This window comes from Cellulomonas composti, from assembly GCF_007990245.1.
In the GTDB taxonomy this organism is placed as follows: Bacteria; Actinomycetota; Actinomycetes; order Actinomycetales; family Cellulomonadaceae; genus Cellulomonas; species Cellulomonas composti.
In genome coordinates this window covers 55547-112287 of sequence record NZ_BJWG01000004.1, presented here as the reverse complement: position 1 = coordinate 112287, position 56741 = coordinate 55547, and the positions used below count along the sequence as shown (strand labels likewise).

50 protein-coding genes and 1 riboswitch (2 of these 51 running past the window's edge) are annotated in these 56741 nt (G+C 73.4%); of the genes, 20 read left to right on the top strand and 30 right to left on the bottom strand.

The window, feature by feature from the left end; all coding sequences use genetic code 11:
* The 6 genes from pulA to CCO02nite_RS06035 all read right to left on the bottom strand — a co-directional run.
* Positions 1-2210, bottom strand: the start of a protein-coding gene (gene pulA / locus CCO02nite_RS06060) for a pullulanase-type alpha-1,6-glucosidase (protein WP_146842242.1). 3565 nt of this gene lie to the left of the window's left edge; only the first 2210 of its 5775 coding nucleotides appear in the window; the start codon lies at positions 2208-2210; its stop codon lies off the left edge, out of view.
* A 164-nt stretch (positions 2211-2374) separates the two neighbouring features.
* Positions 2375-2632 (bottom strand): DUF167 domain-containing protein, encoded by a 258-nt coding sequence (locus CCO02nite_RS06055; RefSeq protein WP_146842241.1) that lies wholly within the window; start codon positions 2630-2632, stop codon positions 2375-2377.
* A gap of 1 nt (position 2633) precedes the next feature.
* The gene (locus CCO02nite_RS06050) at positions 2634-3626 is read right to left on the bottom strand and encodes a malate dehydrogenase (protein ID WP_222593150.1); all 993 of its coding nucleotides are present in this window, start codon (positions 3624-3626) and stop codon (positions 2634-2636) included.
* 39 nt (positions 3627-3665) lie between these two features.
* Positions 3666-4349, bottom strand: coding sequence for a GNAT family N-acetyltransferase (locus CCO02nite_RS06045; protein ID WP_146842240.1), 684 nt, complete (start codon positions 4347-4349; stop codon positions 3666-3668).
* Positions 4350-4513: 164 nt separating this feature from the next.
* On the bottom strand, positions 4514-5203 hold the full coding sequence (locus tag CCO02nite_RS06040) for a GNAT family N-acetyltransferase (protein WP_146842239.1): 690 nt from the start codon (positions 5201-5203) through the stop codon (positions 4514-4516).
* A gap of 158 nt (positions 5204-5361) precedes the next feature.
* Entirely contained in the window at positions 5362-6579 is a 1218-nt protein-coding gene (locus CCO02nite_RS06035) for an NADP-dependent isocitrate dehydrogenase (protein WP_146842238.1), read from the bottom strand.
* Positions 6580-6729: 150 nt separating this feature from the next.
* Here CCO02nite_RS06035 and CCO02nite_RS06030 point away from each other — a divergent pair, with 150 nt between their 5' ends.
* Positions 6730-7743, top strand: coding sequence for an aquaporin (locus CCO02nite_RS06030; protein ID WP_146842237.1), 1014 nt, complete (start codon positions 6730-6732; stop codon positions 7741-7743).
* A gap of 84 nt (positions 7744-7827) precedes the next feature.
* On the opposite strand, the gene CCO02nite_RS06025 is transcribed toward CCO02nite_RS06030, so the two are convergent.
* A complete protein-coding gene (locus CCO02nite_RS06025) occupies positions 7828-8223 on the bottom strand; it encodes a DUF3017 domain-containing protein (RefSeq protein ID WP_146842236.1) in 396 nt (131 codons plus the stop codon).
* Positions 8224-8263: 40 nt separating this feature from the next.
* Here CCO02nite_RS06025 and CCO02nite_RS06020 point away from each other — a divergent pair, with 40 nt between their 5' ends.
* Positions 8264-9457 carry an NAD(P)/FAD-dependent oxidoreductase gene (locus CCO02nite_RS06020; RefSeq protein WP_146842342.1) on the top strand — a complete coding sequence of 398 codons (1194 nt, stop codon included), beginning with the start codon at positions 8264-8266 and terminating at the stop codon, positions 9455-9457.
* Between the two features lie 176 nt (positions 9458-9633).
* On the opposite strand, the gene purH is transcribed toward CCO02nite_RS06020, so the two are convergent.
* The gene (purH, locus tag CCO02nite_RS06015) at positions 9634-11280 is read right to left on the bottom strand and encodes a bifunctional phosphoribosylaminoimidazolecarboxamide formyltransferase/IMP cyclohydrolase (protein WP_146842235.1); all 1647 of its coding nucleotides are present in this window, start codon (positions 11278-11280) and stop codon (positions 9634-9636) included.
* Between the two features lie 29 nt (positions 11281-11309).
* A riboswitch (ZMP/ZTP riboswitch) is annotated at positions 11310-11397 on the bottom strand.
* 4 nt (positions 11398-11401) lie between these two features.
* Positions 11402-12166, bottom strand: a complete 765-nt coding sequence (locus tag CCO02nite_RS06010) for a TetR/AcrR family transcriptional regulator (protein WP_146842234.1) — start codon at positions 12164-12166, stop codon at positions 11402-11404.
* A gap of 121 nt (positions 12167-12287) precedes the next feature.
* Between CCO02nite_RS06010 and CCO02nite_RS06005 the strand changes: the two genes are divergently transcribed.
* Entirely contained in the window at positions 12288-13244 is a 957-nt protein-coding gene (locus CCO02nite_RS06005) for an NAD-dependent epimerase/dehydratase family protein (RefSeq protein WP_146842233.1), read from the top strand.
* A 24-nt stretch (positions 13245-13268) separates the two neighbouring features.
* Here CCO02nite_RS06005 and purN read toward each other — a convergent pair whose 3' ends face one another.
* Positions 13269-13853: a phosphoribosylglycinamide formyltransferase gene (purN, locus tag CCO02nite_RS06000; protein ID WP_222593158.1), complete on the bottom strand. Its 585-nt coding sequence runs from the start codon at positions 13851-13853 to the stop codon at positions 13269-13271.
* A 245-nt stretch (positions 13854-14098) separates the two neighbouring features.
* On the opposite strand from purN, the gene CCO02nite_RS05995 reads away from it, so the two are divergent.
* The gene (locus CCO02nite_RS05995) at positions 14099-14779 is read left to right on the top strand and encodes a hypothetical protein (protein WP_146842231.1); all 681 of its coding nucleotides are present in this window, start codon (positions 14099-14101) and stop codon (positions 14777-14779) included.
* Positions 14780-14841: 62 nt separating this feature from the next.
* Here CCO02nite_RS05995 and CCO02nite_RS05990 read toward each other — a convergent pair whose 3' ends face one another.
* Genes CCO02nite_RS05990 through sucC form a run of 3 tightly spaced genes read right to left on the bottom strand, consistent with a single transcriptional unit; the run spans position 14842 to position 18278 of the window.
* Entirely contained in the window at positions 14842-16107 is a 1266-nt protein-coding gene (locus CCO02nite_RS05990; RefSeq protein WP_146842230.1) for a cell division protein PerM, read from the bottom strand.
* 59 nt (positions 16108-16166) lie between these two features.
* A complete protein-coding gene (sucD, locus tag CCO02nite_RS05985; protein WP_146842229.1) occupies positions 16167-17051 on the bottom strand; it encodes a succinate--CoA ligase subunit alpha in 885 nt (294 codons plus the stop codon).
* Positions 17052-17090: 39 nt separating this feature from the next.
* On the bottom strand, positions 17091-18278 hold the full coding sequence (gene sucC / locus CCO02nite_RS05980; protein ID WP_146842228.1) for an ADP-forming succinate--CoA ligase subunit beta: 1188 nt from the start codon (positions 18276-18278) through the stop codon (positions 17091-17093).
* 168 nt (positions 18279-18446) lie between these two features.
* On the opposite strand from sucC, the gene CCO02nite_RS05975 reads away from it, so the two are divergent.
* Positions 18447-18656: a helix-turn-helix domain-containing protein gene (locus tag CCO02nite_RS05975; RefSeq protein ID WP_146842227.1), complete on the top strand. Its 210-nt coding sequence runs from the start codon at positions 18447-18449 to the stop codon at positions 18654-18656.
* Positions 18656-19192: a Clp protease N-terminal domain-containing protein gene (locus CCO02nite_RS05970; RefSeq protein WP_146842226.1), complete on the top strand. Its 537-nt coding sequence runs from the start codon at positions 18656-18658 to the stop codon at positions 19190-19192. Before CCO02nite_RS05975 ends, CCO02nite_RS05970 begins: the two co-directional genes overlap by 1 nt.
* A 29-nt stretch (positions 19193-19221) precedes the next feature.
* Here the strand turns inward: CCO02nite_RS05970 and CCO02nite_RS05965 are convergent, their stop codons facing one another.
* The 6 genes from CCO02nite_RS05965 to CCO02nite_RS05940 form a co-directional block, all read right to left on the bottom strand.
* Positions 19222-21138 (bottom strand): acyltransferase family protein, encoded by a 1917-nt coding sequence (locus tag CCO02nite_RS05965; protein WP_146842225.1) that lies wholly within the window; start codon positions 21136-21138, stop codon positions 19222-19224.
* A gap of 112 nt (positions 21139-21250) precedes the next feature.
* Positions 21251-23788, bottom strand: a complete 2538-nt coding sequence (pcrA, locus tag CCO02nite_RS05960; RefSeq protein WP_146842224.1) for a DNA helicase PcrA — start codon at positions 23786-23788, stop codon at positions 21251-21253.
* Positions 23789-23856: 68 nt separating this feature from the next.
* Positions 23857-24339 (bottom strand): DUF456 domain-containing protein, encoded by a 483-nt coding sequence (locus CCO02nite_RS05955; protein ID WP_146842223.1) that lies wholly within the window; start codon positions 24337-24339, stop codon positions 23857-23859.
* Positions 24340-24351: 12 nt separating this feature from the next.
* Entirely contained in the window at positions 24352-24699 is a 348-nt protein-coding gene (locus CCO02nite_RS05950) for a hypothetical protein (protein ID WP_146842222.1), read from the bottom strand.
* A gap of 53 nt (positions 24700-24752) precedes the next feature.
* Positions 24753-25442 carry a LuxR C-terminal-related transcriptional regulator gene (locus CCO02nite_RS05945; RefSeq protein WP_246117379.1) on the bottom strand — a complete coding sequence of 230 codons (690 nt, stop codon included), beginning with the start codon at positions 25440-25442 and terminating at the stop codon, positions 24753-24755.
* Complete coding sequence (locus CCO02nite_RS05940; protein ID WP_146842221.1) at positions 25439-26794, bottom strand: ATP-binding protein; 1356 nt, start codon at positions 26792-26794, stop codon at positions 25439-25441. Before CCO02nite_RS05940 ends, CCO02nite_RS05945 begins: the two co-directional genes overlap by 4 nt.
* Before the next feature lie 158 nt (positions 26795-26952).
* On the opposite strand from CCO02nite_RS05940, the gene CCO02nite_RS05935 reads away from it, so the two are divergent.
* Both CCO02nite_RS05935 and CCO02nite_RS05930 read left to right on the top strand, forming a co-directional pair.
* Positions 26953-28506: a PspC domain-containing protein gene (locus CCO02nite_RS05935; RefSeq protein ID WP_186812592.1), complete on the top strand. Its 1554-nt coding sequence runs from the start codon at positions 26953-26955 to the stop codon at positions 28504-28506.
* Positions 28503-29285: a ribonuclease E domain-containing protein gene (locus CCO02nite_RS05930; protein ID WP_146842219.1), complete on the top strand. Its 783-nt coding sequence runs from the start codon at positions 28503-28505 to the stop codon at positions 29283-29285. Before CCO02nite_RS05935 ends, CCO02nite_RS05930 begins: the two co-directional genes overlap by 4 nt.
* A gap of 67 nt (positions 29286-29352) precedes the next feature.
* On the opposite strand, the gene CCO02nite_RS05925 is transcribed toward CCO02nite_RS05930, so the two are convergent.
* The 3 genes from CCO02nite_RS05925 to guaA form a co-directional block, all read right to left on the bottom strand.
* Entirely contained in the window at positions 29353-29940 is a 588-nt protein-coding gene (locus CCO02nite_RS05925; protein ID WP_246117378.1) for an aromatic ring-opening dioxygenase LigA, read from the bottom strand.
* Positions 29941-30096: 156 nt separating this feature from the next.
* Complete coding sequence (locus CCO02nite_RS05920) at positions 30097-30495, bottom strand: DUF3817 domain-containing protein (RefSeq protein WP_146842218.1); 399 nt, start codon at positions 30493-30495, stop codon at positions 30097-30099.
* 4 nt (positions 30496-30499) lie between these two features.
* A complete protein-coding gene (guaA, locus tag CCO02nite_RS05915; protein WP_146842217.1) occupies positions 30500-32101 on the bottom strand; it encodes a glutamine-hydrolyzing GMP synthase in 1602 nt (533 codons plus the stop codon).
* Positions 32102-32284: 183 nt separating this feature from the next.
* On the opposite strand from guaA, the gene CCO02nite_RS05910 reads away from it, so the two are divergent.
* From CCO02nite_RS05910 to arfB, 3 genes are read left to right on the top strand one after another with little or no spacing between them, the layout of a single operon-like run.
* A complete protein-coding gene (locus CCO02nite_RS05910) occupies positions 32285-34141 on the top strand; it encodes an ABC transporter transmembrane domain-containing protein (protein WP_146842216.1) in 1857 nt (618 codons plus the stop codon).
* Positions 34138-35877, top strand: a complete 1740-nt coding sequence (locus CCO02nite_RS05905) for an ABC transporter ATP-binding protein (protein WP_146842215.1) — start codon at positions 34138-34140, stop codon at positions 35875-35877. Before CCO02nite_RS05910 ends, CCO02nite_RS05905 begins: the two co-directional genes overlap by 4 nt.
* Positions 35874-36302, top strand: coding sequence for an alternative ribosome rescue aminoacyl-tRNA hydrolase ArfB (gene arfB / locus CCO02nite_RS05900; RefSeq protein ID WP_146842214.1), 429 nt, complete (start codon positions 35874-35876; stop codon positions 36300-36302). Before CCO02nite_RS05905 ends, arfB begins: the two co-directional genes overlap by 4 nt.
* A 41-nt stretch (positions 36303-36343) precedes the next feature.
* Here the strand turns inward: arfB and CCO02nite_RS05895 are convergent, their stop codons facing one another.
* Both CCO02nite_RS05895 and CCO02nite_RS05890 read right to left on the bottom strand, forming a co-directional pair.
* Positions 36344-36775, bottom strand: coding sequence for a hypothetical protein (locus CCO02nite_RS05895; protein ID WP_146842213.1), 432 nt, complete (start codon positions 36773-36775; stop codon positions 36344-36346).
* Positions 36776-36804: 29 nt separating this feature from the next.
* Positions 36805-37626, bottom strand: coding sequence for an SURF1 family protein (locus CCO02nite_RS05890; RefSeq protein WP_246117377.1), 822 nt, complete (start codon positions 37624-37626; stop codon positions 36805-36807).
* Positions 37627-37882: 256 nt separating this feature from the next.
* On the opposite strand from CCO02nite_RS05890, the gene CCO02nite_RS05885 reads away from it, so the two are divergent.
* From CCO02nite_RS05885 to CCO02nite_RS05870, 4 genes are all read left to right on the top strand, one after another.
* The gene (locus CCO02nite_RS05885) at positions 37883-40360 is read left to right on the top strand and encodes a phosphoketolase family protein (protein WP_146842212.1); all 2478 of its coding nucleotides are present in this window, start codon (positions 37883-37885) and stop codon (positions 40358-40360) included.
* A gap of 148 nt (positions 40361-40508) precedes the next feature.
* On the top strand, positions 40509-42602 hold the full coding sequence (gene pta, locus CCO02nite_RS05880; protein ID WP_146842211.1) for a phosphate acetyltransferase: 2094 nt from the start codon (positions 40509-40511) through the stop codon (positions 42600-42602).
* The gene (locus CCO02nite_RS05875) at positions 42599-43807 is read left to right on the top strand and encodes an acetate/propionate family kinase (protein ID WP_146842210.1); all 1209 of its coding nucleotides are present in this window, start codon (positions 42599-42601) and stop codon (positions 43805-43807) included. Before pta ends, CCO02nite_RS05875 begins: the two co-directional genes overlap by 4 nt.
* Positions 43808-43927: 120 nt before the next feature.
* Positions 43928-45598, top strand: a complete 1671-nt coding sequence (locus CCO02nite_RS05870; protein WP_186812591.1) for a cation:proton antiporter domain-containing protein — start codon at positions 43928-43930, stop codon at positions 45596-45598.
* Positions 45599-45610: 12 nt separating this feature from the next.
* Here CCO02nite_RS05870 and CCO02nite_RS05865 read toward each other — a convergent pair whose 3' ends face one another.
* Complete coding sequence (locus CCO02nite_RS05865) at positions 45611-47260, bottom strand: succinic semialdehyde dehydrogenase (RefSeq protein WP_146842208.1); 1650 nt, start codon at positions 47258-47260, stop codon at positions 45611-45613.
* Positions 47261-47415: 155 nt separating this feature from the next.
* On the opposite strand from CCO02nite_RS05865, the gene CCO02nite_RS05860 reads away from it, so the two are divergent.
* The 4 genes from CCO02nite_RS05860 (at position 47416) to CCO02nite_RS05845 (ending at position 51510) form a co-directional block, all read left to right on the top strand.
* Positions 47416-48495 carry an iron-siderophore ABC transporter substrate-binding protein gene (locus CCO02nite_RS05860; RefSeq protein ID WP_146842207.1) on the top strand — a complete coding sequence of 360 codons (1080 nt, stop codon included), beginning with the start codon at positions 47416-47418 and terminating at the stop codon, positions 48493-48495.
* Positions 48492-49547: a FecCD family ABC transporter permease gene (locus tag CCO02nite_RS05855; RefSeq protein ID WP_146842206.1), complete on the top strand. Its 1056-nt coding sequence runs from the start codon at positions 48492-48494 to the stop codon at positions 49545-49547. Before CCO02nite_RS05860 ends, CCO02nite_RS05855 begins: the two co-directional genes overlap by 4 nt.
* Complete coding sequence (locus CCO02nite_RS05850) at positions 49544-50617, top strand: FecCD family ABC transporter permease (protein ID WP_222593149.1); 1074 nt, start codon at positions 49544-49546, stop codon at positions 50615-50617. Before CCO02nite_RS05855 ends, CCO02nite_RS05850 begins: the two co-directional genes overlap by 4 nt.
* Positions 50618-50697: 80 nt before the next feature.
* Entirely contained in the window at positions 50698-51510 is an 813-nt protein-coding gene (locus tag CCO02nite_RS05845; protein ID WP_146842338.1) for an ABC transporter ATP-binding protein, read from the top strand.
* Here the strand turns inward: CCO02nite_RS05845 and CCO02nite_RS05840 are convergent.
* Together CCO02nite_RS05840 and CCO02nite_RS05835 are read right to left on the bottom strand one after the other, a co-directional pair.
* A complete protein-coding gene (locus CCO02nite_RS05840; protein WP_146842205.1) occupies positions 51497-52876 on the bottom strand; it encodes a HipA domain-containing protein in 1380 nt (459 codons plus the stop codon). The two genes, CCO02nite_RS05845 and CCO02nite_RS05840, sit on opposite strands and share 14 nt — an antisense overlap.
* A 1-nt stretch (position 52877) precedes the next feature.
* The gene (locus CCO02nite_RS05835; protein WP_246117376.1) at positions 52878-53078 is read right to left on the bottom strand and encodes a helix-turn-helix domain-containing protein; all 201 of its coding nucleotides are present in this window, start codon (positions 53076-53078) and stop codon (positions 52878-52880) included.
* Positions 53079-53337: 259 nt separating this feature from the next.
* Between CCO02nite_RS05835 and CCO02nite_RS05830 the strand changes: the two genes are divergently transcribed.
* On the top strand, positions 53338-53874 hold the full coding sequence (locus CCO02nite_RS05830; RefSeq protein ID WP_146842203.1) for a PH domain-containing protein: 537 nt from the start codon (positions 53338-53340) through the stop codon (positions 53872-53874).
* 10 nt (positions 53875-53884) lie between these two features.
* Here CCO02nite_RS05830 and CCO02nite_RS05825 read toward each other — a convergent pair whose 3' ends face one another.
* The 3 genes from CCO02nite_RS05825 to guaB all read right to left on the bottom strand — a co-directional run.
* Positions 53885-55009, bottom strand: coding sequence for a GuaB3 family IMP dehydrogenase-related protein (locus CCO02nite_RS05825; RefSeq protein ID WP_146842202.1), 1125 nt, complete (start codon positions 55007-55009; stop codon positions 53885-53887).
* Between the two features lie 40 nt (positions 55010-55049).
* The gene (locus CCO02nite_RS05820; RefSeq protein WP_146842201.1) at positions 55050-55781 is read right to left on the bottom strand and encodes an exonuclease domain-containing protein; all 732 of its coding nucleotides are present in this window, start codon (positions 55779-55781) and stop codon (positions 55050-55052) included.
* Between the two features lie 144 nt (positions 55782-55925).
* Positions 55926-56741, bottom strand: partial view of an IMP dehydrogenase gene (guaB, locus tag CCO02nite_RS05815; protein ID WP_146842200.1) — the 3' portion only. 699 nt of this gene lie beyond the right edge of the window; the window shows 816 of its 1515 coding nt (coding positions 700-1515); the start codon falls outside the window, past its right edge; it ends in the stop codon at positions 55926-55928.

Genomic DNA, 56741 nt, shown 5'->3' with positions numbered 1-56741 from the left:
ACCACGGCGACCTGACCGGACAGGCCCGTGCCCGCGGCCGGGGCGGAGACCGTCAGACCGCCCGCGGCGGCGGGGGCGACGACCTCGGCATCCGCGACGAGCACGACCGCGCCGAGCGCGGGGACGGTGACCTCGACGTTGCCGTCGGCGTCCGCCGTGACCTCGTCGTGCGTGCCGTAGACGCCCGTGAAGGTCGCGCCCGGCGTCAGCGAGTCGATCGTGACGGTCGACGCGCTCGTCGCGCTGTTCGCGGCGACGAGGTGCTCGATCCGCTCGGTCGGGTCGACGCGCGAGAACGCGTAGACCGAACCGGTCGAGTAGCGCTCGATCTGGGCGCCCTCGGTCAGGGCCGGGTGGCTCGAACGCAGCTCGGCCAGGTCCGCGATGTGCGTGTAGAGCGCCGAGTCGGTGTCGTACCGATCCTGCGAGCCGAGGGTCGTGCCGTCGAGCAGCGGCTGGTTCTGGTAGGAGGCGACCTGCGACGCGAACAGCGTCTGGCGCGCGTCCTTGTCACCACCCGTGCCGGCGAAGCCCTGCTCGTCGCCGTAGTAGACGACGGGCTGACCGCGCGTGAGGTACATCAGGTCGTGCGCGAGGGCCGAGCGCTGCTCCGCCTGCGTCGTGCCGGCCAGGAAGTACCCGACGCGGCCCATGTCGTGGTTGCCGAGGAACGTGGGCAGCGCCTGCGCGTTCGTCGTCGGGGTCGTGTAGTGGTCGTCGCCCGCGAACAGCGCCTTGAGGCCGGCTGCCGACCCGCCCTTCGCGAAGTTCACCGCGGCGGACTGGAACGTGAAGTCGAGCACGGCGTTCATGTCCGACTCGCGCAGGTACGGCGCGAGCTTGACCGGGTCGGCGTCGTAGACCTCGCCGAACATGAAGAAGTCGGGGTTGCCCGCGTCGGCCGCGTGCTGCGAGACGCGCGTCGTGAACTCCTGCCAGAACTCGAAGTTCACGTGCTTGGCGGTGTCGATCCGGAAGCCGTCGACGCCGAGGTCGACCCACTGGTCGTACACGTCGACGAAGCCGTCGACGACCTCGGGGTTCTCGGTCATCAGGTCGTCGAGACCCGAGAAGTCGCCGTACGTCGTCGACTCACCCGAGTACGTCGAGTTCCCGCGGTTGTGGTAGAGCGTGACGTCGTTGAGCCACGCCGGGACCTTGACGTCCGCGTCCTCGTCGGCGACGACGGGCGTGTAGGGGAACGAGGTCGCCGGGTCGAGCGTCGGGAAGCTGTCCGTGCCCGCGTAGTCGGCCGGGTCGAACGGCGTGCCGTCCGCGTCGCGGTACGGCGAGGTCGCCTGGTCGATGTAGTCGTACTCGCCCTGCTCGTAGTCGATGACGTCGGCCGTGTGGTTGGTGATGATGTCGAAGTACACGTCGATGCCGCGCGCGTGCGCGTCCTCGATGAGCTGCTCGAGCTCCTCGTTGGTGCCCAGGTGCGGGTCGATCTGCGTGAAGTCGGTGATCCAGTAGCCGTGGTACCCGGCGGACACGTCCGCGCCGGTGCCCTGCACGGGCCGGTTCTTGAACGACGGCGTGAGCCAGATCGCGGTCGTGCCCAGACCCTCGATGTAGTCGAGCTGCTCGCGCAGACCCGCGAGGTCGCCGCCCTCGTAGAAGCCCTTGTCCGTGGGGTCGAAGCCCGTGGTGAGCCGGTCACCCGTCAGGCCGCCCTCGTCGTTGTCCGTGTCGCCGTTCGCGAACCGGTCGGTCATGACGAAGTAGAAGCTCTTGCCCGCGCCCGGGTCGCGCACCGGGTCGGCGACGATCTGGTCGTCGGACTCGTCGGTGTCGCCCGCCAGCGTCAGGGGCGTGAGGCTGGTGCGGTGCGTCGTGTCGTCGTACGTGAACCGGATCGTCGTGGGGCCGGCGACGACGAGCGGCGTGTTGTCGCCGGTCCCGTCGATGCCGTACGACTCGGTCCACGCGCCGTCCAGCGCGACCTTGTACTGGTAGCTGCCGGCCGGCACCTCGAACTCGGCGGAGAACGTGCCGTCGCCGACGGGGGCAAGCCCGGTCTGCGGGCACGTCGGGTCCCAGTCGCCGGCACAGCCCAGTGCCTGCTGCAGGTCGCCGACGAGGGTTGCGCTGGTGGCCGCCGCGGCGGCCGGTGCGTTGGGGAGGATCACGCCGACGGCGCCTGCGGCGACGACGGCGGTGGCGGTCAGGACTGCGGAGAAGCGGCGGACGCGTGCGTCGGCTACCGGCATCGGGGACTCCTTCGTCACCCCCGCGACCCCTGTGTCGCGGGCGGATGCCGCCGACCGTATCGGCTTGCAGCAAGTTGCAGCAATAGTCGACGCGGAATCGTGACCCGTTGCCGAATCGTTCTGCCGCGTTCTCAGCGCGGGTGTGATCGGGCGCGGCCGTCGACTCAGTCGTCGAGGCACGCGGCGACCTGCGCCGCCGCGTCGTCGGGGACCTCGACGAGCTTGTCGCGGCTCGTCGCGCCGCGCACGAGCGCGACCTCGCGACGGCGCACGCCGAGCGCGTCCGCGAGCGCCGCGAGGGCGGCCTCGGTGGCCGCACCGTCGACCGCGCGCGCCGTCACGGCCACGACGAGCCGCTCGCCGTGGCGCCCGCCGACGCGCGTGCGCGACGCCCCAGGCCGGACCCGGATCTCGACGCGCACGTCAGACGAGGCCGAGCGACCTGACCGACTCGCGCTCCTCGACGAGCTCCGCGACGGACGCGTCGATGCGCGCACGGGAGAAGTCGTCGACGTCGAGGTCGGGCACCACGTGCCACGCGCCGCCCGACGAGGTGACCGGGAACGACGCGACCAGACCCTCGGGCACGCCGTACTCACCGTGCGAGACGACGCCCGCGGAGGTCCAGTCCCCCTCGGGCGTGCCGTGCACCCAGGTGTGGACGTGGTCGATCGCGGCGTTGGCCGCGGACGCCGCGGACGAGGCCCCGCGCGCCTCGATGATCGCGGCGCCGCGCTTGGCGACCGTCGGGATGAAGGTCTGCTCGACCCACTCGTGGTCCACCAGCCCGGTCGCGGCCTGGCCGCGCACGGTCGCGTGCGTGAGGTCCGGGTACTGCGTGGCCGAGTGGTTGCCCCAGATCGCCAGCCGCCGGATCTCGTCGACACCGCTGCCCGTGCGCGCGGCGAGCTGTGCGACCGCGCGGTTGTGGTCGAGCCGCGTCATCGCGGTGAACCGGTCCGCCGGGACGTCGGGCGCGTGGGAGGCCGCGATGAACGCGTTGGTGTTGGCCGGGTTGCCCACGACGAGCACGCGCACGTCGTCGGCCGCGCCGGCGTTGATGGCCTCGCCCTGCGGCCGGAAGATGCCGCCGTTGGCCGAGAGCAGGTCGCCGCGCTCCATGCCCGCGGTGCGCGGACGGGCTCCGACGAGCAGCGCGACGTTCACGCCGTCGAACGCGGCCCGCGCGTCGTCGAGCACGTCGATGCCCGCGAGCAGCGGGAACGCGCAGTCGTCGAGCTCCATCGCGGTGCCCTCCGCGGCGCGCACGGCCGGCGGGATCTCGAGCAGCCGCAGCCGCACCGGCGTGTCCGGACCGAGCAGCTGCCCCGAGGCGATCCGGAACAGCAGCGCGTAGCCGATCTGTCCGGCGGCCCCGGTGACGGTCACGACGGCGGGGGTGGCAGCAGCAGACACGGGCGGGCTCCTTCGATCGACGGTCGCGCTCACCGCAACCTACCGCGCGGCGACGCCCTCGGCGCGCGCCCCCCTGGGCCGTGCGAGCCGGTGGATCCACGGTCCGTCCGGCCCGAGCGGGACCGGCTCACCGGCGGGTTCGTAGCCCAGCGCGCGGTAGTACGTGAGGTTCGCCGGCCGCGTCGTCTCCAGGTAGCCCCGCTCACCGTCGGCATCGACGACCGCGAGCACCCGCGACATCAGCAGGCGGCCCAGCCCGGCGTGCTGCCGGTCCGGCCGCACCCCGAGCGCCTCGACGTACCAGGCGTCGGTCGGCACCCCCGCCGAGGTCAGGTCGCCGAAGCGGGCCAGACCTCGCCCGTGCGTCCTGGTGCGCACGGCAACGGCCGCCAGCCGCGGAAGCAACCGCCCCCAGCGCGCGAGCGTCAGCGGGTAGCGCCCCGGCGGGTACACCGCGACGACGCCCGTGACCTCCGCGCCGGCGTCCGTCTCGCACGTCGTCGCGTACACGCGGCCGTGCCGCAGCGCGTCCGTGAGCGTCATCCGGTACAGCGTGCGCAGCTCGCCCTCTCGGCGGGCCTCGTCCGGGAACAGGTGGCAGTAGCCGGGATCGTCGACGAGCGCGGCGGCCAGCACGGCGGCGGCCTCGTCGAGCCGGTCGGCGCGCAGGCGCGCGACCTCGTCGAGCGCGGGCGACCGTTCGGTCGTCGACGACGTCGGCATGGTGCCGAGCCTGAACCGGACGAGCGTCCAGGTTCAACCGTCGGACCGCCCACTGACCCGTGCGCGCCGATCCGGTCGGCCCTGCTGCCACAGGTGGGCACGCCGCACACGGGACGGAGGTCCCGTCGGGCTGGTTCGTCGGGCTGGTTCGTCGGGCTGGCTCGTCAGGCGTGCTTGCCGACGAGGTCGTGGTTGCGGTCCGTCACGACCGCGCGCGCCATCGGGTGGATGAACGGGCCGCCGGGCGCGAGCGGGATCGGCGCGCGCACGGGTTCGTAACCCAGCGCGCGGTAGTACTCGACGTTCGCGGGCTTCGTCGTCTCGAGGTAGCCCGTGCCGCCGCTGGAGTCGACGAGCTCGAACACCTGCGCCATGAGCGCCTTGCCGCGCCCCTGCAGCTGCATGTCCGGCCGCACCCCGAGCGCCTCGACGTACCAGGAGTCGGTCGGGACACCCTCGGACGTGAGGTCGCCGAACTTGATCAGCCCGAACGCGTGCGTGCGGGTCCGCAGCGCGAGCGCCGCGATCCGGCCGGCCAGCCGCCACCAGCGTGCGGTCGTCATCGGATAGGTGCCCGGCGCGTACAGCGCGACCGCACCCGTGATCTCGTCGTCGAGCACGGTCACGAACGCGCGCCCGTGCCGCAGGGTGTCGCTCAGCGTCATCCGGTACAGGCCGCGCAGCTCGTGCTCCCGACGACGGTCGTCGGGGAACAGGTGCCGGAACCCGGGGTCCTCCGCGAGCGCCGCGGCGAGCACGTCGGCCGCGTCACCGAGCCGTTCCGGGCGCAGCGGTTCGACGCGGTCGGGCAACGGCCCACCGCGCCGCGAACCGCTCACCCGTTCGGACGACATGCACAGATCGTCTGCCGGACAGGTGTCCAACCGCAAATGTTGGCGACCCCTGCGCCGTGGCGGACGCCGGCAGGATCACCCGGACGGAGCAGCACGACGCCGCCGCCCGGCGTGGGGCGACGGCGTCGGTGCGAACGTTCGTGCTGGTCAGGACCGTGTCACGCGAGGCGCGCGGCGAGGTTCTCGTCGAGCGCCGCCAGGAACTCCTCGGTGGTCAGCCACGGCTGCTCCGGGCCGATCAGGAGCGCGAGGTCCTTGGTCATCTTGCCGCTCTCGACCGTCGTGATGACGACGTCCTCGAGCGTCTCGGCGAACTGCGTGACCTCGGGCGTGCCGTCGAGCTTGCCGCGGTGCTTGAGGCCACCGGTCCACGCGAAGATCGACGCGATCGGGTTGGTCGACGTCGGCCTGCCCGCCTGGTGCTGGCGGTAGTGGCGCGTGACCGTGCCGTGCGCCGCCTCCGCCTCGACGGTCTTGCCGTCCGGCGTCATGAGCACCGACGTCATGAGGCCCAGCGAGCCGAAGCCCTGCGCGACGGTGTCGGACTGCACGTCGCCGTCGTAGTTCTTGCACGCCCAGACGTAGCCGCCCTCCCACTTCATCGCGGCCGCGACCATGTCGTCGATCAGGCGGTGCTCGTACGTGAGGCCCGCGGCCTCGAAGTCCGCCTTGAACTCGGTGTCGAAGACCTCCTGGAAGATGTCCTTGAAGGCACCGTCGTAGGCCTTGAGGATCGTGTTCTTCGTCGAGAGGTAGACCGGGTAGCCGCGCTGCAGGCCGTACGCGAACGACGCGCGCGCGAAGTCGCGGATCGAGTCGTTGAAGTTGTACATGCCCATCGCCACGCCGCCGCCGTCGGGGTACGTGACGACCTGCTGCTGGATCGGCTCCGAGCCGTCGGCCGGCGTGAACGTCAGCGTGAGCGTGCCGGCGCCGGGCACCTTGAAGTTCGTCGCCTTGTACTGGTCGCCGTGGGCGTGACGGCCGATGATGATCGGCTTGTTCCAGCCGGGCACCAGGCGCGGGATGTTGGAGATGATGATCGGCTCGCGGAAGACGACGCCACCGAGGATGTTGCGGATCGTCCCGTTGGGCGACAGCCACATCTTCTTGAGGCCGAACTCCTCGACGCGGGCCTCGTCGGGCGTGATCGTGGCGCACTTCACGCCGACGCCGTGCTCCTTGATGGCGTGCGCCGCGTCGATCGTCACCTGGTCGTCCGTCGCGTCGCGGTTCTCGATCGACAGGTCGTAGTAGCGCAGGTCGACGTCGAGGTACGGGTGGATCAGACGGTCCTTGATGAACTGCCAGATGATGCGCGTCATCTCGTCGCCGTCGAGCTCGACGACCGGACCGACGACCTTGATCTTCGCCATACGAGATCTCCTGGTGTGTAGGTGGTTGCGCCAAGATTACTCGACGTCGAGAGATCTCTGGTGAGACGAACGTCCGACCACCAAGACGGCTCGCCCGTACGGCTGGCATGCTGTGGCGCACGCACGACGTCATCGACCGACAGGATCGTCATGTCCCAGGACACCACCCCGGCGGGTTCGCCCGAGCCCGACCCGACACCCGCGCCCCTCGAGCCCGCACCCGGCTACGACTCGCCCGTCAACAGCGAGCCCGTCGCGGCTCCCGTCGAGGCCGCACCCGTGTTCGAGCCGCAGGTCGAGCCGCCCGTCGCCGTCGCGGCCGGGTCCAGCCTGCTCGCCCGGCTCGGCGCCGAGCTGTTCGGCACCTTCTTCCTCGTGCTCGCGGGCCTGGGCGTCGCGCTCTACGCCAGCGCGCAGTTCGCCGGCGTCGGCGGCGGCGCCGGAGCGCTCGCGGTCGCGCTCGCGTTCGGCATCGCGGTGGCCGGCGGCGCAGCCGCCGTGGGCCACGTCTCGGGCGGGCACTTCAACCCCGCCGTGACGCTGGGTGCGTGCATCGCGGGTCGCACGCCGTGGCGCGACCTGCTGCCCTACTGGCTCGTGCAGCTCGTCGGCGGCGCGATCGCCGCGTCCGCGGTGTTCGTCACGATCCCGTCCGGTCTCGCCGCCCAGCTCAGCAGCGGCGGCACCGGCCCCACCACCACGCGGGCGTTCTTCTCCGGGCTCGCCAACGGCTTCGGTGACCACTCGCCGCTCGGGACCGCGTCGAGCGGCGAGCTGACCTTCTCGCTGTTCGCCGCGCTCGTCGTCGAGGTCATCGTCACCGCCGTGTTCGTCGGGGTCATCCTGGGCGTCACGGACCGTCGCGCCGACTCGAAGATCGCGCCGCTGATCATCGGCCTCACCCTCGCGGTGCTGATCCTGGTGGCGATGCCCGCGACGAACGCGTCGGTCAACCCGGCCCGCTCGTTCGCCGCCGCGCTCTACTCCGACACGTGGGCGTGGCAGCAGCTCTGGGCGTTCGTCGTGGCGCCGCTCGCGGGCGGTGCGCTCGCGGCGATCGTCTACCGCGCGTTCGCCAACCCGCCGCTCGACGACGAGGAGTTCGGCGACGACGAGTCGGCCTACGAGGTCGAGGAGATCGTGGTCGTCGAGCGCTCCGCCTGACGCCTCTGCACGACCCTCGTCGGACGGCCTCGCACCCACGCGGTGCGGGGCCGTCCGCGCGTCCGCTCCGGACCGCGCGCTCGGTCAGATCGGGCCGGTGGGCAGGATCGCGGCGAGCACCGAGATCCCCACCGCGAGCACGACCAGCACCGTCGCGTCGAAGGTCTTCGAGCGGACCGCGACGGCCACCGGGCCCGGCTTGGGCAGCAGCACGCGCGCGACGGCGCCCGCGAGCAGCACCCCGGCCAGCACCCACGACCCGGCCGCGGTCCCGGCGAGCAGAGCCACGACGACCGCGAGCAGCACTCCGCCGCACACCCACCACAACGACGCGTTGCGCGCCGCGTCCTGGGACGCGCGCGCGATCGCGCGGGGGTCGAGCCGCTGCTCCCGCGCCGGGATCCGCGCAGGGGCCTGCGCGGGGACCTGCGTGCCGTCCTGCGTCATCCCACCGCCCGGGTCGAGTTCGCCGTCGGGCATGTGCCCTGGCCGGTGAGACTACCGTTGCCGGGTGAGCGCGATGCCGGACCCCCGCAGCGTGCTCGTCGTCGGCGCCGGCCTGGCGGCGACCCAGACCGCCGCGGCGCTGCGTGAGCAGGGGTTCGACGGCCGGCTCACGGTCCTGGGTGCCGAGGGCGTGGCGCCCTACGACCGGCCCCCGTTGTCCAAGCACCTGCTGGACCGTCCGGCGCCCGAGTGGTTGTCCGACGAGATCGGCGTGGACCTCTCGTCGCTCGCCGACGAGACGGCCTACGACGAGCCCGCGCGCACCCTCGTCGTGCACGACGAGGGTGCGACCGTGACCACCGACCGGCGCGAGCTCACCGTCGACGTCGTCGTCGTCGCCACCGGGGCTCGCGCGGTGCGGCCCGCCGGGTGGGACCACGCCCTCACGCTGCACACCGCGGCCGACGCCGCCGCGCTGCGGTCCCGGCTGGTGCCGGGAGCGCGCCTCGTCGTGATCGGTGCGGGCTGGATCGGTGGCGAGGTCGCGGGGGTCGCGGCCGCCGCCGGTCTCGACGTCACCGTGGTCGAGGCCGCCCCCGCACCGCTCGCAGGTCCGCTCGGCGCGCGCATCGGGGCACTCGCCGCACGCTGGTACGACGAGGCAGGCGTGCGACTCGTGCTCGGCGCGCAGGTCGCGGGGGTGTCCGCCGATGCCGTCACGCTCGCCGACGGGCGACGCGTCCCCGCGGACGTCGTGCTCGCCGCGGTCGGCGCCCGGCCCGCCACCGCGTGGGTCGCCGACGCACTGCCCCGGGAGCGGGACGGGTCGTTGCGCACCGACGAGTCGTTCGCGGTGCTCGGACCCGACGGCCCGCTGCCCCACGTCCGGGCGGTCGGCGACGTCGCCCTACGACGCTCGGCCCGGCACGGCTGGGTCCCGGGCGGGCACTGGGACGGCGCGCTGCACGGACCCGCCGAGTTCGCGGCCGACCTGCTGCGACCGGGTGACCGGTCCCCCGGCGACCGCGCGCCCTACGTGTTCTCGACGATGCTCGGCCACAGCCTCACGCTCTTCGGACTGCCCGCGCCGGACGACGAGCCCCTGGTGCTCGGCGACCCCGCCGGCCCCGAGGGCTGGTCGGCCCGCTGGTACCGCCCCGGCACGGACACGGTGACCGCCGCGCTGACGGTCGACCGCCCCCGCGAGGTCTCGTCCCTGCGCCGCCTCTTCGCCGCCCCCACCCTCCCCGCCCTCCCGCGCCCCTGACGCCCCGCACATCGACGGACCCGCCGCGCCTGCGGACGGCCCGGGCACCTGCGGACGTCGCGCGCATCGACGGACCCCGCGCTGGCGCGGTCCACGGACGCTGCGGCCGTCCGCAGACGGTGCCCGGGTCCGTAGGCGAGGGTGGGGGCAGGGGTGCGGGGTGGGTGGGGTGTGGGTCAGTGGGCGAAGTGGCGGGTGCCCGTGAGGTAGAGGGCGACGCCCGCGGCCTGCGCGGCCGCGATCACCTCGTCGTCGCGGACGGAGCCGCCCGGCTGGACCACCGCGCGCACGCCCGCGTCGAGGAGCACCTGCAGGCCGTCGGCGAACGGGAAGAACGCGTCCGAGGCCGCGACGGCCCCGCGGGCACGCTCGACCTCACCCGTGTTGGCCCGCTCGACCGCCAGTCGGCACGAGTCGACGCGGTTGACCTGGCCCATGCCCACGCCGACGGACGCGCCGCCCGTGGCCAGCAGGATCGCGTTGGACTTCACCGCGCGCACCGCGCGCCACGCGAACGCGAGGTCGGCGAGGGTCGCGTCGTCGGCCGGGGCGCCGGCGGCCAGGGTCCAGGTCGTCGGGTCGTCGCCGGGCGCGTCGATCGCGTCGACGGCCTGCAGGAGCAGCCCGCCGGAGATGCGGCGCGACTCCACGCCCCGCGCCGGCGCGGCGGGAACCACGAGGAGCCGCAGGTTCTTCTTCTGCGTCAGGAGCGCGAGCGCGTCGTCGTCGAACCCGGGCGCGACGACCACCTCGGTGAACACGGGGGCGATCTGCTCGGCCGCCGCCAGCGTGACCACCCGGTTCGTCGCGATGACGCCGCCGTAGGCGGACACCGGGTCGCACGCGTGGGCGCGGGCGTGCGCGTCGGCGACGTCCGCGCCGACCGCGATGCCGCACGGGTTGGCGTGCTTGATGATCGCGACCGTCGGCAGGTCGCCGTGGTCGTGCGCGGCGCGCCACGCGGCATCCGCGTCGACGTAGTTGTTGTAGCTCATGGCCTTGCCGTGCAGCTGGCGGGCCTGCGCGAGGCCGGCCGGGCCGTAGCCGTCGGTGTACAGCGCGGCGCGCTGGTGCGGGTTCTCGCCGTAACGCAGCACGTCGGCGCGCTCCCAGGTCGCCCCGATCCAGGCCGGGAAGCCGGTGGAGACGCCGTCGACCTCGTCGGTCGTGGTCGCGACGCTGCCCATCCAGGACGCGACCGCGACGTCGTAGGTCGCCGTGTGCACGAACGCCTCGGCGGCGAGTCGCGTGCGCTGCGCGAGCGTGAACCCGCCGGCCGCGACGGCCGCCGCGACGTCGTCGTACCGCGCGGGGTCGACGACGACCGCGACGCTCGGGTGGTTCTTGGCGGCCGCGCGCACCATCGACGGCCCGCCGATGTCGATCTGCTCGACGCACTCGTCGGGCCCGGCGCCGGACGCGACGGTCGCGGTGAAGGGGTAGAGGTTCACGACGACGAGCTCGAACGGCGCGACGCCCAGCTCGACGAGCTGCGCGAGGTGCTCGGGGCGCCGCGTGTCCGCGAGGATCCCGGCGTGCACACGCGGGTGCAGCGTCTTGACGCGGCCGTCGAGGCACTCGGGGAAGCCCGTGAGGTCCTCGACCCGGGTGACGGGCACGCCCGCGGCGGCGATCGTCGCGGCGGTCGAGCCGGTGGAGACCAGCTCGACGCCGGCCGTGTGGAGCGCGCTCGCGAGCTCGACGAGCCCGGTCTTGTCGTAGACCGAGACGAGCGCGCGGCGCAGCGGACGGCGCGTCGCGTCGGAGCTCGGGTCGACGACCGGCTCGGTCGCGGTGGTGGGGACGGGCGGGACGGCGCTCATGCTCGCTCCTGGGTCGGCGATCTACGGGACCCAGGCACCCAGGCGGGCGGTGCGCTGCAGGGGACTTCGGCCGCTCCCCGGTGGTCGATCCCACCCGCGCCAGTCACGGCCGAGGGCGATTCTAGCCGCCGCCGAGCGGCACGCGCAGACCCACGCTCGCGCCGGCCGCCGCGAGGACGGCGTCGAGCAGCGCGTCGTGGTCGTCCGTCATGCCGTGCAGGTGGCCGAACAGCTCGGCGGTCGTCGCACCCAGCAGCGTCGTGAACAGCGGGACCGTGCGCACGACGAGGTTCTCGACGAGCTCGCGCGGCACGGCGGGACCCGCGACCGGTCCCCCGACGAGCCGCACGGCGGCGTCGATCATCTCGGTCGACATCAGGCCGTGCGCGACGCCGTCGAGCGCGGCGGGACCGAGCTCGCCGCGCTGCGCGGCAGCGGCGACCGTGGCCCCCAGCACGGCCCAGACCCGGGTGGCGTGCACGACGGTGTCGGGCGGTGCGGCGTACCCCGGGACGGGCGTGCCGTAGACGAGCTCGAACGAGTGGCGGTGCTCGCGGGCCCACCCGATGAACGCCCGACCGACCGCGAGCCACGTCGTCCCCGGGTCCGCGGGCGGATCGGCGGCGGTGGCCGACGCGGCTGCGGTCTCGACCACGGTGCCCACCTCGTCGTACGCCTCGATGATCAGCAACGTGAGCAGCGCGTCGCGCGAGTCGACGTAGCGGTACACGGCCGACGACGAGACGCCGAGGTCGCGCGCGACCGCGCGCAGCGAGAGCTCGGCGGCACCTTCCGCCGCGATGCGGGTGCGGGCCGCAGCGAGCAGGTCGGCGGTGAAGGAGGCGCGTGCGCGCTCGCGCGCGCTGACGGGTGGGGTGGCCGGCATGCCCGCATCCTAACGCGAGCACCGATCACATCTGTGAGCACTGCTCTTGACGCGCCGTCGGCGCATGCGCGAGCATTGCTCTCGCTAAAGAGCAGTGCTCACGCAATCAAGGGGAGTCACCATGGCCACGCACCTCGTCCTCGGCAAGGGTCCGGTCGGGACGTCGCTCGCGACGCTGCTCGGCGAGCAGGGGCACGACGTCGTCGTCGTCTCGCGCACCGGCGGGGCGGCCGGGACGCGCGTCGCCCGGTCGGGTCCGTTCCGGCACGTCGCGGCGGACGTCACGGACACCGCGGCGCTCACGAAGCTCGCACGCGGCGCGGAGGCGGTCCACTGCTGCGTCAACCCGCCATACCACCGGTGGCCGGAGCTGTGGCCGGCGCTCCAGACCGCTTCGCTCGACGCCGCCGAGGCGGTCGGCGCGGTGCACGTGATGGCCGGCAACCTCTACCCCTACGGCGCCGGGAGCGGTGTGATGCGCGAGGACGCGCCCGACGCCACGACCGAGACGAAGGGCCGCGTCCGTGCCGCGCTGTGGGCGCAGGCGCTCGAGCGGCACGAGGCCGGTCGCGTGCGGGCGGTGGAGGTCCGCGCGTCCGACTACTTCGGTCCCGGTGCGACCGGGGACGCGCACGCCGGCCGGCGCCTGCTCGGGCCGGTGCTGTCCGGCGGCGTGCTGCGGCCCGTCGGTGACCCCGACCAGCCGCACTCGTGGACCTACCTGCCCGACTTCGTCGCCGCGATGGCGCTCGCCGTGACGACGCCGGAGGCCTGGGGTCGCGTCGTGCTCGCGCCGACCGCCGGGCCGCAGACCTACCGCGAGCTCGCGACCGGGCTGGCCGAGGCGGCCGGGCGGCCGGTCCCCCGCATCTCGCCGCTCCCGGCGGCCATGCTCTCGGCGGTCAGCGTCGCGGTGCCGGCGATGCGCGAGGTCAAGCGGGTGTCCTACCAGTTCACCGAGCCGTTCGTCGTCGACAGCTCCGCCTCGCAGCGGATGCTGGGACTGGACCCGACGCCGTGGCCGGACGCCCTCGCCCGCACGGTCCAGTGGTGGCAGGCCCAGGCCGAGGCCGCCTGACCCGCCGGCGCGACGGTCGGCGGGTCAGCCCAACCGGACCTGCCGACCGTCGACCGTCATGCCCTCTCGCGCGATCCGTCCGACGACGTCGACGAGCAGGGCACGCTCGACGAGCTTGATCCGCTCGTGCAGGCTCTCCTCGTCGTCGTCGGCCTCGACGGGCACGGCCACCTGCGCGACGATCGGGCCGGAGTCGACACCCTCGTCGACCACGATCACCGTGCAGCCGCTGACCTTCACCCCGTACGCGAGCGCGTCCCGGACGCCGTGCGCGCCGGGGAAGGACGGCAGCAGCGCGGGGTGCGTGTTGACGATGCGGCCGCCCCACCGCGCCAGGAAGTCCGGCCCGAAGAGCTTCATGAAGCCGGCCAGCACCACCAGGTCGGGCGCGAAGACGCCCACGGCCTCGGCCGTCGCCCGGTCCCACGCCGCACGGTCCTCGAAGTCCCGCAGCGCGACGACGGCCGTCGGGATGCCCGCCTCGCGTGCGATCTCCAGCGCGCGGATGCCGGGCCGGTCGCTCACGACGCCGACGACGCGTGCGCCGTACGCGGGGTCGTCGTGCGCCTCGAGCAGCGCGCGCAGGTTCGAGCCCGTCCCCGAGACCATCACGACGAGCCTGGTCGCCGTGGTCGTCGACGCGGCGGGGGCGGGGGGCTGCGGGCCGGGTGCGCTCACGGCAGCGACCTTAGCGAACGCCGACGACGACGCGGGCCGTGTGCGCGGCGGGTGCGCGCGGGGCACCGCCGGGCGGGTGCGGGCGGGGTAGCGCCGCGCGGGTGCGGGGCAGCGACCGGCGCCCGCGACGGTGGTCGTCGCCCGTTTGCACGCTCCGGGTGGGTGAGAATGCGGGGGTGAGCAACCCGTACGCGCCGCCGCAGCCGCCGCGCCCGCCGGCCGAGGGTGAGCAGCGCCCGGACACGCCGCCGCAGCCCGACCAGCCGCAGCCCGACCAGCCGCAGCACGGGCCCGCGCAGCAGGGCCATGCGTCGTCGGGGCAGCAGCCCGGCTCCGCACCGCCGAGCGGCGGATGGACGGTCCCGCCGTACCTGCAGACGCCTCCGCAGGGACCGGTCTCGCAGGAACCGGCCTCGCACGGGCAGACCCCGCCGCACGAGCCCGGACAGGCGCGGCCGGTCGACGCGGCCGGGGTCGCCCGCGCCCGCGGCATCGCCCGCACGTTCGCCTTCCTCGTGCTCGCCGGTGTGCTCACGGGGCTGTTCCCGGTGCCGTGGTCGGGGGTGTCGCTCGTCTTCGCGGCCGCCGCGATCGTCGTCGGGATCCGCGCGCTCGTCGTCGCGCTCCGGGCGGGCGCGCGCGGCTCCCTGCCCGTGATGCTGGGGGTCGCGACCGCGAGCGCGGCGGGCTGGCTCGTCATCTCGCTCGCGCTGACGTTGCTGTGGCCGCTGCAGATCGAGCGCCAGGACTGCCTCGCCGGCGCCCTGACGCTCACCGCGCAGCAGCGTTGCGAGATCGCGTTCGAGCAGGGCGTCAAGGACTGGCGCACCGAGTTCGAGGAGCGCACCCGGCCCTGACCAGCCGGAGCCGGAGCCCGGGCCCCGGCACGGGCACGGGCACGGGCACGAATGGTCGACCCTCAGTCGTCGAGGCGCGCAGGGGTGGGCGCCGGACGCGACCGGTAGGACCGCCACCGTCGTCGTGCGCCTGCGTGCAGCACCGGGTCCGTCACGGTCGCGACCACGACCGCGCCGAGGGCGACCTCGAACGCGACCGCGAGCCCGACCGTGAACGCGGGTGCGCCGACCTGCACGAGCCGCCCCGGGCCGCCCGCACCGTTGGCGAGCAGCTGCAGCACCGTCATCGCTCCGCCCGCGCCGGCGCCGGCGACGAGCGCGGCCAGCGGAGCGTCGAACCAGCGTCGCCCCGCGCCGACCCGGCGCAGCGCCCGGTGCACGAACAACCCGGTCAGCGCGCCCGCGGCGACGACGACGAGCGGCATCCACACCGCGAGCCCGGGCACGCCCTCGGGCAGCGCGCCGAGCAGCGGTACGGCGGGCAGCGTGCCGCCCACGGTCCCGTCGGGCGCGAAGTGGGTGCCGGCCCCGACGACGAACCCGGGGCCGGCGAGCCACGCGGTCGCCCACAGCACCAGGTTGGGCAGGTAGAGGAGGTTCGCCAGGGCCAGCACGATCGCGCCGAGGCCGCCCGCGCCGAGCGACTCGGCGATGTCCATGACGGTCGAGCGACCGACGGCGATCCACGCGAGCACGAGGACGGCGCCCGCCACGACGATCGTCGCGAGCGCGACCACGGCGGCGCCCGCACCGACCCGGACGGCGATCGGGGCGCGTCCCGCGGCGCCAGGCAGCAGCGCGCGCCAGCCGGGCGCCTCCGGCCGGGCGGACGCCCCCAGGCCGAGGCCGGTGACGGCGACGGCCGCGCCGCCCAGCACACCTCGCAGCGCCCCGCCCGCACCCGCGCCCGTGACCAGGGCGAGCAGCACGACGAGCCCGCAGTACGCGCCGGTGCCCGCGAGCACCGCGGCCCTCGTCGCGGCCCCCGACCGGCGCATCGACGCCCAGCACGCGAAGACCGCGAGCAGCGTGACCCCGAGCGGGACCAGCGTCAGGCGGGTGCCCCCGATCACGGGCGGAACGCCATGCCCGGCGAGCCAGACCGCCGTACCGACCCGCACCGACCGGAACCACTCGACCCCGTCGTTCGCGGGGTCGGCGGAGGTCGCGACGTACGCACCGAGCGCCGGGACGACGATGACGAGCAGCGACAGCACCGCGCCCTGCACCGCCGCGATGACACCCGCGACCCACCGGGGGGAGCCGTCGAGCGCACTCGTCAGCAGCGGCCGGCGCGTACCGGGCTCGGGGTCGACGAGGAGGGTCACCGTGCCATGGTCGCCGCCGTCGGGTGCCGGTCTCCGGATCCCGCTCGGCGCGTCGGCCATCAGGCGCCGGTGAGCAGCTCCCGCGCGAGCGCGGCGGTCTCGGACGGCGTCCTGCCGACCTTGACGCCCGCGGCCTCGAGGGCTTCCTTCTTGGCCTGCGCGGTGCCCGACGAGCCGGACACGATCGCGCCCGCGTGGCCCATCGTCTTGCCCTCGGGAGCGGTGAAGCCCGCGACGTACCCGACGACCGGCTTGGTCACGTTCTCGGTGATGAACGCGGCCGCACGCTCCTCGGCGTCGCCGCCGATCTCGCCGATCATGACGATGACGTCCGTCTCGGGGTCCGCCTCGAACGCCGCGAGCGCGTCGATGTGCGTGGTGCCGATGATCGGGTCACCGCCGATACCGACGGCCGACGAGAACCCGAAGTCCCGCAGCTCGTACATCATCTGGTAGGTCAGCGTGCCGGACTTCGAGACGAGGCCGATACGACCCGGGCCGCTGATGTCGGCCGGGATGATGCCGACGTTCGACTTTCCGGGGCTGATCAGGCCGGGGCAGTTCGGGCCGATCAGCCGCACGCCCTTGTCCTGCGCGTAGGCGAAGAACTCGGCGGTGTCCGCGACCGGGACGCCCTCGGTGATGATGACCACGAGCGGGACCCCGGCGTCGACCGCCTCGATCACGGCCGCCTTGGTGAACGCCGGCGGCACGAACACGACGGACACGTCCGCGCCGGTCGCCGCGACGGCGTCCGCGACCGTGCCGAACACGGGCACCTGCACGCCGCCGGGGAACTCGACGCTCGTGCCGGCCTTGCGCGGGTTCACGCCGCCGACCACCTGCGTGCCGGACGCGAGCATGCGCGTCGTGTGCTTGGTGCCCTCGGAGCCCGTCATGCCCTGGACGATGACCTTGCTGGCCTCGGTGAGGAAGATCGCCATGTCAGTTCTGCTTCTCTCTCGGTTCTCGCTGGTCCGGGCTCAGACGTTCGCCAGCTCGGCGGCCTTGTCGGCCCCGCCGTCCATGGTGTCCGCGAGCGTGACGAGCGGGTGTCCCGCCGCCGCGAGGATCCGACGACCCTCGATCACGTTGTTGCCGTCGAGGCGCACGACGAGCGGCTTGGACGCCTCGTCACCGAGGATCTCGAGCGCCGCCACGATGCCGTTGGCCACGGCGTCGCACGCCGTGATCCCGCCGAAGACGTTGACGAACACGGACTTGACCTGCGGGTCCGTGAGGATGATGTCGAGCCCCGCGGCCATCACCTCGGCCGAGGCGCCGCCACCGATGTCGAGGAAGTTCGCCGGCTTGACGCCACCGTGGGCCTCGCCCGCGTACGCGACGACGTCGAGCGTGCTCATCACGAGCCCCGCGCCGTTGCCGATGATGCCGACCTCGCCGTCGAGCTTGACGTAGTTGAGGTCCTTCTCCTTGGCGCGCGCCTCGAGCGGGTCGGCCGCGGCCTTGTCCTCGAGCTCGGCGTGCTCGGGGTGCCGGAAGTCGGCGTTCGCGTCGAGCGTGACCTTGCCGTCGAGCGCGACGACGTCGCCGGCCTTGGTCAGCACGAGGGGGTTGACCTCGACGAGCGTCGCGTCCTCCTCGCGGTACACGGTCCACAGCGTCTGCAGAACGGCCGCGACCTTCGCCGCGATCTGCGGCGACGTCTTCGTCGGGAAGCCCGCGGCCTCGACGATCTCGGCGGCCTTCGCGGCGTCGATGCCCACGCGCGGGTCGACCGCGACCCGGGCGAGGGCCTCGGGACGCTCGACCGCGAGCTGCTCGATCTCCATGCCGCCCTCGACCGAGCACATCGCGAGGTAGCGGCGCTCGGCGCGGTCCAGCAGCAGCGAGAAGTAGTACTCCTGCTCGATCTGCGCACCCGCGGCGATCATCACGCGGTGCACGGTGTGGCCCTTGATGTCCATGCCGAGGATCTCGGCGGCCTTCTCGGCCGCGTCGTCGGCCGAGCGCGCGAGCTTCACGCCGCCGGCCTTGCCGCGTCCACCGGTCTTGACCTGGGCCTTCACGACGACGACGCCGGGCTCGTCGCCCAGCAGCGTGGCAGCCGCCGCGCGGGCCTCGTCGGGCGTGGTCGCCACGATGCCGCCGAGCACGGGAACGCCGTGCTTCTCGAAGGTGTCCCGTGCCTGGTACTCGAACAGGTCCACTGTGGTCCAGTTCCTCTCGTCGAGGGCCGTCGCGGCGGCCTCGGTGCGGCCGTGTGCGCCGGGTCGATGCTAACCGTCGCGCGGAGATCTCTTCACATCGAGAGATGTGGCGTGCGCGACTGTCAAGAACGGTTGACAGTCGAGGCGTTGTCAATCTAGGTTGACATCATGTCCGACGACCTGCTCGCCACCGCCGCCGCCGCGGAACCCGCCGAGGGCCTGCGCGCCGTACGGGCGCTGCACACGCTGGCCGACCGCCTCGAGGCGCTGCACGTCGAGCGCGCCCGCCAGGCGGGCTGGTCGTGGCAGCAGATCGCCGAGTGCCTCGGCGTCTCGCGCCAGGCCGTCCACCAGCGATACGGGAAGAGGTTCGGCTGATGTTCGAGAGGTTCACGCACGACGCCCGCACCGCGGTCGAGCAGGCACGCGTCGAGGCGGGCGCCCTGGGCGCCCAGCGCATCGACGCCGGGCACGTGGTGCTCGGGGCGGTGAGCGAGCCGGACGCGGTCGCGACGCTCGCGCTCGCGCGGCTCGGCGCGTCCGCCGACGACGTGCGCGACATCCTGCGCGCCCGGCCCGACGGCCCGCTCGACGCCGACGCGCTCGCCGCGATCGGCATCGACCTCGACGCCGTCCGCACGCAGGTCGAGGCGACGTTCGGCCCCGGCTCGCTCGACGGCGCGCCCGGGTCCCGGCCACGCGGGTTCGACCCGAGCGCCAAGAAGCTCCTCGAGGTCGCCCTGCGCGAGGCCGTGCGGCTGCGTGACCGGCGCATCGACACCGGTCACCTGCTGCTCGCCGCCGCGCGGGTCGGCGAGGGGCCGGCGCAGGACGTGCTCACGGGCCTGGGCCTGTCGCCGCAGGACGTCCGCGACGCGGTCGCCGAGGTCCACGCGACGCGTCCGGCGGCCTGACCCACGGCGCGCCGGACGGCGGACCCGCGTCAGCCGGACAGGTCGTCGAGCGCCGCGCGCAGCACCTGCTCGTACGCGACGACGCCCGCCATGTTGGGGTGCGTCCGGTCGGCGTGCAGCAGTCCCGGGTGCTTCGCGAGGTACCCGTTCCAGTCGACGACGTGCACGTTCGGCCGGTCGGCGACGAGCTCGCGCAGCCGCGCGTTCGCGGCGGGCACCCAGTAGCTGACGCCGACGACAGTGACGACCAGCACCTGCCGGTCAGGTCCGAGCAGGTCGAGCGTCCGCGTGAGCGCCGCCTCCGAGCCGTCGAACTGGAACCCGCCGTTGGTCCCGAAGTTCAGCACGACGACGGGGCGCAGCGTCCCGGCGTCGACGGCCGCCTGGACCAGGTCGGGCGCGTCGAGCCACTTGCGGATCGGCTTGGCGTCCACCGCGATCTTCGGCATCTCCTGGAACAGCGTCGGCGCGGCGGCGGAGAGCACCGAGTCGCCGAACGCGACGACCGTCGAACCGTCCGCGGGCACGGGCGCCCCCGGTGCCCGCGTCGGCGCGCCGCTCGGTGCCGGCGTCGCGGTCGCGCGCTCGTCGACCTGTCGCTGCGCGTCCTCGACCGCACGCTGCGTCGAGGACTGCGCAGGTGCGGTCAGCACGACCACCGTCGCGACGAGCACCACCGCGACGCCCGCGGCGGCGGCCACCTGGGGCCGGCGGCCACCCGTCACGACCGATCCGACGAGCGTGCGCGTGGTCGCCCGGAAGCCCCGCCGCCGCACGGGCGTCTCGACGAACCGGTGGCTGAGCGCGGCGAGCACGAACGTGAGGGCCAGCGCGAGCGCGGGCGTGCGCCACCACAGCTGCGACCCGGGTGCGTCACCGAACGCCGCGCCGACGACGAGGATCACCGGCCAGTGCCACAGGTACAGGCCGTACGAGCGCTCCCCCACCCACACCGCCGGTCGCGCCTGCAGCGCACGGACGTACCGCGACCCGCCGGGCGCGGTGCAACCCGCGACCAGCGCGAGCGCCGCGAGCGAGCCGAGCACGATCCCCCCGCGGTACGTGAACGAGCCGTCCGCGTGCAGCGTCGCCACCAGCAGCGCGAGCACCCCCCCGCCCGCGAGCGGCACCCACGTCGCGTGCCGGGCGGGCAGCAAGGAACGGCCGCCCGCCCATGCGAACGCGGCCGCCGCCCCGGCGAGCAGCCCGAAGGCGTGCGTCGCGGTGCCGTAGTAGACCCGCGTCGGGTCGGTACCCGGCGTGAACAGCAGCGCCATCGCCAGAGCGCTCGCCACGGCCGCCCCGCCGACGATCGCGGCCCGCGATCGCCAGGTCGGCCGCGTCGCGAGCAGGACGACGAGCAGCACGGGCCACAGCAGGTAGAACTGCTCCTCGATCGCGAGCGACCAGAACGGCTGGAACAGCTCGGGCGCCGTCGCGTCGAAGTAGCTGGAGCCCGCGGCGATCTCGAGCCAGTTCGTCGTGAACGTCAGCGCGCCGACGACCTGACGTCGCACGCCGACGAGCAGGTCCGGTTCGACGATGCGCGCGGCGATGACGCCGACGACCATGACCGTGACGAGCGCGGGCAGCAGCCGCCGTGCGCGCCGGCGCCAGAAGTCCGCGAGGTGCACCCGCCCGCCGACCTCGACCTGGCGCAGCAGCAGCGTCGTGATGAGGAAGCCGCTGACGACGAAGAACACGTCGACCCCGAGGAACCCGCCCGGCAGCGTGGTGGGCCACAGGTGGTACGCGATGACCGCGATCACGGCGACCGCACGCAGCCCGTCGAGCCCCGGGATCCGCTCGGAGCGCCCCCCGGCGCGCGGTTCGGCGCGGGTCTCGGCGCGGGTCTCGGGGCGGGTCCCTGGGCGGGTCTCCGGGCGCGGTCGGTCACGCTGTGGGGTGCGACCGTCGGCGGTGCGGTCGCTGGCGGTCGTGGTCATGCTCACCTCGCTCACGCCGGCTCACGCCCACGGTAGGCACGGGTCACGCGAGACCCGGCGACCTGGCCCGGCGAGTCGGGCTGCCCGTCGAGTACGGCGGCCCGGGGGACGGCTACAGCTTGGTGACCGGCGAGAAGCGCAGCAGCAGCCGCTTGGTGCCCTCGGAGCCGAAGTCCACCTTGACGACCGCGTTCTGGCCGGCGCCCTCGAGCGCGACCACGGTGCCGAGCCCGTACGCGTCGTGCGTCACCCGGTCGCCGATCGCGAGGTTCGGGATCGCACCCTCCGGGCGTGGCGTGGCCGAGCCGAAGGTCGCACCCGTCGGCGGCAGCGCCGGACGCTGCTCACGCTGACCGGACGACTCGCGACGAGCGCCCGAACGCACCTGGCCCGACCCGATGCCACCCCCGCCGTAGCCGCCTCCGCCGGTGCCGAAGCCTGAGCCCCAGCCGCCGCGAAGCCGCCCGGTCGACGACTCGCGCCGGCGCCAGTCGAGAAGCTCGTCGGGCAGGTCCTGCCAGAACCGGCTGGGCGGGAACTCGTTGGGCACGCCCCACGCCGTACGAACCGCCGCACGAGAGATGTACAACCGCTCACGGGCACGGGTGAGACCCACGTAGGCGAGCCGTCGCTCCTCCTCGAGCTGGTCGGGGTCGGCGAGCGAGCGCATGTGCGGGAACGTGCCGTCCTCGAGCCCGGTGAGGAACACGACCGGGAACTCGAGCCCCTTGGCGGTGTGCAGCGTCATCAACGTGACGACCCCCGCGTCCTGCCCCGGCCCGCCCGGTTCGTCGCCGCCGTCGGGGCTCGGGATCTGGTCGGAGTCCGCGACGAGCGACACGCGTTCGAGGAAGTCGGCCAGGTCGCCCTCGGGGTCGTTGGCCTCGAACTCGGAGGCGACCGCGTGCAGCTCGGCGAGGTTCTCGACGCGGGACGCGTCCTGCGGGTCCTCGCTCGCGCGCAGCTCGGCCAGGTAGCCGGAACGGTCGAGCACCGCGCCGAGCACCTGCGCCGGACCGGCGCCCGCCGCGAGCTCGCGCAGGTCGTGCAGCATCGTCGCGAACGACCCGAGCCCGACGACCGCGCGCGTGCCGAGCCCCGGCACCTCGTCGAGCCGGTCCAGCGCGGCGCCGAACGAGATGCGCTCCTGCTCGGCGAACGACGCGACCATCGCCTCGGAGCGGTCGCCGAGCCCGCGCTTGGGCACGTTGAGGATGCGCCGCAGGTTGACGTCGTCGTCGGGGTTCGCGATCGCGCGCAGGTAGGCGATCGCGTCCTTGACCTCCCGACGCTCGTAGAACCGCGTGCCGCCGACGAGCTTGTACGGCAGCCCCACACGCACCAGCGCGTCCTCGATCACGCGTGACTGCGCATTGGCCCGGTAGAAGATCGCGACGTCCTGGGGTCGCACGCCCGACTGATCGCCGAGCCGGTCGATCTCCTCGACGACGAACCGGGCCTCCTCGCGCTCGTCGTCCGCGACGTACGCGACGATCTGCGCACCGGCACCCGACGCGGTCCACAGCCGCTTGGGCGTGCGGCCCGGGTTGCGGCTGATGACGGCGTTGGCGGCCGAGAGGATCGTCTGCGTCGAGCGGTAGTTCTGCTCGAGCAGGATCGTCGTGGCGTCCGGGTAGTCAGCCTCGAACTCGAGGATGTTGCGGATGTTCGCGCCGCGGAACGCGTAGATCGACTGGTCCGCGTCGCCCACCACCGTGAGCTCGCCCGGCGGGACCGGCGACTCGTCGCTGCCCACGCCGACCAGCTCGCGCACCAGGACGTACTGCGCGTGGTTGGTGTCCTGGTACTCGTCGACCAGCACGTGCCGGAACCGGCGGCGGTAGTGCTCGGCGACCGCGGGGAACGCCTGCAGCAGGTGCACCGTGCGCATGATGAGGTCGTCGAAGTCGAGCGCGTGCGCCTGGCGCAGCCGCTGCTGGTAGCGCGTGTAGACCTGCGCCAGCACGGCGTCGAAGTCGTTGGACCCGTCGCCCGAGGTGGCCGCGAACCGCTCGGCGTCCACCAGCTCGTCCTTGAGCGCGGAGATCTTGTTCGCGAGCGCCTTCACCGGGAAGCGCTTCGGGTCGAGCTCCAGCTCGCGCGAGACGAGCGTGAGCAGGCGCTGCGAGTCCGCCGAGTCGTAGATCGAGAAGCTCGAGCGCAGGCCCAGGGTCGCGGCCTCGCGGCGCAGGATGCGCACGCACGACGAGTGGAACGTCGAGACCCACATCCGCCCGGCGGCGGGTCCGACGAGGTGCTCGACACGCTCGCGCATCTCGGCGGCGGCCTTGTTGGTGAACGTGATCGCCAGGATCTCGCCGGGCCGAGCCCGGCGCGTGGCCAGCAGGTACCCGATGCGGTGCGTGAGCACACGCGTCTTGCCCGAGCCGGCGCCGGCCACGATGAGCAGCGCGCCGCCCTCGTGCTCGACGGCCTCGCGCTGCTGCGGGTTGAGCCCCTCGACCAGCTCCTGCACGCGCCGGGTGCGCGTGGCCTCGTCCTCCTGGCGGCGCGCCTCGCGCGCGCTCTCGTCGTCGGGCCCGCGCGGCGGCACGACCAGCGGGAGGCCGGACGGATCGCCCGCGTGGGAGCGAGGCCCGCCGGGCGCGCCGAGGGAAGGGTCGGAGAGGTGATCGAACAGCGACGTCATGGCGGGCCAAGCCTAAGCGGCCCCACCGACAGGCTGCCGCCCCGCCCAGGGCCGTGCGGCGCAGCCCGTCAGGCCGCGACCAGACCCGCGACCCACGCCGCGGTGCACACGAGCGCACCCGCCAGCTCGACGAGGATCGTCAGGCCCGTGGCCTGCAGCGCGACCAGGGTCGAGCGCCAGGCCAGGCGCGGGTCGCGCGCCCGCGCCCACTCCGCGAGGTAGATGCCGCCGACGAACCCGAGCGGCAGCCCGACGACGGGGACGACGAAGAACCCGACGACCCCGAGCACGCCGCCCGCGACGACCGACCGCCCGGGCACCCCGCCGCGCCGCAGGTGCCGACCGGCGAGCAGGTACTTCACGACCTGTCCGACGCCCGTCGCGACGACGGCGACCGCGACGACCGTCCACCCCACCGGCCCGCCCGTGACCACGCCCCACACGACGACCGCGCCGAGCACCAGCATCGCGCCGGGCAGCACCTGCACGACGACGCCGAACAGCCCGACGAGGATCGCGACGGCGACGAGTGCGTCACCCCAGCCCGGCACGCCCGGACCCGGTCAGCGCCACAGGACCGCGATGGCGACGTTCAGCGCGGTCAGACCCGCGATCGCACCGAGGAACCCGGTGGTCACCCGCTCCGGCTTGCGCGTCCCGACGATCGTCAGCCCCGTCACGACGAGCGCGATGACGAGCTTGACCCCGATCTTGACCATGTTCGGGTCCCGGAGGTCGTCGCTCATCTCCGAGACGCCGACGATGAGGATGCCCGTGACCAGCGCCGTCAGCGCGCCGTGCAGCACGCCCGGCGCGATCTTCGGCGCGCGGAGGTTGACCAGCGTGCCACCCAGGACGATGGCCCATCCGAGCAGGTGCAGCACGACGAGGATGTTCTTCAGCAGCTCCATGGCCTCACCCTACGCGGACCGACGGGTCGATCTGACACTGTGTCATAAAGGACCTACAGCAGCCGCCGGGCCGCGGCCCAGCGGGTCAGCTCGTGCCGGTTCGAGAGCTGGAGCTTGCGCAGCACCGCAGAGACGTGGGTCTCGACCGTCTTGACCGAGATGAACAGCTCACCGGCCACCTCGCGGTACGTGTAGCCGCGCGCGATCAGGCGCATCACCTCGCGCTCGCGCGCCGAGAGCCGGTCGAGCTCGTCGTCGCCGGTCGCGATGTCCCCCGCGGAGGTGCCGAACGCGTCCAGCACGAACCCCGCCAGCCGCGGCGAGAACACCGCGTCGCCACCGGCCACCTGGCGCACCGCATCGACGAGCGCGGGACCGTCGATCGCCTTCGTCACGTACCCCCGCGCACCGGCGCGGATCACCGCGACGACGTCCTCGGCCGCGTCGGAGACCGACAGGGCGAGGAACTTCGTCGTGCCCGCGAGGTCCGCGCACGAGCGGATCACCTCCGCGCCACCGCCCCCGTCGCCGCCCGGCAGGTGCACGTCGAGCAGCACCACCGGCGGACGCAGCGCATGCACCACGCGCACGGCCTCGTCGACCGTCGCGGCCTCCCCGACGACGCGCACGCGGTCGTCGAGCGAGGCCCGCACGCCCGTGCGGAACAGGTGGTGATCGTCCACGAGGACCACCTCGACGGGCCCGTCGCCCACACCCTCGTCGTTCCGTGCGTCCTGGCTCACGCCTCACCCTCCGACCGCTGCGCCTGCTCGGACTGTTCCACCGGATCGCTCTGCGCCGGTTGCTCGACACGCACCGTCAGGTGCACCTCGGTCCCGCGGCCCGGGCGGCTCACGACCTCGGCCGTCCCGCCCCTGCGTCGTATCCGCCCGATGATCGACTCGCGCACGCCGAACCGGTCCTGGCTGATCGCGTCGGGATCGAAACCGTCGCCGCGGTCACGCACGAACACCTCGACGAGCTCGTCGCCGCACTCCAGGTACAGCGAGACGGGCGGGCGGCCGTGCACCACGGCGTTGACGAGCGCCTCTCGCGTCGCCTGCAGGAGCGCGGCCGTGTCCGGGTCGGGCACGCGGTCCCCGACGACGACCGAGTCGATCGCGACCGCCTCACCGCCGGGACCGGAGCGCGAGTCCTCGACCTCGGCGACCACCGCGCGCAGCGCCGCCGCGAGCGACGTACCGGGTGCGGGCCGGTCCGAGTACAGCCACTCCCGCAGCTCCCGCTCCTGTGCGCGCGCCATGCGCGCGACCTCGCCCGGGTCGTCGGCCCGGGCGCGGATCAGCGCGAGCGTCTGCAGCACCGAGTCGTGCAGGTGCGCGGCGATGTCGGCGCGTTCGGACTCGCGCGCACGCGCCGCCCGCTCGTCGCCCAGCTCGCGCACCAGCCGCAGCCACCACGGCGCGAGCACGAGCGCGACGCCCGCCAGCACGGCGAGCGACGCGAGCGCCGCCTGCAGCAGCGTCATGGCATCGATACCGCGTCCCGTGCCCTGCCCGACGAGCAGCAGCACACCGACGCCGGCGAGCACGACGCCGCCCAGCAGGCGCAGCACCGAGACCGGCGTCCGCCCACCGGCGCGCGACCGCAGCCGGCCGCGCTGCATCGAGTCGAGCTGACCCCAGGCCAGCGTCAGCCCCGCCAGCAGCACGAGCGCAGGCAGCAGCCAGGCTGCCTGCAGGCGACCGGAGCGCACCGCGACCAGTGCCGCCGCGACGACGAGCAGGAGCCCGCCGAGCGCGATGTCCGTCACCGGCCAGCGCCGGTGACGGCCGGTCTCGGCGCCGTCGTCGTCGGGCCGTCGCGCGAGCCGCGTCAGCGCGCTCGGCCGCTCGCGCGCGGCCGCGTCGCGCGGGTCGCCCGGCGGGACCGTCAGCCACCAGAACGCGTACAGCACGAGCCCGGTACCCGCGAGCGGCGCGAGCACGACGAACGCGACGCGCACCATCGCGACCGGCAGCTCCAGGTGTGCCGCGAGACCGGCCGCGACACCACCGAGCCAGCGCTCGCCCTCCGGCCGCCGCAGCGGCAGGCGCGCACGGGCGCGCGTCGGAGCAGGTGCGGTGACGTCCACGCACGCATCGTCACACGGCACGGCACCCGCCGGAGGGCTCCGGACCGGATCTCAGGGCCTCGTGCGGTCAGGTTCAGGGAGGCGGGCCGCAGGGTTCAGGGTCCGATCAGGGTGGTCGCCGGATGCCGGGGCACCGGGCGCCGCGCCAGGCTGAGGCCATGGACGAGAACCCGACCCCCATGGGAGCACCCGAGACCGGCCCCGCCGCCGACACCGGCGCACCGCCGGCAGGGACGTTCGACGCACCGACCGGGCCACCGCCTGTCGGACCCGCGCCCGGCGCGGGCTTCTTCGACGGCGTGCGCCGCCTCGGCGTCAGCCGCGCCGACGACCGCTGGATCGGCGGCGTGTGCGCGGGCGCCGCGGACCGCTTCGGCATCGACCCGCTCGTCGTGCGGGCCGTGCTCGGCGTGACGATCCTGCTCGGCGGCTTCGGCCTCGTCGCGTACGGCGTGGCCTGGGGCCTGCTGCCCGAGCGCCGTGACGGTCGCATCCACGTCCAGGAGCTGTTCGCGGGCAGGTTCGATCCCGCGGTCGTCGGCGCGGCCGCCTTCGTGCTGTTCGGCTTCGGGCGGGGTTCCGGTTCGCCGTTCGGGTGGGGCTGGGGCCCGAGCGGGCTCGGCGTCCCGCACGTGCTGTCCGCGGTGGCCGGGATGATGTGGTTCCTGCTGATCGCCGGGATGATCGTCGGCGTCGTCGTGCTGCTGACGAGGCGGCCACCCGCCGGCACACCGCCGCAGGCCGACCACCCCGTCGCAGGCCCGGGGACCTACCCCGCCGCCGCACCGATGCGCCCGGCCGCGACCGCCCCCGTCACGGCGTACCCGCCGACCGCCGCCGCGCGCCCGCCGTACGGCACGCCGCAGCACCCCGGCGCGGGGACGTACGCCGGCCCGTTGCCCTACGCGGCTGCCGCCCGTCCGCCGTACGGCACCGCGCCGTATCCGACGAGCCCGTACGCTCCCGGCCCGGCACCGACCGCCACCCGGACCGCCCCCGCGCCGACTACCGCCACGCCACCACCCATGACGCCGCCGACGCCACGGCGTCGTGCCGGCGGTCCCGGCGTCGCCGCGGTCGGCATCGTCGTGGCGCTCGGGCTCATCGCGCTCGCCGCCCTGCTCGCGGCGGACCGGACCGGCGCCTTCGACGGGCCCGTCCTGCTCACGACCATCGGCATCTTCGTCGTGCTCGCGGGCCTCGGAATCGTGGTCGCCGGCCTGCGCGGACGCAGCAGCGGTGTGCTCGGGTTCCTCGCGATCGTCGCGCTGCTGGTCTCCGTGCCCGTCGGCGTCGCCGCGCGGCCCGGCTGGCTGTGGGAGGCGGGTCACGACGGCCACCTCGTCTCGTCGAGCACGGTCGCCCCGACGACCCGCGCCGACGCGGAGCAGGGCCTGCAGGTCGGCATGGGCGACGCGGCGCTCGACCTGTCGGCGGTGCCCATGACCGACGACCCGCTGTACGTCCCCGTCTCTGTCGGCGCCGGCAACGTGCACGTCGTCGTGCCGGCGGACGCCGCGGTCGAGGCCAGCATCCGCGTCGGTGCCGGAACGGTGACCTGGGACGTGGACGGGAGCCCCGAACAGATCAGCGGCCTCGGCCTCGGGCGTCGCACGTTCCAGGACGACGCCACCCGCGCCGACGGCGCACAGCTCGTGCTCGACGTCCAGGTCGGAGCCGGCGAGGTCACCATCACCCGGGAGGACTCATGAGCACCCAGAAGAAGACCACCACCCCCGCGGGCCCGCCCCCGTCGTCCGCGACCGCCGAAGCCGCCAAGTCGGTCGAGTCGGTCGAGTCGGTCGAGTCGGTCGAGTCGGTCGAGTCGGTCGAGTCGGTCGAGTCCGCCGAGACCGTCGAGTCGGTCGAGTCCGCCGAGACCGTCGAAGCCGTCGAAGCGGTCGAGCCCGCAGCGGTCGTCGAGTCCACAGAGACGGCTGAGGTCGTCGGCGACGACGCGCTCGGCGAGCCGGACGAGACCGTCGAGTCCGCAGAGGCGACTGAGGTCGTCGGCGACGACACGCTCGGCGAGCCCGACGAGACCGTCGAGTCCGCAGACGCGCCTGAGAGCGTCGGCGACGACGCGCTCGGCGAGCCCGACGAGACCGTCGAGGCCGACACCGTCGTGCTGCACCCGGCCGTGCCGGCTGCTGCAGCTCTCGAGGCACCCGTGCCCGTGCCGACACCCGTTCCGGTCCCGATGCCGACACCCGTGACGGTCCCGGCACCGACGACCGCGCCGGTGCAGTCGGTGCAGCCGATGCAACCAGTGCAGCCGGTGCAGCCGGAGCGGCGGCGCGGGCCGCGCGTCGGCACGGTGGTGTGGGGGCTGGTGCTGGCCGTGCTCGGCGTCGGCGTGCTCGCGTGGGCGGGCGGTCTGCGCATCGACCTGCAGCTCGCCGCGATCCTGCTGGTCGCGGGCGCGGGCGTAGCCCTGCTCGTCGGCTCGCTGATCGCCGGCGCGCGCCGCGACCGCCGCGCGGCCCCCTGAACCGCGATCGTGGTGACGACGAAGGACGGCCCCCGCCCGGCAAGGTGGGGGCCGCCCTTCGTCGTGATCAGACCACCGGGTCCGGCGGGGTGCTCGCCGCCGGCGGTGCCGCCGGGGCGGCGGGTGCCGGGGCTGCGGGCGCCGCGGGAGCCACCGGCGCGGGCCGGACGGGCTCGGCCGCGGCCGGAGCCGCGACGACCGGGTCGGCCGACTTCGCGACGGCCGACTTCGCCGCCCCTGCCGCGCGCAGGCCGAAGCCGATGAGGATCAGCACGACACCCGTGCCCACCACGAGGAGCGCCACGCCGAACGCGACGACCGACGTGAACAGCGAGGAGCGCAGGAACGACGCCGTCATCATCGTCTCGCGCGTCGGGTCTTCCCGGTCGAGCTCGGCGTAGGTCTTGCCGCCCGAGGCATCGAGCGCGTGGTGGTTGATGATGTCGGCCTGGACCCACGCCTCCCACGGCGTGTCCACGAGCTGGCCCTGGAACGCCGACGCGTCGTCGGAGACCGTGATCTTCTCCGCCGCGAGGTTCGACGAGACCGCACCCCAGGTGATGCCCCCGAGGACGATGTAGAGCACACCGAAGATGATGACGAGGAGCCCCATCGTGCGTGCGCCGGACTTCTCCTTGACCTCAGTTGTCGCCATTGCTGGTTCCTTCCTGCCGGAGCCGGGCCGCAGGCCCTGAGCCGTCCGGCGCGTCGATCGACGCACCGGTGCACGTCAGACGATAGTCAGAACGAAACGGACATGCGCTACCTGAGGCAGCGCGGCGACCTGCGAGTCTGCTCGCGGGCTCTTCGGTCAGGCGTCGGCGCCGATACGCGCGAGGCCCTGGGCGTGCACCTTGCGCTCGAGGACGAACGACATCACGGGCACGACGCCCGCGATCACCATGGTCACGAGCCGGCCGAAGCGCCAGCGCATCGTCGACCACAGGTCGAGCACCGTGACGAGGTAGACGACGTACACCCACCCGTGCGCGAACGGCACCCAGGTGACGAACCGCAGCACGGAGTCGGGCGCGTGCAGCACGTGCTTGAGCACCAGCTCGACGCACAGCACGAGCAGGAGCGTCCCGGTCACCCAGGCCATCGCGCGGTAGCGCCCGAGCGCACCGCGCGCACGGTGGCGCCAGCGGTCCTGCGCCGGGCTCACGGCCTCGGCGGGTGCGCTGTCGCTGGTCGCGGTCTCGTCGGTCACGTCGTCACTCCCACTCGATGGTGCCCGGGGGCTTGCTCGTCACGTCGAGCACCACGCGGTTCACCTCGGGAACCTCGTTGGTGATGCGGGTCGAGATCGTCGCGAGCACGTCGTACGGCATGCGTGTCCAGTCCGCCGTCATGGCGTCCTCCGACGAGACGGGCCGCAGCACGATCGGGTGCCCGTACGTGCGGCCGTCGCCCTGCACCCCGACCGAGCGCACGTCGGCCAGGAGCACCACCGGGCACTGCCAGATCTCGCGGTCCAGGCCCGCGCGCGTCAGCTCCTCGCGCGCGATCAGGTCCGCGGCGCGCAGCACGTCCAGCCGGGCCGCGGTGACCTCGCCGATGATCCGGATGCCCAGGCCCGGGCCGGGGAACGGCTGGCGCCAGACGATCGCCTCGGGGACGCCGAGCTCGAGGCCGACCGCGCGCACCTCGTCCTTGAACAGCGTGCGCAGCGGCTCGACGAGCTCGAACTGCAGGTCGTCGGGCAGCCCGCCGACGTTGTGGTGGCTCTTGATGTTGGCCGCGCCCTCGCCGCCGCCGGACTCGACCACGTCGGGGTAGAGCGTGCCCTGCACCAGGAACTTGACCTCGGTGCCGTGCTCGCCCGCCTCGGCGACGACCTCGCGTGCGGCGTCCTCGAACACGCGGATGAACTCGCGGCCGATGATCTTGCGCTTGGTCTCGGGGTCGGTGTGGCCCGCGAGCGCCTGCAGGAACCGCTCGCGCGCGTCGACGACCTTGAGCCGCACGCCGGTGGAGGCGACGAAGTCCTTCTCCACCTGCTCGGCCTCGCCCGAGCGCAGCAGGCCGTGGTCGACGAACACGCAGGTGAGCTGGTCCCCGACGGCGCGCTGCACGAGTGCGGCCGCGACCGACGAGTCCACGCCGCCCGACAGTCCGCACACCACGCGCGCGTCGCCGACCTGCGCGCGGATGCGCGCGACCTGCTCGGCGATGACGTTGCCGGGGTTCCAGTCCGGGGCCAGGCCGGCGCCCTCGTACAGGAAGTTCTCGAGCGCCCGCTGGCCGAGCGGCGAGTGCTTCACCTCGGGGTGCCACTGCACGCCGAACAGGCGGCGCTCGCGGTGCTCGAACGCGGCGACCGGGGACCCCTCGCTCGTCGCGAGCACGTCGAAGCCCTCGGGTGCGGCGTGCACGGCGTCGCCGTGGCTCATCCAGACCGTCTGGTGATCCGGGCTGCCGGCGAGCACCGTGCCGGGCGCGCCGACCTCGACGGCGGTGCCGCCGTACTCGCGCCGCCCGGTCTGGGCGACGGTCCCGCCGAGCGCCTGCGCCATGGCCTGGAAGCCGTAGCAGATGCCCAGCACGGGCACACCGGCCTCGAACAGCGCGGGGTCGACGAACGGCGCGCCCTGCGCGTACACGGACGACGGGCCGCCGGACAGGATGATCGCGGCCGGGTCCTTCGCGAGCAGATCCGCGACCGAGGCCGTGTGCGGCACGATCTCGGAGTAGACGTTGGCCTCGCGCACGCGCCGCGCGATCAGCTGCGCGTACTGCGCGCCGAAGTCGACGACGAGCACCGGGCGGTGAGCGGTCTGCGGGGCGGCGGCCGTCGGCTCTGGCGTCGGGGTCACGCCCACAGGGTAGTCGCCGCCCGGAGCACGTCCCGTCCCGCGTCCGGTCCTCGGCCGCGGGTTCGTCGGGCTCGTCGTCCGGCCCGTCGTCGGTCTCGTCGGCGGGCTCGTCGTCGGGCTCGTGGAAGGAGATCCGGAAATCGATTCGAGCCGTGTCGGTACCCCCACGTAACGTTGACGTCCGTGCGCTCCCTCCCCCTCGACGATCCCGGTACCCCGCCGCTGACGGGGCCGATCGCGTACCTGTGGTGGGTCGCCCGCCGGCAGTGGGGCATCATCGCGGCCTCGATCGCGCTCGGGACCCTGATGTTCGCGTGCCAGGCCACGCTCCCGTACGTCACCGGCTACGCGATCGACTCCGGGCTCGCGCACGGCTTCGGCTCGGACCTGTGGCGGGCCGCCGGCGCCATGCTCGCGCTCGGCCTGGTGTCCGCCGCGGCCTCGGCGATCGGCCACCGTTACGACGTCGAGAACTGGTTGCGGGCCTCGCTCACGTCGTCGCAGCTCGTCGGACGCACGGTCTCCCACTCGGGCCACACGATCACGGCCGAGCTGCCCACGGGTGAGGTCGTCTCGGCGGTCGCGAACGACGCGCTGCGGGTCGGCGAGCTCTTCCACGTGGTGGGCCGGTTCGTCGGGTCGATCGCGGCGTACGGGATCGCGGCGGTCGTCATGCTGCGGATGTCGCTGTCGCTCGGCCTGATCGTCCTGCTCGGCCTGCCGACGGTCACGGTGTGCCTCGGGCTGCTCGTCAAGCCGCTGCAACGTCGCCAGGTCGCGCAGCGCGAGGCGTCCGGCCGGCTCACCACGCTCGGCTCGGACACCGTCTCGGGGCTGCGGATCCTGCGCGGCATCGGCGGCGAGGCCGTCTTCACCGCCCGCTACCGGCGCCAGTCGCAGGTCGTGCGGGCCAAGGGCGTGGACGTCGCGGCCACGCAGTCGTGGCTCGACGCGCTGCAGGTGCTCCTGCCGGGCGCGTTCGTCGTCCTGCTCATCTGGTACGGCGCGCACCTGGCGCTCGCGGGGGACATCACGGCGGGCCAGCTCGTGCAGACGTACGGCTTCGCGGCGTTCCTGTCGTGGCCGGTGCAGCAGATGACGATGATGCTCCAGTCGGCCACGCGTGCGCACGTGGGCGCGGGCAAGGTCGTCAACGTGCTGCGGGTCGTACCTGCGACGGGGGCCACGCCGCCCACGGCGCCGACCCCGCCGGCGCACGTCCCGCTCGTCGACGAGACCAGCGGCGTCGTCGTGACGCCCGGCGTGGTCACCGCGCTCGTGTCGGCCGACCCGAACTCGGCCGCCGAGGTCGCCACGCGCATGGGGCGGTTCGACGACGACGCGGAGGCCGCGACCCCGGTCCGGCTGGGCGGCGCTCTGCTGTCGACGCTGGACAAGGCCGACGTGCGCGAGCGCATCGTGCTCGCCGAGGCGACGCCGCACCTGTTCTCCGGGACGCTGGGCACCGAGCTCGACGTGCACGGGGCCGGCGACGTGGAGCGACTGCTCGCCGCCATCGCCCTCGCGGACGCGCACGACGTGCTGGAGTCGGTTCCCGACGGCCTGGACGGCGAGCTGCCCGAGAAGGGTCGCTCGCTGTCGGGCGGCCAGCGTCAGCGGGTCGCGCTCGCCCGGGCGTTGCTGCTCGACCCCGAGGTGCTGCTGCTCGTCGAGCCGACGTCGGCCGTCGACGCCCACACCGAGGCGCGCATCGCCGCCCGGCTCGCGGACGCCCGCCGTGGCCGCGCGACGCTCGTCGTGACAGCGTCCCCGCTGGTGCTCGACCACGTCGACGAGGTGCAGCTCCTGGTCGACGGCCGCGTGGTCGCGACCGGCACGCACGCGGGCCTGCTCGCGGGCGACGGGCCCTCGTCAGACACGTACCGCCGCGTGGTCGGGCGCAACCTCGACGACGAGGGCGACGAGGACGCGGGCATCGACGAGCCGGTCGGCGAACAGGACGACGACCCGCTCTCCGACGAGGCCTTCGACCGGCTGCTCGACCTCGACGACGCCGAACCGTCAGGAGGAAGGCCGTGAAGCTCCCCATCGCGGACAGCGCCGCGGTGCGCGCGTACGCAGGCCGCCTGCTGCGCACGCACCGGCACCCGCTCGTGGTCATCGCGACCCTGCACACGCTCGCCGCGATCGCCGGCCTGGCCGGACCCTGGCTGCTGGGCCGGCTCGTCGACGGCGTCACGCAGGGCACCACCGCGAGCTACGTCAACACCCTGATCGCCTTCGGCGCGGCGGCGGTGCTCACGCAGACCGTGCTCATCCGGTTCGCGCAGCGCACCTCGATGGTCTTCGGCGAGGAGGTCTTCGCCGAGCTCCGCGAGGAGTTCATCGAGACCGTCACCGGGCTGCCGCTGTCGACCGTCGAACGCGCCGGCACGGGCGACCTGGTCGCTCGCACGACGAACGACGTGAACAAGCTCCAGCACGCGGTGCGCTTCGGTGTGCCGCGCGTGCTCGTCGCGGTCGTGACGATCTCGCTCACGGTCGTCGCGTGCGTGGTGCTCTCCCCGCTCGTCGCGGTCGCGATGTTCGTCGGCGTGCCGGTCATGCTCGTCGTCGTGCGCTGGTACCTGCGCCGGGCCACCCCGGCCTATCAGCGGGAGTCCGCGGCGTACGCGCTGCTCAACGGCACGATCACGGAGTCGGTCGAGGGTGCGCGGACCGTCGACGCGCTGCGCCTGGGCCGGCGTCGTCAGGCCCGTGCCGACGCCGACCTGGCCGAGGCGTTCGACGCCGAGCGCGTCACGCTCAACCTGCGGACCGTGCTGTTCCCGGGCGTCGACTTCGCGTTCATCACGGCGCCCGTCGCGGTGCTGCTGTGGGGCGGCTGGCTGGCGTCCGAGGGCAGGGTCACGATCGGCGTGGTCACGACGATCGTGCTCTACACCTACCAGGTGGCCGGCCCGGTCTGGGAGCTCATCTTCTGGGTCGACGAGATCCAGGTCGCGACGACGTCGCTCGCCCGCATCGTCGGCGTCCAGCTCGTCGAGCCGGACCGCGAGAGCCGCGAGGCCGAGCCCACCGACGAGGACCTGAGCGCGCGCGGGCTGCGCTACGCCTACCGCGAGGGGCACGACGTCCTGCACGGGATCGACCTGGACCTGCGCGCGGGCGAACGGCTCGCGGTCGTCGGGCCGTCCGGCGCGGGCAAGTCGACGCTCGGCCGGATGCTCGCCGGCATCCACCCGCCCACCGGCGGAACGGTCGCCGTCGGCGGCGTGCCGCTGGTCGACCTCCCGCTCGACGAGCTGCGCGGCCACGTCGCGCTCGTGACCCAGGAGCACCACGTGTTCGTCGGCAGCGTCGCGGACAACCTGCGCCTGGCGGACGCCGAGGCCGACGACGACGCGCTGCGTCGCTCGCTCGAGGCGGTCGACGCGTGGGAGTGGGTGCAGGCGCTGCCCGACGGCCTGGCGACCGAGATCGGCTCGGGCGGCGCGCCGCTGTCACCCGCGCAGGCGCAGCAGATCGCGCTCGCGCGGCTCGTGCTGCTCGACCCGCACACGCTCGTCCTGGACGAGGCGACGTCGCTGCTCGACCCGCGCGCCGCACGGCACCTCGAACGCTCGCTCAACGGCGTGCTGGCCGGGCGCACGGTCGTCGCGATCGCGCACCGCCTGCACACGGCGCACGACGCCGACCGCGTCGCAGTCGTCGACGGCGGCCGGATCACCGAGATCGGTCCGCACGACGAACTCGTCGCGGCAGGCGGCGACTACGCCGCGCTGTGGCGCTCGTGGCAGCACGAGTCGCCGTGAGCGAGCCCCTCGCCCTGCGCGGGGGCGCCGTCCTCCCGGACGACGCCCTCTCGTGGCGCTTCTCCCGGTCCGGCGGACCGGGCGGCCAGTCGGTCAACACGACCGATTCGCGCGCCGAGCTGTCGGTCGATCTCACCGCCGTGCTCTGGGCGACGCCGGGTCAGCAGGATCGGGTGCGCGAGCGGCTCGCGCACCGGCTGCACGGCGACGTGCTCACGGTCGCCGCCTCCGAGCACCGGTCGCAGCTGCGCAACCGGGAGGCGGCCGTCCTGAGGCTCGTCGCGCTGCTCGACGACGCGCTCGCACCTCCGGGACCGCCCCGCCGCGCGACCCGCGCGAGCCGCGCCTCGCGCGTGCGCCGCGCCACGGCCGAGCGGCATCGCCGCGACGTCAAGGCGCTCCGCCGTCGCCCGCCGCTGAGCTGACCACGGGCCGACCATCGGCGGTCGGTCACCGAGACCGACGGTCAGGACTGGGTGTAGCGGGTCTCGATCTCGAGGAAGAACGCCCACACGAGGCGCATGAAGTCGTCGCGCCGGAGCACCACGTCGTCGCCGGGGTTCAGCCCCAGGACCGAACGCTCGGGGTCGAGCTTGATCTGCTTGTCCGCAAGCAGCCGGCCGTCGTTCGAGATGAACGACTCGGCCAGCAGCCGCACCTCGTTGAGCGCGTTGCCGTCCTTGCCCTCCTTGGCCCGCAGCCGGTGCACGAAGCGCAGCTCGAGGCTCTGGAGCAGCGCGGCGAAGTACGTCGGCTCGAATGCCTCGAGCACGTCGACCCCCGGCGTGCTGTCCGTCGAGAGCTCGGCGTAGAGCTGGTCCCATGCGGCCACCTGCGCCTCGATCTGGGCGCGGTAGTCGGCGACGGCACCGGCGTCGTAGGTCCCTTCAGCGAGCACGGCTGGCCCTCCCTCTCTCGGCTCCGACCCTATGACCCGGCGGGCGCGGGTGCAGCAGCGTCCCGAGGCTCGGATCGCGACCCGTCGTCGGACGCGTCACCGCGGGCCTCGTCGCGGACGAGCCGCAGCCACAGCAGCACGGCGAAGGCGCCGAAGATCCACCACTGGGCGGCGTACGCGAGGTTCTGGATGTTGAGCCCGGCGCCGGGGATGGTCGGCGGCTCGAGGAGCGCGATGTCGGCGGACTGCGCGGGATCGGAGCCCGAGACGACGAGGTAACCCGTGTAGATCGGCCCACCCCAGGCGGTGACGAGCTGGGCCGACGAGATCGCGTCGCTGCGGCCGTCGACGACCCCTGTCCCCGCCTGCTCGGCGGCCTGCAGGTAACCCTCGAGCCGGACCTCGCCCGCGAGCGGGACGTCGGCCTCGTCGGGGGTGGCGACCCAGCCGCGCACGACCGGCAGGACCGCCCCCGCCGCGGGTGCGGCGCCGCCCGCGTCGGTGACCCGCAGCGGCGTGAGGACCAGGTAGCCGGTCTCGTCCCCGTGCACCCGCTCGGGCACGAGCAGCTGACCGCCCGCGTCGTAGGTTCCGGTGACGGCCACCTTGCGGCCGACGAGGTCGCCACTGAACGAGGTCTGCGGGGCGAGCTCGTCGCCCAGCGGGACCGCCGCAGCGGCGGCCTGCTCGGCCTCGTGACGCTCCTGCGCGGCCTGTCCGCGCAGCTGCGCACGGTCGAGCTGCCACGCGCCGAGCAGCCCGCACACGCCCGCGGCGGCGAGCAGGACCAGCAGCAGCACGAGCATCCGCGGACGCACCGCGGCGCGCAGCATCGTCGTGGGCTCGGGCACGTCTCACGGTAACCCGCGAGACCGTGTGCGCGGCCCCGCACGACCGCCCGGCCCGCAGGCGCTGACCTGGGGCCGCACGCTCGTCGTGGACGTGCGATCGCTCACATCCAAGGTCGCGCGCGGGGGCCAGGATTGCGGTTGTATGGCAGGTGGTGAAGTGCGCCCCGTGGGCCTGACGTCCCACGGCCGCGTCGCACCGCAGGGTTGGCTGACGACGAGGCCGGTGCTGGACACCGGACGATCACGGGGAGCACGGATGAGCACCACGACGACCGCGCCGACGGCATGGCGTGCGGGCAGCGGTTCCACCCTCGACCAGGAGACGCTCGAGCGCATCGACAAGTGGTGGCGCGCCGCGAACTACCTGTCGGTCGGACAGATCTACCTGCTGGACAACCCCTTGCTGCGCGAGCCGCTGACGCGCGAGCACGTCAAGCCGCGCCTGCTCGGGCACTGGGGCACGACGACGGGGCTCAACTTCCTGTACGCGCACCTCAACCGCGTGATCAAGGAGCGCCTGCAGGACACGATCTACGTGATCGGCCCGGGCCACGGCGGCCCCGGTCTCGTCGCGAGCGCCTACCTCGACGGCACCTACACGAAGTACTACCCGGACATGACCGAGGACGACGAGGGCGTGCGCCGGCTGTTCCGGCAGTTCTCCTTCCCCGGCGGGATCCCGAGCCACGTGGCGCCCGAGACGCCCGGGTCGATCCACGAGGGCGGCGAGCTGGGCTACGCGCTGTCGCACGCGTACGGCGCGGCGTTCGACAACCCCGACCTGCTGGTCGCGACGATCATCGGCGACGGCGAGGCCGAGACCGGCCCGCTCGCGACGAGCTGGCACTCCAACAAGTTCGTCAACCCCGTGAACGACGGCGTGGTCCTGCCGATCCTGCACCTCAACGGCTACAAGATCGCCAACCCGACGGTGCTGGCACGCATCGACGACGACGAGCTCACCGACCTGATGCAGGGCTACGGGCACAAGCCGCACGTGTTCGTCGCCGGGTTCGACGACGAGTCGCACATCTCGATCCACGGCCGGTTCGCGACCATGCTCGACGAGGTGCTCGACGAGATCGCCGAGATCAAGCGGCGCGCGCACGACGGCGACGAGAGCCGCCCGCGCTGGCCGATGATCGTGTTCCGCACGCCGAAGGGCTGGACCGGCCCGGACTACATCGACGGCAAGAAGACCACGGGGAGCTGGCGGGCCCACCAGGTACCGCTCGCCAACGCGCGCGACACCCCGGAGCACCTCGAGGTGCTCCGGTCGTGGCTCGAGAGCTACCGCGCGCACGAGCTGTTCGACGACGAGGGCCGGATCGACCCGGACATCCGCGCGCTGGCGCCCGAGGGGCACCTGCGCATGAGCGACAACCCGCACGCCAACGGCGGGCTGCTGCTCAAGGACCTGCGACTGCCGGACTTCCGTGAGTACGCGGTCGACGTGCCCGTCCCGGGCGGGTCGATCAGCGAGGCGCCGCGCATCCTCGGCAACTGGCTCACCGACGTCATCCGGCGCAATCCGGACAACTTCCGGATCTTCGGTCCCGACGAGACCGCGTCGAACCGCCTGCAGTCGGTGTTCGAGGTCACGGACAAGCAGTGGAACGCCCAGTTCGAGGGCCCCGAGGTCGACGAGCACCTGGCCCGGGCGGGTCGCGTGCTGGAGATGCTCTCGGAGCACCAGTGCCAGGGCTGGCTGGAGGGCTACCTCCTGACGGGCCGGCACGGCCTGTTCAACTGCTACGAGGCGTTCATCCACATCATCGACTCGATGTTCAACCAGCACGCCAAGTGGCTCAAGGTCACCAACGACATCCCGTGGCGGCGGCCGATCGCGAGCCTGAACTACCTGCTCTCGAGCCACGTCTGGCGTCAGGACCACAACGGGTTCAGCCACCAGGACCCCGGCTTCGTCGACCACGTGATCAACAAGAAGGCGGAGGTCGTCCGGGTCTACTTCCCGCCGGACGCGAACACGCTGCTGAGCACGTACGACCACTGCCTGCGCAGCCGGCAGTACGTCAACGTCGTCGTGTCCGGCAAGCAGCCCGCGCCGAACTTCCTGACCATGGACCAGGCGATCGCACACTGCACGCGCGGTCTGGGGATCTGGGAGTGGGCGGGCACCGAGGTCGAGGGCGAGAAGCCGGACGTCGTGCTGGCCGCGGCGGGCGACGTCCCGACGCTCGAGGTGCTCGCCGCGGCGGACATCCTGCGCCGGGAGATCCCGGACCTCCAGGTCCGGGTGATCAACGTCGTGGACCTCATGCGCCTCCAGGACGCGCGTGAGCACCCGCACGGCCTGTCGGACAAGGAGTTCGACGGCCTGTTCACCGCGGACCGCCCGGTGATCTTCGCCTACCACGGCTACCCGTGGCTGATCCACCGCCTCACGTACCGTCGCAACGGGCACCAGCACCTGCACGTGCGCGGCTACAAGGAGGAGGGCACGACGACCACGCCCTTCGACATGGTCATGCTCAACGACCTCGACCGGTTCCACCTGGTGATCGACGTGATCGACCGCGTGGACCGGCTCGGCGCCGCGTACGCCGGCCTGCGCCAGCGCATGCAGGACGCCCGGCTGGAGGCCCGGGAGTACACCCGCACGCACGGGGACGACATCCCCGAGGTGCGCGACTGGGTCTGGCCCGACGCCCAGGACCAGGCCGACGCGAACATGGTCGACGCCACGATCTCGACCGGCGGAGACAACGAGTAGGGGACGACCTGGGGGCGGGCCGCAAGGTCCGCCCCCAGCCTCGTCCGGCACCACGCACGACCCGCAGGACCCCGCATGACCCCGCATCACCCCGTACCGCACCACACACCGCACCACCACACACCGCACGACCTGGGAGCAGCCCACCGTGGCCCGCAGCATCTACCTCACGTCCCCCGAAGGGGACACCGGCAAGTCCACCGTCGCCCTCGGCCTCGTCGACCTGCTGGCCCGCACCGTCCAGCGTGTCGGGGTGTTCCGCCCCGTCGCGCGCTCCACCGAGAGCAAGGACTACGTGCTCGAGCTCCTCCTGGAGCACGACGGCGTGGACCTGTCCTACGACGAGTGCGTCGGCACCACGTACGACGACGTGCACGCCGACGCGGAGGCCGCGCTGTCCCGGATCGTGTCGCGCTTCCACGCCGTCGAGCGCCGGTGCGACGCGGTCGTGGTGGTGGGCACCGACTACACCGACATCTCCTCCCCCACCGAGCTCGCGTTCAATGCACGCATCGCGGCCAACCTCGGCGCGCCCGTCGTGCTCGTCGTGAAGGGCCACCGGCGCTCCGCGAGCGAGATCGCACAGGTCGTCGAGGTCGCGACGAGCGAGCTGAGCGCCAACCACGCGCACATCGCCGCCGTCGTCGCGAACCGCTGCGCAGCCGACTCGCTCGACGTCGTCCAGCGGCTGCTCGACCAGCCGGGTCGTCCCGCGTGGGCGCTGCCCGAGAGCGCCCTGCTCAGCGCGCCGACGATGCGCCAGCTCAGCGACGCGGTGAACGGCACCCTGATCTCCGGCGACCCCGAGCTGCTCGGGCGCGAGGTGCTCGACATGCTCGTCGGCGCGATGGAGGTCGAGCACCTCCTGGGCCGGATCTCCGACGGCGCGGTCGTCATGACGCCCGGCGACCGGACCGACATCCTGCTCGGCCTGCTGCTCGCGCACCAGGCCGACGGGTTCCCGACGCTCGCGGGCATCATCCTCAACGGCGGCTTCCGCCCCACAAAGCCCGTGCAGCACCTCGTCGACGGCATCGGGTCACGGCTGCCGATCATCGCGACCGACCTCGGGACGTTCCGCACGGCAAGCACGGTCGCCGGGACCCGCGGGCGTCTCTCGTCGGACTCGCAGCGCAAGGTGGACCTCGCCCTGGCGCTGTTCGAGCGGCACGTCGACGGTCCCGCGCTGCTCGCGCGGCTCGACGTCGCCCGCCCCGACGTGGTGACGCCGCTGATGTTCGAGTACGGCCTGCTGGACCGGGCCCGCTCCGACCGCAAGCGCATCGTGCTGCCGGAGGGCAACGACGACCGCATCCTGCGCGCCGCCTCGACGCTGCTCGAGCGCGGCGTCGCGGACCTGACGATCCTCGGCGAGGAGAGTGCGATCCGCGCACGAGCGGCCGAGCTGGGCCTCGCGCTGGACGCGGCCGACGTCATCGACCCGCACGACCCGGAGTACGTCGAGAAGTTCGCGCCGGTCTACGCACAGCTGCGCGCGCACAAGGGCATGACGGTGGAACGCGCGCGGGAGATCGTGCCGTCCGTGTCCTACTTCGGCACGCTCATGGTGCAGCTCGGCCTCGCCGACGGCATGGTCTCGGGCGCACTGCACACCACCGCGCACACGATCAAGCCCAGCTTCGAGATCATCAAGACCGCGCCGGGCGTCTCGAACGTCTCGAGCGCGTTCCTCATGTGCCTCGAGGACCGCGTGCTGGTGTACGCCGACTGCGCGGTGATCCCGGACCCGACGGCCGAACAGCTCGCGGACATCGCGATCTCGTCGGCCGCGACCGCCGAGCAGTTCGGCATCGAGCCGCGCATCGCGATGCTGTCCTACTCGACGGGCGAGTCCGGCACCGGCGCGGACGTCGACAAGGTGCGGGCGGCGACCGCGCTGGTCCGCGAACGCCGTCCGGACCTGTCGGTCGAGGGCCCGATCCAGTACGACGCGGCCGTGGACGCGTCGGTGGCCAAGACGAAGATGCCCGACTCGGCCGTCGCGGGCCGGGCCACCGTGTTCGTCTTCCCCGACCTCAACACCGGCAACAACACGTACAAGGCCGTGCAGCGTTCGGCCGGCGCCGTCGCGATCGGCCCGGTGCTGCAGGGCCTGCGCAAGCCGGTCAACGACCTGTCGCGCGGCGCGCTGGTGCAGGACATCGTCAACACGGTGGCCATCACCGCCATCCAGGCCCAGGCCGAGCTCCCCACCACCACGACCCCGGAGGCCTCCGCATGACCACCGCACCCGCGCGCCGCAGCGTGCTCGTCGTGAACTCCGGTTCGTCGTCGATCAAGTACCAGCTCGTCGACCCCTCGGACGGCAGCGCGATCGCGTCCGGCATCGTCGAGCGCATCGGCGAGGGCGAGGGGACCGTCAAGCACGAGGTGGGCGACGCGGTCACGCGGCGCGAGCTGCCCGTGCCGGACCACGGCGCCGGCCTGCGCCTGGTGCTGAGCCTGTTCGACGAGGTCGGCCCGAGCCTGGCCGACGCCGGCATCGTCGCGGTCGGGCACCGCGTCGTGCAGGGCGGTCCGCTGTTCGACGGCCCGGTGCTGATCGACGCGCAGGTCGAGCGCCAGATCGACGAGCTGGCGCCGCTCGCGCCGCTGCACAACCCTGCCAACCTCACGGGTATCCGGGTGGCGCGCGAGCTGCTGCCGGACGTCCCGCACGTCGCGGTGTTCGACACCGCGTTCTTCCACCACCTGCCCGAGGCAGCCGCGACCTACGCGATCGACCGCGACGTCGCCGCGCAGTACCAGATCCGCCGCTACGGCGCGCACGGCACGTCCCACCAGTACGTCTCGACGGCCGTGGCCGAGTTCCTCGACCGCCCGCTCGAGCACACCAACACGATCGTGCTGCACCTCGGCAACGGCGCCTCCGCGTCGGCGGTGCGCGGCGGGCAGGCCGTGGACACGTCGATGGGCCTGACCCCGCTCGAGGGCCTCGTGATGGGGACCCGCTCCGGCGACATCGACCCGGCCGTGCTCATCCACCTCATGCGCAACGCCGACATGAGCGTCGACGACGTCGACGACCTGCTCAACCGCCGCTCGGGCCTCAAGGGCATGGCGGGCGAGAACGACCTGCGCGCGGTCCACCAGCTCGTCGAGGACGGCGACCCGGCCGCACGTACGGCGCTCGGCGTCTACACGCACCGGATCAAGAAGTACGTCGGCGCGTACGCCGCGGTGCTCGGGCGGGTCGACGTGATCGCCTTCACGGCAGGCGTCGGCGAGAACGACGACATCGTGCGGGCGCTCTCGCTCGCCGGTCTGGCACCACTCGGCATCGAACTGGACGTCGAGCGCAACGCGGGCCGCAAGAAGGTCCCGACGATCATCTCGACGGACACCTCACGCACGACGATCGTCGTCTACCCGACGAACGAGGAGCTCGCGATCACCCGCCTCACGCTGCAGGTCGTCGAGAGCTGACCCGCCGACCCGCGGTGCCCGGGAACGAATCGCGCCGGCTGACCGTCGGCGTGGGTTCTCGCCGGCGGCCGACAGGAGAGAATGGGCCCACCCGCACGGCACCGACGCGGGAGGAGGCACGTGCAGACAGCAGCCCTGTACCTCGCCGCGGCGCTCGCCGGCGGGTTGCTCGCCGTGCTCCTGCGGCTGCCCCCGCTCGTCGGGTTCCTCGCGGCCGGGTTCGCCCTCGGCGCCGCGGGCGCTCCGCACCTGCCGTACCTCGAGACGATCGCCCAGCTCGGGGTCGTCCTGCTGCTGTTCGCCATCGGCCTGAAGCTGGACGTGCGCACCCTGCTGCGCCGCGAGATCTGGCTCACGACGGTCGTGCACCTGGCGGTGAGCGTCGCGATCGCGTTCGGCTTCCTCGGCCTGCTCGCGGTGATCGGGTTCGGGTTCGTCGCCGACGAGTCGCTCGGCGCCCTGGCGCTCGTCGGGTTCGCGCTGTCGTTCTCGTCGACCGTGTTCGTCGTCAAGGTACTCGACGACCGGTCCGACACCACGGCGCTGTACGGCCGGATCGCGGTCGGCGTCCTGATCATGCAGGACGTCGCCGCCGTGATCTTCCTGTCGCTGTCGAACGGCGAGGCGCCGAGCCCGTGGGCGGTGCTGCTCGTGCTGCTGATCCCGGGCGCGTGGGTGCTGCACCGGATCTGGGACCGGGTCGGTCACGGCGAGCTGCAGGCGCTGTTCGGCGTGACCGTCGCGGTGGTGCTCGGGTACGGGCTGTTCGAGTACGTCGGCATCGACGGCGACGTCGGGGCGCTGTTCGTCGGGGTGCTGCTCTCGTCCCACCCGCAGGCGGGCGAGCTGTCGCGGTCCCTGATGACGTTCAAGGACCTCATGCTCGTGGCGTTCTTCGTGCAGATCGGGCTGCACGGCACGCCGCATGCGCTCGAGGTCGGTCTGGCGCTGCTGCTGCTGCTCCTGCTGCCGTTCCAGGTCGCCGCCTACGCGCTGGTGCTGTGGTTCATGCGGCTGCGCCGGCGCACGTCGTTCCTGGCCGGGCTCGTGCTGTCGAACTTCTCCGAGTTCGGGATCATCGTCGTCGCCGTCGGTGCGACGACGGACCTGCTCGACGAGCAGTGGGTCGTGGTCGTCTCGCTCGCGGTCGCCTTCAGCTTCGGGCTCTCGGCGATCGTCAACCGCCGTGGCGTCGAGCTCGCGACGAAGCTGTCGAGGCTGCTGCCCGCACGCGACTCCGACCGGCTGCACCCCGAGGACCGCCTGGTCGACATCGGCGACGCCGACGCGCTCGTGCTGGGCCTCGGCCGGGTGGGCGCCGCGACGTACGCGCGCCTGCGCGACGAGTACGGACTGTCCGTGGTCGGCGTCGAGCACGACCGCACGCGCGTCGCCGCGCTCGAGGACGAGGGGTTCGAGGTGGTGCGCGCCGACGCGACCGACCTCGAGTTCTGGACCCGCGTGCAGCGCGCGGGACGCGTCGAGGTCGCGGTCCTCGCGATGCCGTTCCACAACGCCAACCTCATCGCGCTGACCCGGCTCCAGGCGGCGGGCTTCACGGGTCGGGTCGCCGCGGTGGCGCGGTACGACGACGACGTCGCGGAGCTCCAGCGGCACGGCGCGGACGCCGTGTTCCACCTGTACGGGTCCGCGGGCTTCGCGCTCGCCGACCACGCCGCGGAGGTGCTGATGCGCGGCCGCGGTCGCGTACCGCCCGAGCGCCCGCCGGCCCGCCCGGGCGACGAACGCGACATCCTCGACCCTCTCAACCGCCGCCCCGAACCAGCCTGACGACGACGCGGATCAGGGGAGGCGGGCGGACTTCATCGCGCGCAGGAGCTCGGTGTAGACCTGGGGCCACACCTCCGGGCCCAGCTCGAACAGCCGGCGCAGGCCGATCGGCGGGACGAGGCCGCCGAGCAGGCCGTGCGCGCCACGCTGGACGGACACGGTCTGCAGCCTCGTCGTCTCCCACAGGCCCTCACGACCGTGCCGCACACCGATGCCCGACGAGCCGACGCCGCCCTGCGGCGCCGCGACCGAGCCCCACGTCGCGACGTAGCCCTCGTTGACGTTGACGGAGCCGGCGTGCACGCGACGCGCGAGCGCCGCACCACGGCGGCTGTCGGCGGTCCAGATGCTCGCGTTGAGGCCGAACTCGGTGTCGTTCATCGCTGCGACCGCCTCGTCGTCGGACGCGACGGGGTACAGCGCGACGACCGGGCCGAAGGTCTCCTCGCGGAACAGCCGCGCCTCGGGCGGGACGTCGGCCAGGATCGTCGGCTCGTAGAACCAGGGCCCGATGTCGCTGCGGTGCACGCCCCCCGCCAGCACGGTCGCACCGTGGCCGATCGCGTCCTCGACGTGCTCGACGACCGTCGCGAGCTGCGCGGCGGACGTGAGCGACCCGACGTCGCTGCGGTAGTCGAGCCCCGAGCCCAGCCGCAGTTCACGCGTGCGACGCACGAACGCGGCCGAGAACTCGTCGATCACGTCGCGGTGCACGTAGATGCGCTCGATCGACACGCACACCTGACCGGTCCCGACGAAGCACGCCCGCACGGCACCCTCGGCGGCGGTCTCGATGTCGACGTCCTCGGCGACGTACATCGGGTTCTTGCCGCCCAGCTCGAGCGTCGCGGGCACCAGGTGCTCCCCCGCGTGCGCCGCGACGAGCCGGCCCGTGCGCGTCGAGCCGGTGAAGCTGACGTGGTCGACGTGCTCGACGAGCGCGGCGCCGATCGTCCCGTCGCCGACGACCACCTGCAGCACATCGGCCGGCAGTCCCGCGTCCTCGAGCAGCTCGGCCGCCCACAGCGCGGTGAGCGCGGTCTGGGGGTCCGGTCGCAGCAGCACGGCGTTGCCGGCGACGAGCGCGGGCAGCACGTCGCCGAGCGTGAGCGTCAGCGGGAAGTTCCAGGGCGCGACGACGCCGACGACACCGACCGGGTGGCGCAGCACGGTCGTCGAGGTGAGCACCGGCACGACGCCCGCCGCGCGGCGCGGCGCGAGGTAGCGGCGGGCGCGCGCGGCGTAGTGCCGGGCGACGAGCGCGATGTCCGCGATCTCCTCGTACGCCGCGACGCGCGCCTTGCCGGACTCGAGCTGGATGAGGTCGAGCACGTCGCTCTGCCGCTCGAGCACCAGGTCGTGCACGCGGTCGAGCACCGCGGTGCGCGTGCGCAGCGGCGTGGCCCCCCACAGCCGCTGCGCGGCGCGGGCCTGCCGGGCGGCGCGCGCGACGTCGTCGGGCGTGGACAGCGGCACCGCGGCGATCGGCGCTCCCGTGAACGGCGCGTACGAGAGGTGGGTGGGCGCTCCCGGCGAGGACACCACGCGGCGCAGCAGCGTCGCGACGTCGTCGGGCTCGAGGACGTAGGTGGCGAGCGGGTCGTCCGGGTCGTGCAGCTGCGCCGAGCCGGGCTGAGGATCCTGGCCGTTCTCCTGCGACATCCCGTCAGCGTACGCGCGGCACCTCGGACGCCCCGGCACCACACGCACGTCCGGGATGCGGGCTGTGATCCGTCTGACGTTGGCGTCACGACGACGAGGTAATAAGGTGAGGCTCGCCTAATTGACGAGAGCACACCCCACCCGTGAGGACCCTCATGCGTTCCGCATCCTTCCGCCCGCTCCGGTTCGCCGCGCTCGCGGTCGCCGCCGCGCTCGCGCTCACCGCGTGCGCGTCCGACTCCGACGACACCGCGGGCACCGACGCCACCACGGGCGCATCCGCCACGCCGTCCGACGACGCCGCGAGCTCCGCGTTCCCCGTGACCATCACGAACACGTTCGGCGACACGACGATCACGTCGCAGCCCGAGCGCGTCGCCACCGTCAACTGGGGCAACCACGACGTCCCCATCGCGCTCGGCATCGTGCCCGTCGGCATCCCGAAGTCGACCTACGGCGACGACGACACCGACGGCGTGCTGCCGTGGACGTACGCCGGTCTCGAGGCGCTCGACGCGACCGGCGACAAGCTGCCGGTGCTGTTCGACGAGACCGACGGCATCCCGTTCGAGGCCGTCAACAACACCGAGCCCGACGTGATCCTCGCGGCCTACTCCGGTCTGTCCAAGGAGGACTGGAACACGCTGTCCGCGATCGCGCCGACGGTCTCCTACCCGGTCTTCGCATGGGGCACGAACTGGAAGGACATGGCGCTCATCGACGGCGAGGCGATCGGCCGGAAGGCCGAGGCGCAGGCGCTGATCGACGACATCACCGACCAGATCGCCGACGGGCTCGCCGCTCGTCCCGACGTCGCGGGCAAGACCTTCGCGTACACGTGGGTGGACCCGGCCGACCGCAGCAAGATCGGCGTCTACACGCCGCTCGACGCGCGCGTCCAGCTCGTCAACGACCTGGGGCTCGTGAACGCGCCGTCGGTCGTCGCGCTCGCGGGCGACACCGACCAGTTCTACGTCGACCTGTCCGCCGAGAACGCGGACCAGCTCTCCGACGTCGACGTCTTCGTCACCTACGGCGACGACACCACGCTCGCGGCGCTGCAGGCCGACCCGCTGATCGGCAAGATCCCGGCGGTCGCACGCGGCTCGGTCGTCGTCGTCACCGACGGCATCCCGCTCGCGGCGGCGACCTCCGGCCCGACGGTCCTGTCGATCCCGTGGGTGCTCGACGACTACCTCGACCTGTTCGAGGCGGCGGCCAAGAAGGTCGGATGACCCTTACCGCCACGCCCGGCGCGCCGGTCGTCCCCGTCCGGGGTCGGCCGGCGTCGCTGCGCCGTCGACGCACGATCGGCCTGCTCGTGTGCGTCGCCGCGGTGCTCGTCGCGGTCGTGCTCTCGCTCGCGTTCGGCTCGCGCGTCGTCGGCTGGTCCGACGTCGTCGCGGGCGTGCTGCACCCCGACACCGACGACATCGCGCAGGCCGCGGTGCAGTCGCGCGTGCCGCGCACCGTGCTCGGGCTGCTCGTCGGCGCCGCGCTCGGACTGGCAGGTGCGGTGATGCAGGGCCTGACCCGCAACCCGCTCGCCGACCCCGGGCTGCTCGGCGTGAGCTCGGGTGCGTCGCTGTTCGTCGTGCTCGGGATCGCGTGGTTCGGGCTCGCGAACCTCACGCAGTACATCTGGCTGGCATTCGTCGGGGCCGCGCTCGCGTCCGCGCTCGTCTACCTCATCGGGTCGATGGGGCGCGAGGGCGCGACGCCGCTCAAGCTCGCGCTGGCCGGTGCCGCGACCACGGCCGTGCTCTCGTCGATGGTCTCGATGGTGCTGCTCACGCGCACCGACGTGCTCGACACGTTCCGGTTCTGGCAGGTCGGCTCGCTCGGCCGGGCCGAGTGGGGCGAGATCGCGCAGGTCGTGCCGTTCCTCGTCGTCGGCGCGATCCTCGCCGTGGGGTGCGCGCGGGGCATGGACGCGATCGCGCTGGGCGACGACGTCGCGACCGGGCTCGGGCAGCGGCTGGGCGTCGTGCGGGGCATCGGCGCGCTGTCGACCGTGCTGCTGTGCGGTGCGGCCGTCGCGATCGCCGGGCCCATCGGCTTCGTCGGGCTCGTGATGCCGCACCTCGCGCGCGGCTTCACCGGGCCCAGCCACCGCTGGCTGCTGCCCTACTCGGCCGCGCTCGGCGCCGCGCTGCTGCTGGTCGCCGACGTCGTCGGGCGCGTCGTCGCGCGTCCGCAGGAGGTCGCGGTCGGCATCGTCACCGCGCTGCTCGGCGCGCCGGTGTTCATCGCCATCATCCGCCGGCAGAAGGTGCGTGAGCTGTGACCGCGGTCCTCGACAGCCCGAGCGCCCCCGCGCCGACCCCCGCCGCGCTCGGCGCCCAGGTCGGCACCGGTCGGCGCGCGCGGGTGCGCCGTCGCCGGCTCGTCGTCGCGATGCTCGTCGTGCTGCTCGTCGGCGTCGTGCTGCTCACGCTGTGCGTCGGCGAGAAGGTCTACAGCCCGGCCACCGTCCTGCGCGTGCTGCTGGGCGAGCAGGTGCCGGGCGCGTCGTTCAACGTCGGCACGCTGCGCGCCCCGCGCGCGCTCACCGGGCTGCTCGTCGGCCTCGGGTTCGGGATCGGCGGCGTCGTGTTCCAGACGATGCTGCGCAACCCGCTGGCCAGCCCCGACATCATCGGCATCAGCGCGGGCGCGAGCGCCGCGGCGGTCGTCGCGATCACGATGTTCGACGTCGCGGGCAACGTGCTGTCGGTGATCGCGGTGGTCTCGGGCATCGGCGTCGCGGCACTCATCTACGCGCTGTCCTGGCGGCGCGGCGTGCACGGCGCACGTCTCGTGCTCATCGGCATCGCCGTGGGCGCCATGCTCGACTCCGTCATCTCCTACGCCATGACGCGCGCGGGCGTCTACGACGCGAACGAGGCGCTGCGCTGGCTCACCGGCAGCCTCAACTCGGCGTTCTGGCCGGGCGTGCCGCCGCTCGCGATCGCGATGGTCTGCCTCGTCCCCGTGCTGCTCGTGCTCGCGCGCCGGCTGTCCGCGCTGCAGCTCGGCGACGACGCCGCGGCGGGCCTCGGCGTGCACCCGGACCGCTCGCGGCTCGCGCTGCTCGTCGTCGCCGTCGCGATCGTCTCGGTGGCGACCGCTGCCGCCGGGCCGATCGCGTTCGTCGCGTTCCTGTCCGGACCCATCGCGCACCGGCTCGTGCGCGGCACCGGCTCGCTGCTGGTGCCGTCCGCGCTGGTCGGGGCGCTGCTCGTGCTCGTCGCGGACTTCGTCGGGCAGCACCTGCTCGGCACCCGCTTCCCCGTCGGCGTGGTGACCGGCGTCCTCGGGGCGCCCTACCTGCTCTGGCTCCTGGCCAGGACCAACAGCTCCGGAGGCAGCCTGTGACCGCCGACCAGCCCGCCGTGCACACGCTCGCGGTCGAGGCCGCGACGATCGGGTACGACGACCGCGTCGTCGTGCACGAGATGACGCTCGCGGTGCCCACCGGCCGCATCACGACGATCGTGGGCGCCAACGCGTGCGGCAAGTCGACGCTGCTGCGCGCGATGGCCCGCCTGCTCAAGGTGAAGGCCGGCCGCGTCCTGCTCGACGGCCGCCCGATCGACGAGCTGCCGTCGCGCGACGTCGCGACCGTGCTCGGCCTGCTGCCGCAGACGCCCGTGAGCCCCGAGGGGATCGCCGTCGCCGACCTCGTCGGGCGCGGGCGCTACCCGCACCAGGGCTGGTTCCGCCGCTGGACCGCCGAGGACGACGCGGCCGTCGAGGCGGCGCTCGTCGCGACCGACACGCTCGACCTCGCGGACCGGCCCGTCGACGAGCTGTCCGGCGGCCAGCGTCAGCGCGTGTGGATCGCGATGGCCCTCGCCCAGCAGACCGACGTGCTGCTGCTCGACGAGCCCACGACGTTCCTCGACGTCGCGCACCAGGTCGAGGTGCTCGACCTGCTCACCGACCTCAACCGCGACCGCGGCACGACGATCGTCATGGTGCTGCACGACCTCAACCTCGCCGCGCGCTACACGGACCACCTCGTCGCGCTGCGCGAGGGCCGGCTCGTCGCGCAAGGCCCGCCCGCCGAGGTGGTCACGCCCGAGCTGGTCCAGGAGGTGTTCGGGATGCCCGCGCAGGTGGTGCCCGACCCGGTGTCCGGGACGCCGCTCGTCGTGCCCATCGGCCGGCATCACTCGTCGGACGGCGTGCGCCGCACGAGCACGCTCGCGACGACCGGCGCGAGCTACCCGCACCGTCGAGCACCCGAGTCCTTCAGGGCGGTGTGACGTCGCGAGCCCGGCCTCGCGCGGCGAGATCCACCGCTGACGGCGCGGGGGCGTGGAGCGGCGAGATCGCGCGCAGGTTGCGGATGGTCGAGTCCGCGACCTGCATACCCCCGGGCACACCGGCGACCTCCTCGCGGGCCGCCTCCAGTGCGCCCGGAACGGCGGCCAGGACTCTGTCCACGACCGCCCTCGACTCGTCGGCGCCAAGCCCCAGGCGGACACCCTCCGCGGCGATGACACCAGGGAGGATGGCGCTGATCCGGTACGTGTCGCCGACCCTCATCGGGAAGTCCAGGGGGTGCTGAGCCGTCTCCTGCGTCTCGTAGGGCGCGATCGAGAGCACGTCGTACGCGGGCGCCAGCTCGACGCCGTCGCCGCGCAGCAGCAGCGAGTAGTTCTTCGCGTGGGCGTCGGTGTTGACCATCGCGATGTTGAGCGTGAGCAGCGACAGGAAGTCGCGCGCCACCCGCACACGGTCCCGTGCCGTCAGGCGGCTGCGCAGGAGCTCTGCGACCGAGCCGACACCGGGGCCACCGTCATGGTGCTGGTACTTCTTCTCGGGTGGCACCGACATGGCCTGGCACAGGTCCTCCTGGTGGGCGCGATGCACCAAGCCGTCCTCCCCGACGAAGCGGTCGTACCTCTCCAGGACGAGGGCGCGCAGATCACCGTCGGGCGCCTGCCAGTGGAACGCGTTCGGCACCCTGAGCCCCGCGTGGCGGGCGACGGCGAGGCTGAACATCTCCACCGTCACCAGGTTCGGGAACCGCTCGTCCGTGAGCGACCGCGGCGTGCGGTACTCCGGCTTGAGGATGTGCGTCGTCGGGGCGCCACGCCTCGGCCTCGCCCAGCCGTCCGGGGTGAGCACCAGCGCGATCTTGGGCTGGGCACCGGCCAGGCTGATCCGCAGACGTTCACCTCCTCGAAGCGGCCTACCGGTGCGGTACACCTCGATGACCTCGGCGAGCGCGGCGGCGACCTCGTCGTCGCTGATCGTGTCCACCGCTGAGCGGTCGGCTGCGGCGTCCTCGCTGGTCTCCCCTGGCACGACGAACTGCAGCGCGCCCGCGACGTCGTGCCCGACGTGCTCGAGAAGTGCGAAGGGCGAGCGTGCCGACACCTGGTAGCTGCTCGCCAGCGAGCCCAGCGCCTGGGGGTTGTCGGGCAGCAGCCCTTGGACGAACGGCAGCACGGCACGCTGCCGGTGCCGGCCGGTCGACTTCGGCATCGACAGCGACAAGGGCGTGGCGCCGGGTGCGAAACGGTAGTCGTCGTCGTACCCGAAGGTGAGGGCCCCCGACGAGGACATGGTCAAGGTCCCGGCGTGGTCGCCGTCCATGTGGACCTCGAGGCGTCGCTCGGGCACGTCAGTCCTCCTCGCGCTGGACTTCGAGCACGAGGCCCAGCTCGAACAGGACGTCGAGCACGCGTGGCATCTCGGCGCGTGCGCGCCCGGACTCGACGTTCACGAGCCACTCCCGCGAGACCCGCGCCCGCTGCGCGAGCTCCACCTGGGTGAGGCCGGCGGACTCGCGCGCCTCGCGCAGGACGGCGCCGACATCGGCCATCGTCCGGACCCGCATCGCCCCTCCGTCATGTGTGCTGTAGCCCACTTTCGTGGATGTGGCTCACAGTACACATCTCGGGATGTGCACCACAAGCCACATCGAGGTCGCGCGCGCCGTGCTGCGGCAGGCCGTCGCGAGCCTGGGGCTGCCCGCGCCCTCGTCGGACTGAACTCGGACCGCGAACGGCACCACACGGGCCGCGCGAGGTGGCATGCTGCCACCCGAGACGACGACCCGAACCGGAACGACGAGGTGTGCCGTGGGATACCCGAAGGACGTCCTGACCGACAACGAGCGCGTCGTCGTGCACAAGCACCCGCACATCAAGGCGCTGCTCGGCCCCGGGCTGCTCCTCGTGCTCGTCACCGCGCTCGGCGGCTGGGCCGGGATCTGGTTCTCCGGGGACAGCGGGGACGCCGGTCGCACGACCGCCGCGATCGCCGCCGGCCTCGTCTGGCTCGTCGTGCTGGTGTGGTTCCTGGCCAAGCTCGTGTCGTGGCGGACGACGCACTTCGTCATCACCGACCGGCGCGTGATGTTCCGCCAGGGCGTCATCACGCGCTCGGGCATCGACATCCCCGTGCGCCGGATCAACTCCGTGCAGTTCCGGCACGGGCCGATCGACCGGATACTCCGCACCGGGACGCTGATCGTCGAGTCGGCATCCGACGACCCGCTCGAGTTCGACGACATCCCGGGCGTCGAGAAGGTGCACGCGCTGCTCTACGCCGAGCTCGAGGACACCCTCGACGGCGACGACGACGCGCCCCGCGCGGCGGCGCCGCCGACGGCCTGACGGCCCGGCGTCAGTACGGCTGGTACGGGGAGACGACGACCTCGACGCGCTGGAACTCCTTGACGTCGGAGTAGCCCGTCGTCGCCATCGCCCGGCGCAGCGCGCCGATGAGGTTCAGCGTGCCGTCGGCCGTGCGGCCGGGCCCGAACAGGATCTGCTCGAGCGAGCCCGCCGAACCGACCTCGACCCGCTCACCGCGCGGCAGGTGCTGGTGGTGCGCCTCGGGCCCCCAGTGGAAGCCTCGGCCGGGCGCCTCGGTCGAACGGGCCAGCGCGGCGCCGAGCATCACGGCGTCCGCACCGCACGCGATCGCCTTGACCAGGTCACCCGAGCGACCCACGCCGCCGTCGGTGATGACGTGCACGTACCGGCCGCCCGACTCGTCGAGGTAGTCGCGGCGCGCGGCCGCGACGTCCGCGACCGCGGTCGCCATGGGCGCGTGGATGCCGAGCGAGACGCGCGTGGTGTGCGCGGCGCCGCCGCCGAACCCGACGAGCACGCCCGCGGCACCGGTGCGCATGAGGTGCAGTGCGGCCGTGTACGTCGACGCGCCGCCGACGATCACCGGCACGTCCAGCTCGTAGATGAACCGCTTGAGGTTGAGCGGCTCGGCGTTGCCGGAGACGTGCTCGGCGGAGACCGTCGTGCCGCGGATGACGAACAGGTCGACGCCCGCGTCGACCACCGTGCGCCAGTGCTCCTGCGTCCGCTGCGGCGACAGCGCGCCGGCGACCGTCACGCCCGCGGCGCGGATCTCCTGCAGCCGGGCGGTGATGAGCTCGGGGCGGATGGGCGCGGAGTAGATCTCCTGCATGCGCTGCGTCGCGCGCGCCGGTTCGAGCGTCGCGATCTCGGCGAGGTGCGGAGCCGGGTCGTCGTAGCGCGTCCACAGGCCCTCGAGGTCCAGCACACCGAGCCCACCGAGCCGGCCGAGCGCGACCGCCGTCTCCGGACTCATCACGGAGTCCATCGGTGCGGCCATCACGGGCAGCTCGAAGTGGTACGCGTCGATCTGCCAGCCGACGGAGACGTCCTGCGGGTCGCGGGTGCGCCGGGACGGCACGACCGCCACGTCGTCGAAGGAGTACGCCCGGCGACCGCGCTTGCCGCGCCCGATCTCGATCTCGTTGCTCACCCCGGCAGCCTACCGACCGCGCCGCCCGGCCCCCGCGCCGCTACGCGCGTGCCGACGGCGCGCCGACGGCCATGAGTGCGTCGAGCACCGACTGCGCCGCCTCGGCCGCCTTGCGGGCGTGGTGCACGGCACGCCACGCCGCGACGGCGATGGCCTGTCGGTCGTGCAGCTGCTCCGGATCCGCCGCCGCCAGCACCGGGTTCCGCTCCAGCACGTGGTCCAGCACCTCCAGGGTCGCGAGCGTGTCCGCATCGGCCGTGTGCAGGATCCCGGTGGCCACCCCGTAGTGCTCGCACAGGTCAACCAGCCGGCGCCCGCCCTCGCGCTGGGGCTCGGCCATCCGGTCCAGCACCATCGGATCGATCACCGGCCGCACCGGCGCCCCGCCCAGCCGATCGACGAGGCTCGGCAGCGCGTGCCGCGCCAGCTCGGCATCGAGGATCGCCAGGTCGAACGAGGCGTTGAACGCGACGAGAGCCGCGCCCTCGCGCAGCGCCGCGACCAGCGCGTCCGCGATCTCGTCGAGCGCGGTCGACGAGGGACGACCGTGCAGCCGCACGTGCTCCGTCGAGAACCCGTGGATCGCGGCGGCCGCCGCGGGGATCTCGATGCCCGGGTCGATCAGCCAGGACCGCACATGCGCGCCGGTGGAGTCCCTGCGCACGAGCGCGGCGCTCACGATGCGATCGTTCCTGACGTCGACGCCCGTGGTCTCGGTGTCGAACCCGAGCAGGTGCCTGGTGGTCCAGCCGGTCGCGTGCTCTGCTGCCATGTCGTCGTCGCCGTCCTCTCAGCCGCGCCCAGGATGGCACCGACCACCCACAGCCCCCGCGCAGCCGCGCCACGACGGCGCCGACGGGCAGCGCCGGTTCGGTGGGCGCAGCCACTCATCCGACGGCCGACGAAGGCTGAGGCGTCAGCGGCCCGTGTAGTTGGGGGCCTCGACGGTCATCTGGATGTCGTGCGGGTGGGACTCCTTGAGGCCCGCCGCGGTGATCCGGATGAACGTGCCGCGCTGCTGCAGCTCCGGGATGGTGTGCGCCCCGACGTAGAACATCGACTGGTGCAGCCCGCCGATGAGCTGGTGCGCGACGGCCGACAGGGGGCCGCGGTAGGGCACCTGACCCTCGATGCCCTCGGGGACGATCTTCTCGTCGGTCGTGACGTCGGCCTGGAAGTACCGGTCCTTGGAGTAGGACACCCGGCCGCGGGAGGCCATCGCGCCCAGCGAGCCCATGCCGCGGTAGTGCTTGAACTGCTTGCCGTTGACGAAGACGAGCTCGCCCGGCGACTCGTCGCAGCCCGCCAGGAGCGAGCCGAGCATCACGGTGTCCGCGCCCGCGACGAGCGCCTTGGCGATGTCGCCCGAGTACTGCAGGCCGCCGTCGCCGATCACGGGTACGCCGGCGGGCTTGCACGCCTGGGCGGCGTCGTGGATCGCGGTCACCTGCGGCACGCCGACGCCCGCGACGACGCGTGTCGTGCAGATCGAACCCGGCCCGACCCCGACCTTGACGGCGTCCGTACCCGCGTCGACGAGGGCCTGCGCGCCCGCGCGCGTCGCGACGTTGCCGCCGATGACCTGGACGTGCCGCGTGCCGGGGTCGCTCTTGAGCCGGCGCACCATGTCGAGCATCAGTCGCGCGTGGCCGTTGGCGGTGTCGACGACGAGCACGTCGACACCGGCTTCGACGAGCGCGGTCGCCCGCTCCCAGGCGTCGCCGAAGAACCC

What these genes read in the sequence shown, in the direction of transcription:
- CCO02nite_RS06030 (WP_146842237.1), top strand. Translation starts at nt 6,730, where the DNA reads ATGTCCCAGGACACCACCCCGGCGGGTTCGCCCGAGCCCGACCCGACA.
- CCO02nite_RS06045 (WP_146842240.1), bottom strand. Translation starts at nt 4,349, where the DNA reads ATGCCGACGTCGTCGACGACCGAACGGTCGCCCGCGCTCGACGAGGTC.
- CCO02nite_RS05975 (WP_146842227.1), top strand. Translation starts at nt 18,447, where the DNA reads ATGTCCGACGACCTGCTCGCCACCGCCGCCGCCGCGGAACCCGCCGAG.
- CCO02nite_RS05965 (WP_146842225.1), bottom strand. Translation starts at nt 21,138, where the DNA reads ATGACCACGACCGCCAGCGACCGCACCGCCGACGGTCGCACCCCACAG.
- purN (WP_222593158.1), bottom strand. Translation starts at nt 13,853, where the DNA reads ATGGTCTCGGGGACGGGCTCGAACCTGCGCGCGCTGCTCGAGGCGCAC.
- sucD (WP_146842229.1), bottom strand. Translation starts at nt 17,051, where the DNA reads ATGGCGATCTTCCTCACCGAGGCCAGCAAGGTCATCGTCCAGGGCATG.
- CCO02nite_RS06025 (WP_146842236.1), bottom strand. Translation starts at nt 8,223, where the DNA reads ATGCCCGACGGCGAACTCGACCCGGGCGGTGGGATGACGCAGGACGGC.
- CCO02nite_RS05875 (WP_146842210.1), top strand. Translation starts at nt 42,599, where the DNA reads ATGACCACCGCACCCGCGCGCCGCAGCGTGCTCGTCGTGAACTCCGGT.
- CCO02nite_RS05885 (WP_146842212.1), top strand. Translation starts at nt 37,883, where the DNA reads ATGAGCACCACGACGACCGCGCCGACGGCATGGCGTGCGGGCAGCGGT.
- CCO02nite_RS05820 (WP_146842201.1), bottom strand. Translation starts at nt 55,781, where the DNA reads ATGGCAGCAGAGCACGCGACCGGCTGGACCACCAGGCACCTGCTCGGG.
- CCO02nite_RS05925 (WP_246117378.1), bottom strand. Translation starts at nt 29,940, where the DNA reads ATGGCGACAACTGAGGTCAAGGAGAAGTCCGGCGCACGCACGATGGGG.
- CCO02nite_RS05855 (WP_146842206.1), top strand. Translation starts at nt 48,492, where the DNA reads ATGACCCTTACCGCCACGCCCGGCGCGCCGGTCGTCCCCGTCCGGGGT.
- CCO02nite_RS05845 (WP_146842338.1), top strand. Translation starts at nt 50,698, where the DNA reads ATGACGCTCGCGGTGCCCACCGGCCGCATCACGACGATCGTGGGCGCC.
- CCO02nite_RS06040 (WP_146842239.1), bottom strand. Translation starts at nt 5,203, where the DNA reads ATGTCGTCCGAACGGGTGAGCGGTTCGCGGCGCGGTGGGCCGTTGCCC.
- CCO02nite_RS05865 (WP_146842208.1), bottom strand. Translation starts at nt 47,260, where the DNA reads ATGTCGCAGGAGAACGGCCAGGATCCTCAGCCCGGCTCGGCGCAGCTG.
- CCO02nite_RS06035 (WP_146842238.1), bottom strand. Translation starts at nt 6,579, where the DNA reads ATGGCGAAGATCAAGGTCGTCGGTCCGGTCGTCGAGCTCGACGGCGAC.
- CCO02nite_RS05950 (WP_146842222.1), bottom strand. Translation starts at nt 24,699, where the DNA reads ATGGAGCTGCTGAAGAACATCCTCGTCGTGCTGCACCTGCTCGGATGG.
- purH (WP_146842235.1), bottom strand. Translation starts at nt 11,280, where the DNA reads ATGAGCGCCGTCCCGCCCGTCCCCACCACCGCGACCGAGCCGGTCGTC.
- CCO02nite_RS05835 (WP_246117376.1), bottom strand. Translation starts at nt 53,078, where the DNA reads ATGGCCGATGTCGGCGCCGTCCTGCGCGAGGCGCGCGAGTCCGCCGGC.
- pcrA (WP_146842224.1), bottom strand. Translation starts at nt 23,788, where the DNA reads ATGACGTCGCTGTTCGATCACCTCTCCGACCCTTCCCTCGGCGCGCCC.
- CCO02nite_RS06005 (WP_146842233.1), top strand. Translation starts at nt 12,288, where the DNA reads ATGGCCACGCACCTCGTCCTCGGCAAGGGTCCGGTCGGGACGTCGCTC.
- CCO02nite_RS05930 (WP_146842219.1), top strand. Translation starts at nt 28,503, where the DNA reads ATGAGCACCCAGAAGAAGACCACCACCCCCGCGGGCCCGCCCCCGTCG.
- CCO02nite_RS06010 (WP_146842234.1), bottom strand. Translation starts at nt 12,166, where the DNA reads ATGCCGGCCACCCCACCCGTCAGCGCGCGCGAGCGCGCACGCGCCTCC.
- CCO02nite_RS06020 (WP_146842342.1), top strand. Translation starts at nt 8,264, where the DNA reads ATGCCGGACCCCCGCAGCGTGCTCGTCGTCGGCGCCGGCCTGGCGGCG.
- CCO02nite_RS05970 (WP_146842226.1), top strand. Translation starts at nt 18,656, where the DNA reads ATGTTCGAGAGGTTCACGCACGACGCCCGCACCGCGGTCGAGCAGGCA.
- CCO02nite_RS05935 (WP_186812592.1), top strand. Translation starts at nt 26,953, where the DNA reads ATGGACGAGAACCCGACCCCCATGGGAGCACCCGAGACCGGCCCCGCC.
- CCO02nite_RS05860 (WP_146842207.1), top strand. Translation starts at nt 47,416, where the DNA reads ATGCGTTCCGCATCCTTCCGCCCGCTCCGGTTCGCCGCGCTCGCGGTC.